The sequence below is a fragment of the Rhizobium croatiense genome, assembly GCF_019793465.1.
Classification (GTDB): Bacteria; Pseudomonadota; Alphaproteobacteria; order Rhizobiales; family Rhizobiaceae; genus Rhizobium; species Rhizobium croatiense.
Genome location: NZ_JAILYJ010000004.1, coordinates 223,775 through 281,445 on the forward strand (window position 1 = coordinate 223,775; position 57,671 = coordinate 281,445).

The following is a 57,671-nucleotide window of genomic DNA, read 5'->3' on the forward strand; positions in this document are numbered from 1 at the left end:
CGATTTGGCGCTGTTGCGGTTTTCGATCGCCGCTGAAAGCTGGCCCTGGTAGTTCGGCTTGCGATCGACGAGCTTCAGCTCGCCGTCAAGATCGATGCTGATCGGATGCTTATCAGGGGAAAGCTTCGTGCGCATGCGCAGCACGCCCTTCTCGTCCGGCTGGCTGCTCGAGAGCGAGAAATTCCCATGTTCGCCGTCGAGCGCCGCATCGCCCTCGATGCGCCAGGGACCGGCCAGCGACTTGGCCGACATCTCCGCATTCAGGCCGGTGATGCGGCGGCCCCGGCCCGACTGGTCGTCGATGAATTCGACTTCTCCGCCGCTAACATGCACATTTTCGAGGACGACCGTTTTCGCCGGTATTTCGGCGCGGCTGCCGCGCATCCAGTCGAGGGTACCGTCTTTGAGCAATCTGAGGCGCACCTTCGGATTGACGACGCGCATGTCGAAAATCAGCGCCTCGCCCGACAGGAAAGGCGCAAGCTCCGCATCCATGGAAAACTGTTCGACCTTGACGATCGGCGTGCCGTCGGCTTCCTGGCCGACACGCACGTCATGCAGCGTGACCGACGGAAACGGCAACAGGCGGGCATCGACCGTGCCGTGGACGGTGACTTTCTTGCCGATGATGCGGCTTGCCTGATCCTCGAAGTTCTTGCGGAAATCCGTCCAGTCGATGAACAGCGGCGCAAGCAGCGCCACAAACAGCGCTACGACGATCACTCCCCCCAGAAAGACGAGGAACCGGCCTACCAATGCAAGGATTCTCCATTCGGGATTCTATTGCCGACACTAGCGCTATTCATGCCGGGGGCAAGGCCCAAGTTCATGAGAATATTCCGTTTTCAGCCGTGATGGAAAATCTTGCCGGGATTGAAGATGCCGTCTGGATCGAGCGCCTGCTTCACCTGTCGCATCAGATCCACCGTGCCTCCCAGCTCCTGCTCCAGGAAGGCCATCTTTCCCTGCCCGATTCCATGTTCGCCGGTGCATGTCCCGTCCATGTCGAGCGCCCGCCGGTTGAGCCGCTGCACGAAGCTCTCGGCCATGGCAATGTCGTCGGCGCGTTTATCATCGAACAGCAGCAGCACGTGGAAGTTCCCGTCGCCGGCATGACCGACGATTGGGCCGAGCAGCCCGTGTTCCTCGATATCCGCCTGGGTTTGCGAAACGCAATCGGCAAGCCGCGATATCGGAACACAAACATCGGTCGAAAGTGCGGCAAGCCCTGGCGCCAGCGCCCTGGCCGACCAATAGGCATCGTGGCGCGCCTTCCAGAGTTTGGTCCGCTCCTCGGCATTGGCGGTCCAGAGGAATTCGCTCCCACCGCATTCAGCGGCAATCTCGGCAAAGGCTGCCGATTGCAGCGGCACGGTTTCGTCGGTGCCGTGGAATTCGAGAAACAGTGTCGGGCTTTCGGCATAGGAAAGCCCGGAATAGGCATTGCACGCCCGCATCTGCACCGCATCGAGCAACTCGATGCGCGCCACCGGAATGCCCATCTGGATCGTCATGATGACGGCATCGCAGGCCGCCTTGATGCTCGGAAAGGCGCAGACGCCACCGGCGATTTTCTGCGGGATCGCCTGCAGGCGCAGCGTCACCGAGGTCAATATTCCGAGTGTGCCTTCGGCGCCGACAAAGAGCCGCGTCAGGTCGTAGCCGGCCGAGGACTTGCGGGCACGCCGGGCGGTACGGATTTCCTCGCCATTGGCGGTGACCGCCGTGACGGCGAGCACATTGTCCTTCATCGTCCCGTAGCGTACGGCATTGGTGCCCGAGGCCCGCGTCGACGCCATGCCGCCGATCGACGCATTGGCACCGGGATCGATCGGGAAGAACAGGCCGGTATCGCGCAGGTGGATATTCAAGGCCTCGCGAGTGATACCGGGCTCGACCGTGCAGTCGAGATCCTCGGGATTGACCTCGAGCACGCGGTTCATGCGGCTGAAATCGATCGAAATACCGCCATTGGCGGCATTGACCTGTCCCTCCAGCGAGGAGCCGGTGCCGAAGCCGATCACCGGCACCTTGTGGGTCGCGCAGACCCTGACCGCCATCTTCACATCCTCGGCACTCTCGGCAAAGAGCACACCGTCTGGCAGCTGCGACGGAATATAGGTGGTCGTATGGGCATGCTGTTCGCGGAAGGATTGGCCGGTCTGGAAGCGCTCTCCGAAGCTCTGCTTGAGAATGCCGAGCACAGCGGCAATGCCCGCCTCGTTGCGTGTGCCGGCCTTTGCGTCCTTCAGCGCCATCTCTTTGATCTCCCTGCCATTCCAAGGAACCACGTCGTGTTTCGTGGGACCAGGGAGGGTATGCGGCAAGTCAAAGCGGCTGTCCAGTTAAGAATGGGAGAAGATTTCATTCCCCTTTTGTCATAGGACGGTCCGCTTTGTCCGACACCTCAGACGATCGGCGGATTGAGCCGGGCGAAGCCCTCCTGCCGTCGATATGGGAAATAGGGATAGGGCGCCGTCGCGGCGCTGACTGCGTCGAACCTTTCGATCTGCTCCTTCGACAGGCTCCAGCCGACGGCACCGAGGTTCTGCCTGAGTTGCTCTTCGTTGCGGGCGCCGATGATGACGCTCGACACCGTCGGCCGGCCGAGCAGCCAGTTGATGGCGATCTGCGGCACCGTCTTGCCCGTCTCCGTTGCGACGGCGTCCAGCACCTCGACGATGTCGTAGAGCTTCTCGTCGTCGACAGGCGGGCCGTATTGCGCCGTCTCGTGCAGGCGGCTTGCCGCGGGCAGCGGCTCACCGCGGCGGATCTTGCCGGTCAGCCGCCCCCAGGCGAGCGGGCTCCAGACGAGAGCGCCCACGCCCTGGTCGGCGCCGAGCGGCATCAGTTCCCATTCGTAATCCCGCCCCGCCAGAGAATAGTAGACCTGGTGGGCGACATAACGCGGATGGCCGTGGCGCTCGGCGGTCGCCAGCGACTTCATCAGTTCCCAGCCGGCAAAATTGGAAACGCCGATATAGCGGATCTTGCCGGAGGCGATGAGCCCGTCAAGCGTCGACAGCACCTCCTCGACCGGCGTCGAGGCGTCGAAAGCGTGAAGCTGCAGAAGGTCGATATAGTCGGTCCCAAGCCGCCGCAGCGCCTCCTCGGTCGCGCGGATCAGCCGCGCCCGCGACGTTCCCCAGTCCTGCGGTCCCTCACCCGTCGGCAACGCCGTCTTCGTCGAGATCAGCACGGCATCGCGCCGGCCGCGGATCGCCTGGCCGAGCACTTCCTCGGAAGCGCCGGCCGAATAGACATCCGCCGTATCGAAAAGATTGACGCCGGCTTCGAGACAGATGTCGACGAGCCGTCGCGCCTCCTCGGCATCGGTATTGCCCCATGCGCCAAACAGCGGCCCGCTGCCGCCGAAGGTGCCGGCGCCGAAGCTCAAGACTGGCACCCTCAGGCCGGATGCGCCGAGATTTCTATATTCCATGGCTCTGTCTCCTGTGTTTCTCCTGAGATAGACCCGGCCCCCGTGGTGATATAGATTGCCTTTCAGCAAAGCATTTGTGATTTGAATTCATCATGGGCCGCCAGGACATCAACCGCTCCGGCGAGATGGAAATCTTCGTCAGCGTCGTCGAGCGCGGCGGCTTTTCCGCGGCCGCCACGGTGCGGCGCATGACGCCGTCCGCCGTCAGCAAGCTCGTCGCCCGGTTGGAGGCTCGCCTCGGCGTTCGCCTCGTCAACCGCTCCACCCGCAAACTGCAGCTGACACCGGAGGGATGCGCCTTCTATGAGCGCAGCATCGCCATCCTTGCCGATATCGCCGAGGCCGAACGCCAGGCCTCATCCGGCGAGGAAGCGGCAGGCCGCATCCGCATCAACACCAGCGGCTCCTTCGGCAATCATGTGCTGGCGCCGCTCGTGCCCGCCTTCATGGCGCTTCATCCCGCTGTGACGCTGGATATTGCCCATACCGACAGCATCGTCGACCTGATGGCGGAGCGCGCCGACGTCGCGATCCGCGCCGGGCCGTTGAAGAGTTCCAGCCTGATCGCCCGCAAGCTCGGCGCCACCGGCAAGATTATCGTTGCCTCGCCTGATTACCTCAGGCGTCACGGCGAACCGCGCACGGTCGCCGATCTTCGTCGCCATTGCCGTATCGGCTTTTCCTATGCCCGCGCCATCGAGGGCTGGCCGATGCGGGAGGACGGCGAGACGGTGACGATCCCCATCACGCCCGGCATTCAAGTCGCAGACGGCGAAGCGATGCGGCATCTCGCTCTGTCCGGCGCCGGCCTTGCCCGACTGGCCGCCTTCACTGTACGCGCCGATATCGAGGCAGGTCGGCTGGTGCCGGTGCTCGAAGGGGCAAACCCCGGCGATCTCGAGGAGTTCTACGTCCTTTATATCGGCCAGGGCGGCCCACTGCCGGCGCGGGTACGCGCCTTGCTCGATTTTCTCGCCGGCCATGTGCGGCTCTGATGCATCGAACAAGATGGCACACACGAAAACAATGACTTGGACCTGTCACTTGAATCAACCTCACACCCGGGATAGCCGACCAGCCAGATTTCGCAATTGACCGCGCTCACGGTCCCCGCCTATACCGGGGCCGCGCCGACCGGCCTTGCAGCCGGCCTCTCTTCGTCGAGCCGGAGCTTCCTTCCATCTTCAGCCTCCGGGCTTGACACCGGCCAGGAAAGACATGGGGAAACATGCCGATCAGCCACGCACGCCGCCTGCTGCGCGATGCCGGCCTGCCGAAATGGGCGCTGTTGCTGGCGCTCTCGACCGCCTTCACCGTCTTCCTCGAACTCTTTGCGCTGCCCGCCTCGTTGCTGATCGGACCGATGGTCGCGGCCATCGTGCTGGCGCTGACCGTCGGCAAGGGAAAGCTTCGCGTCCCGCTCTGGCCGCTGCAACTCGGCCAGGTGCTCGTCGGCCTGATGATGGCGCGCACCATCACCCCTGATATTCTCGGCACCATGGCGAAGGATGCGCCGCTCTTCCTGCTGTTCATCTTCTCCGTCATTGCTATTGCCACTGGTCTCGGCTGGCTCCTGACGCGGTGGCAGGTGCTGCCCGGAACGACCGCCGTCTGGGGCTCCTCGCCGGGCGGCGCCTCGGCGATGGTCATCATGTCGGAAGCCTATGGCGCCGATGCCCGGCTCGTCGCCTTCATGCAGTATCTGCGTGTCGTCTTCGTCGCCGTCGGCGCCTCGGTGATTTCACGCCTGTGGGTGGCCGCCGACGGCGCCGAGCCGCCGCCGCTCATCCTCTTTCCCGAAGTCGACTGGCCTGCCCTTGCAGCGACGATGGCCTTTGCCGTCCTCTGTGCCTATACCGTGCGGCGCCTGCGCATCCAGGGCGGGATGATCATCGTGCCGCTCTTTCTCGGCGCCTTCCTGCAAGGCATCGGCCTGATGAAGATCGAGCTGCCAATGTGGCTGCTCGCCATCGCCTATGCGCTCGTCGGCTGGAGCATCGGCCTGCGCTTCACCCGGTCGATCCTTGAGCACGTGGCGCGCGCCCTGCCGCGAGTGTCGGCCTGCATCGTGCTGCTGATGGCGCTTTGCGGCTGCATGGCGGCCGCCCTTCACGTCTTCGCCGGCATCGATCCGCTGACGGCCTATCTCGCCACCAGCCCCGGCGGCGCCGATTCCGTCGCCATCATCGCCGCCTCTAGCAATGTCGACGTGCCCTTCGTGATGGCGATGCAAACCGGCCGTTTCCTCGTCATCCTGCTGATCGGCCCGACGCTTGCCCGCTTCATCGCCCGCCGCTCCGGTCTTGCGGAAAATCCCGTTTGAAGCGCCCTCAACGTGTGCCTAGCTGCCCGGATTGCGCGCCAGCGCCGCCCACTGCCCGGGCGTCATGCCGTAGGCCTTCTTGAAGTGGCGGTTGAGATGGCTCTGGTCGGCAAAGCCGGTCGCCGCTGCCGTGTCCGAAATGCCCTCACCCGCGCCGATCATGGCGCGGGCCCGCTGCAGCCGCCGCATTAGGAGGTAGCGATGCGGGCTCGTGGCGAAGGCCGCCCGGAAGTGCCGCGATAGCGCAAAACGATCGAGCCCGGTGACCGCTTCCAGTTCGCCGGAATGAACCGGCCGTGTGGCATGCGCTTCAAGATAATCGCGCGCCGCCCGTGTCTGCCGCCAGGCGACCGCTCCGAGCGGCCGGCGCGGCAAGCGCGCGTGCCGCGACAAACCGCCCGTCACCCGCGACACGAAATCATCGACGAAGAGCTCGTCCAGTTCGCGGTCGAGTTCGCCGAGAGCGGCAAGCAGCACGCCTGCCAGCGCCGGATCGCCGATGACCGGTTCATCGACGAACGGCAGCCCAAGGCCTTCCGCCTCCAGGCATTCGAGCAGCAGCGCCGGCTCCAGATAAAGCATGCGGTATTGCAGCCCGTCCTCCGTTCCCGCCCCGCCGTCGTGTTCCTCGTCGGGGTGCAGCACGATCACCTGCCCCGGCAGGCTGAAGCGCCGCTCGCCGCGATAGCGAAAGGTCTGCACGCCTTTCACGGTGACGCCGAGTGCATAGGTGTCGTGCCGGTGCGGCTCGAACGCATTGCCGGAGAATTGCGCGCCGATGCGCTCGATGCCGGGAAAGGCCGGCGCCGTCAGAATGCCGTTGCCGGATGGCCCCGTGCACAAACGTTCAAGACCTTCGAAGACCTGCGGATATAAATCCTGGCTCAATGCCCTCGATACTCCTATTCCATGCAGAGGTGAAAGACTGTCCGATGTTTGATACCAAAATCGCCGTTGTTCTGCGAAACAATCTTGCCGCCTGGCAGAAGCTGAACGTCACCGCCTTCCTGATGACCGGCGTCGCCCGCGGGCATCCCGAGATCATCGGCGAGCCCTACCGCGACCGTGCCGGCAACATCTACAACCCCTTGTCGATCCAGCCGATCATCGTGCTTTCCGCCGACGAGGCGACGATGTCGGCAATCCACCGCCGCGCGCTGGAACGGGATGTCACCGCCTCGCTCTTTATCGAGGAGATGTTCGCGACCGGTCACGACGCCGCCAATCGCGCCGTCTTCGCCGAATATGCGCCCGACGATGCCAAGGTCGTGGGCATCGCGCTGCGCGCCGAAAAGAAGATCGTCGACAAGGTCACCAAGGGCGCGACGATGCAGCATTGAACACATGTCTGTGGGCCCGGGACTAGATACGAATGAAGCAACGACGTAAGGCACGTTGACGCTTTAACAGAAAGAGGCCGGGAGCGACCCGGCCTTTCGTATACTCTGTCGAAACAGGCTCAGCCCTGGGTGATCGGCGCGATCTGGATTTCGACGCGGCGGTTCTGGGCGCGGCCCGCCTCGCTTGCATTGGAGGCGACCGGCTGGGAGGGGCCGAAGCCGACGGCGGAGACGCGGCGCTGGTCGATGCCCTGACCGCCGAGATAATCGGCGACCGAAAGCGCACGGCGCTGCGACAGATCCTGATTGTGCTGCAGGCTGCCGGTCGAATCGGTATGGCCGTTGACGTCGATCAGCGTCCGGTTGAACTTGCGCAGCACGATCGCCACCGAATTCAGCGTCGGATAGAAGCCCGGCTTCACCGCATCCTGGTCGACGTCGAAGGTGATATTCGAGGGCATGTTGAGAATGATGTTGTCGCCGTTGCGGGTTACCGAAATGCCGGTGCCTTCGAGCTGGGCGCGAAGTTCGGCTTCCTGCTGGTCCATGTAATTACCGATGGCTCCGCCGGCGAGAGCGCCGATACCGGCGCCGATCAGCGCCGCATTGCGCTTGCCGTGCCCGCCGCCGCCGACGGCGACGCCGACGAGAGCTCCGCCGAGCGCGCCGAGCGCTGCGCCGCCCGCGGTGTTGGAAACCTTCTGTTCACCGGTATAGGGATCGGTCGTCGTGCAGGCGCTGAGATAGCTTGCTGCGACAGCCAGAAGTATGAATTTCTTGATCATGGACAGGACGGTCTCCGTTCAAAGCTGATGCGAGCAAATGGCAAGGATTACGGCAAGAAAATGAAGAGGTTCCCTTGATAGGGGAATTTCAGGCGCGGAAATAGCAGCCATGTTGCTTGAATGCGCGGATATCACCAGTTTTAGCAACTCGATCACGCTGACGGGCAGCAGTCGCGACGATCAGCCCTCATGGTGAGGAGGCCCGCAGGGCCGTCTCGAACCAGAGGCCGGGTGGCTGGGTGATCGCACCTTTAGAAATTCTGGAATAGCTGCCGCACCGTATCGTAGGTCGCGTTGGCGATGTTCAGCGACTGCAAGCCGAGCTGCTGCTGCGTCTGTAATGCCTTGAGCTTGCTGGCCTCCTCCTCCATGTCGGCATCGACCAGCCGGCCGATACCGGCTGTGATGTTGTCGTGCAGTTTGGCGGCGAAATCGTTTTGCAGCTCGATGCGTTTTTCCAGCGCGCCGAAGGCCGAGCCCACCGTCGTCAGCTGCGTCAGCGCCGCATCGACGACACTGATCATCTCGCCGATTTGCCCCTGCGTCGTCGCGGCCGATAGCGAAATGACGACCTGCCCGGTGGTGGTGCCGTTCTTGCTGGTCATCAGCACGTAATTCTGCGAGGTCCCGAGCTCGCTGGCGAAATGGGCCGAGGTCAGTACGCCGTATTCGCCGGAGCCGGTCGCCCGGTCATCGATAAGATAGCGCGCATCCTTGGAGCTCGTGGCGCCAACCGGCGTATTGTCGATATGGTAGCTCAGCATGCCGACTGAAATCGTGCCGTCGGCATTGCGGATAAAGGAGGCCGGAATTTGCCGCGGTTGCGTCGGCGTGGCGTCGTTGTTGAGGACGACCCAGTTGTCGCTGTTGAAGGTCGCCGATTCAGAGACGCTACGCAGTTGCTCCTGCAGTTGCTTGAGCTCTTCGTTGATCTTCGTCTTGTCGACCCCGTCCTCGGTCGCGGCGACCAGCTTCGCCTTAATTTCCGACACGACGTCGACGACGTTCTGGACGCCGGTATAGGCGGTTCCCATCGTCGCCGCCGCCATGCCGAGCGCATCCTGGACCGCCGAAATCGCCTTGTTGTCGGTCCGCGCGGTGGTGGCGATCGACCAGTAAACCGCATTGTCGGCCGCTTTCGCGACACGCATGCCCGTCGTGATGTGGTTCTGCGTGACCGTCATATTGCGGTTGATATCGCGCAGCACATGGAGCGCCGCATCGATGGAGACGCGCTGATAAATACTCACGGGAACTAAACTCCAAAAACACAACAGAACGCAACTGAACCAAGAATGAACCATCCGCGCGGACACTCATGTCCGGGGTCGCTGAATCCAGCGCGTTGCGGCCTTCGAGAAACGGAGAAGACCAGTTGGTTCCTGGTCACGATCATTGCCGCTTATGCTTAACAAACGGCTAATCTTCAGGCGAAATTTATCTTATTTGGCAAGGCTTGATATACCATAAGAAACCCCGCGGAATGGGAATCCGGCGGGGGGATTCAGTCTGATGCAAGCCTCATTCTGCGGCTTGCAGTTGCTCTTCGTCTGGTGCGGCGCGAGGCCGGGTAGCGATCGCCATCTCCTCGTGCAGGCGCGCTTCTTCATGGGCGTGCGGCTTGGCAAAACGAGCGAGCAGCAGATAGGCGACCGGGGTGATGAACAGCGTCACCAAGGTCGCGAAGCCGAGGCCGCCGACGATCACCCAGCCGAGCGCTACGCGCGCTTCCGCACCGGCGCCATGGGCAAAGACCAGCGGCACGCCGCCAAGAATGGTGGCGATCATCGTCATCATGACAGGGCGCAGGCGCAGCGCGCAGGCTTTCTCGATCGACGCGCGCACGTCCTCGCCTCGATCGCGCAACTGATTGGCGAATTCGACGATCAGAATGCCGTTCTTCGCCATGACGCCCACCAGCAGCACCAGGCCGATCTGGCTGTAGATGTTGAGGCTGGAGCCGGTGATAACGAGCGCGAAGACGGCGCAGGCAAGGCCGAGCGGCACCGTCGACATGATGATCAGCGACGACAATACGCTTTCGAACTGCGCCGCCAGCACCAGGAAGATGATGACGATGGCAAAGCCGAAGGTCAGCGCCATGCCGTTCGAGTTCTCTTCCAGCGTCGCGGCTTCGGCAAGCGGCAGCAGGCGCGCACCCGGCGGCAGCAGCGGCTCGGCGAGTTCGGTCACCTGCTTGACGGCATCGCCGAGCGACATGTTGTTCTTGAGCCCGGCGGTGATCGCCACGGAAGCAAGCTGCTGCTCGCGGTTCAGCTGCGGCGCGACCGAGCCCTCCTTCATCGTCGCGATGACCGACATCGGCACGATCTTGCCGTCGCCGGTCTTCAGGAATACGTTTTCGAGGTCGGTCGGATCGTCGATCGGCCGCGTCGTCGAGGTCAGAAGCACAGGATAGGATTCGCCGTCGACGAAAACGTCGACCACCGAGCGTCCTTCGAGCAGCGACTGGATAGCCGTCGAAAGCCCCGTAATGTCGATGCCGAGATCCGAGGCACGCTCGCGGTCGATCGCCACCGACACCTGCGCCTGGCTGGGTTCGTTGGTCAGGCGCGGCGTATCATATTGGCCGGTGGCTTCGAGCGCCTGCACCAGCTTGGCGGCCGCCGCCGTCAGCGCCTGGTGATCATTGCCGACCAGCGCCATCTGCACGCCGCTGCCGGCGCCGCGGATACGCAGGCTGTTGGAGGAGATCGCGTTGCCGCGCAGCGCCGGCACCTTCGCCGCCGCCTGGTTGATGTCGGCGACGATCTCGGCCTGAGTCCGGTGGCGTTCACCCCACGGGGCAAGTGTCAGCACCATGAAACCGCTGTTCAGCGAGCCGCCCTGGCCGGAGATCGAGAAGACGTTGCGGATGTCGCCGCTGTCGACCTGCGGCTGCAGATATTCCTCGACGAGCTGCATCTTGTCGCGGGTATATTCGAGGCTCGATCCCTGCGGCGTCGTCAGCCGCATCATCACCATCGACCGGTTCTCTTCCGGCGTCAGCTCGCTCTTGACCGTGGAAAAGGCGATGACCGCTGTACCGGCAAAGATCACCGAGAACAGGATGACGACCATGGGCGCGTTGAGACAGCCATGCAGCGCCCATTTATAGAGACGGGCGAGCGCGCCTCCGAAACGGCCGAGCGCACCGTGATCCTCGATCATCGGCTTCGTCAGCATGCGTGAAGCCAGCATCGGGCAGAGCGTCAGCGCCACGATCGATGACAGCCCGACCGAGAAGGCGAGCACGAAGCCGAATTCGCGGAACAGGCCGCCGACCTGTCCGGGCAGGAAGGAGAGCGGAATGAACACCGCCGCCAGCGTCGCGGTCGTGGCGACGACGGCGAAGAACACCTCGCGCGTGCCGAGCACCGCTGCCGCCCGCGGCCCCATGCCCTCGGCGCGGCGGCGCACGATGTTTTCGAGCACCACGATCGCGTCGTCGACGACGAGGCCGGTCGCCAGCACGATGGCAAGCAGCGTCAGGATGTTGATCGAGAAGCCGACCATGTAGATCGCCGCCAGCGTCCCGATCAGCGCCACCGGCATGCTGACCGCCGGGATCAGCGTCGCCCGCCAGTCGCGCAGGAAGAGATAGATGACAGCGGTGACGATGACGGCGGCAAGTACCAATGCCAGCACCACCTCATGGATCGCGCCCTGGATGAAGACGGCGTCGTCGCTGGTAATGGCGATCGTCGTTCCCTCAGGCAGCGTATTCGACAATTGCTCGACGGCGGCCTTGATGCCGGTCGAGATGTTCAGCGTGTTCGACTGCGCCTGGCGGATGATGCCGAGGCCGATGCCGGGCTTGCCGTTGGAACGCAGCGCAGTATCCCCGTCGCGGGGCCCAAGCGTCACCGTCGCGACGTCGCCGAGGCGGACACGGTCCTGCAGCATGACGTTGGAAAAATCGGCCGGCGTCTGCAGATTGGCGGTGGCGCGCACGACGATATCCTGCGTCGGGCTCTTCAGCGAGCCGGCCGGCACATCGAGCGCGGCATTGTCGAGCGCCTTCGTCAGGTCGCCGATCGTCAATCCGCGGCTTGCCAGCGCGCCCTGGTCGACATCGACACGGAAAACCTTCTCCTGATCGCCATATTCCTCGACATCGGCCACGCCGTCGACGGAGGCCAGCCGATCGATCACCTCGTTCTCGACGAGCAGCGTAAGGTCGTCCATGTTGAGGTTGGTGGAAGTGACGGCTAGGCGCATGATCGCCGAGGAGTCCGAATCCGCCTTGACGATCTGCGGCGCATCCGCCTCGTCGGGCAGATTCTGGGTGATGCGGCCGATCGCATCGCGCACGTCGTTGGCGGCGACTGCGAGATCGATCGCATCGGAAAATTCGAGCGTCACCCGGCTCTGGCCGAAGGAAGAGGTCGACGAAATCGATTTCAGGCCGCTGACGCGGGCAACCGCCCCCTCGATCACCTTGGTCAATTCCTGGTCGATCGTCTGCGGCGATGCACCGTCGAAAGTGGTGCGCACGGTGACGACGGGACGGTCGACATCCGGCAGCTCGCGCACCTCGACGCCGAAATAGGCGGCAAGGCCGGCGACGACCATCAGCGTGTTGAACACCAGCGCCAGAATCGGCCGGCGAACGAAAAGCGCGGTGAAGCTCTGCTTGCCCGACGATCCGCCCGGATGAATCTCGGTCACGTTCATTGGGTCGCGACCTCCCCGTTCGCGGCGACATCGGCACCGACACGCACCGCCCCGCCCTCACGCACGCGCTGCAGGCCCTGCGTCACGATCTTGTCGCCATCCTTGAGGTCGGCCTTGACGAGAATGAAATCGGGATTGCGCTGCACGATGCTTACCCGCACCTTGTGCGACTTGTCCTCGGTCACCTGCCAGACGAAGGATCCTTGCGAATCCCACTGTACGGACTGCGGATCGACCGCCGGATATTTGTCGCCGGGGAATTTCATGCTGACGCTGAAAGACATGCCGGCGCGCAGCTCGTCCGACGAGTTGTCGATCCGGGCGCGCAGGCGCAGCGTGCGGCTCGCCGCATCGATGCGGTTGTCGACGGCCTCGATCACGCCTGAGAACACCTGCCCCGGCTTTGCCACCGACATCGCCTCGACCGGCTGGCCGACCGCAACCGTATTGGAGAAGCGCTCCGGCACCCAGAAATCGACGAGGATTTCCGAACGGTCGTCGAGGGTGACGATCGGCGTCGTCGTCGTGACGTTGTCTCCGATATTGACCGGCACGATGCCGACGATGCCGTCGATCGGCGCGATGATATTGCGCCGGGCGAGGTTGAGCTCGGCCGCCTGGAGCTGCAGGCGGGCGCCCTGCTCGGCGATCTCGGAATCGAAGACGTCCATGCGCGACACGCTCGACTTGATGTTGTGATAGAGATTGGATTTTTCGACGGCGGCCCTAACCGCCACATCCGCCTGGCCGCGGGCGATCACCTGCTCCTCGCTGTCGAGCTTGGCCAGCACCTGGCCGGCCTTCACCCTGTCGCCCGACTTGATGAGAATCTCGCGAATAGTCCCGGATGCCTGTGGCGTCACGGCGACCGAACGGATCGCGTCACCTGTGCCGATGGCGTTCAGCCGATCGTTGACGACGCCCTGGACGACAGCCTCGGTCGCGACGAGAACCGCGCTGTTGCGCCCGCCGCCATTGCGGCGGTTCTGCCCCTGGCCCTGGCCACGGCGCTGGCTTTGCGCCCCGGCCGGAGCGCCGGCATCGGCCGTCTCTTCAGCCTTCGGCACAATCTTGGAAACGAGGCTCTCTGGAATGCCTGCATCGCGCATCATATCGCCGGCACCCGGCACAAAGAAAACCCATGCGGCAAAGCCGGCAATAATGACGATGAGCGAAAGTATAAACTGCTTCCAAAAGGCCATTCACGTCTCCGGAGGGACTCGAGGTTGAACCAGGGTCGGTCGAAAGAGGCGCTGTGGGATCGACGTCCCTCAGGGATCAAGAACCCCTGTTGATGCGACAATATCGCGCGTTTACAGCTTAACGGCAAGCATAAGCACCCGGCATTACCGATTTGTAATATCTGCAAAGAATGGAAATAACGCGGACGCTCACTTTTGCTTGAACGAAGATCGCAAACGTCTTGACGAAGCCGGTTTCGAGGCAAGATTGCTCGGCAAAACCAGTGACAGTGAATGTCTACCGACGCATTGACCACCGCAGGCCGAGCACTGCCGCCAGTCCCAACACCGGCCACACCGCCCAGAAGCGTCCTTCCCAGGTGAAGAGGTTGATGCCGATAATGCCGAGCGCCACGATCGCCAGCGCCGCGAGCTTACGATCGAAGACGGTCTGGCCACGGTTCCAGGCCAGCGCCGCAACGACGGCGAGCGCAAGGACGGGAAAGCGCGCCCAGAAGACGCCCTGCCACGACAAAAGATTGATACCGATCAGCATGGCGGCGATGACGCCGAGCACGGCAAACAGCCTTCGTCCGCCGGGAGCCGGCCTTGCCTCCTCCGTGACCGCGAGTGCCGGCGATGGCCGGGCAGCGGCAGGTCGCTCGGCAGACGGCGCCTCGTCGCTTCCGTCGCCGATCCTCACCGCATAGCTCGGCACGCCTTCTTCGACATTCTTGACCATCAGCGGCCCGAGAAACTCGAAACCGACCGCCACCTTGTTGCGAACCTGGTCGTAGACCGTACTCGATATGACGATTCCGCCCGGCGCGGCCGAGGCCTGCAACCGCGCGGCGATGTTGACGCCGTCGCCATAGATGTCGTCGCCCTCGACGATCACATCGCCGAGATTGATGCCGATACGGAAAAGCATGCGCCCGTCGTCCGGGCGGCGGGCGTTGAAGCCGGCAAGTTCGTTCTGTATGTCGACGGCTGCACGCACGGCCTCGACCACGCTCGGGAAATCGGCGATCAGCCCATCGCCCCAGGTGTTGACGACACGGCCGCCATGGCTTTCGATCAGCCGCCCCATCGCCTCCCGGCAGCGCTTCAGCGTTGCAAGCGTCCCCTCCTCGTCGGCTCCCATCAGCCGCGTATAGTCCTGCACGTCAGCACAGAAGATCGTCGTCAGCTTGCGCCGCGTTTCACCCATGGCCCTTCGTCTCCGCGCTGTCCGACCCGGAGGGATCGCAGCGACAGCAGATTACGAAGGCTTTGCCTTTGTTGCCACCGGTAATTGCTGATCGATCATCCATCATTCCTGATGTAAGCGGTTCAGCTACTTTCGCCCATCCAGACATCGACCTTTCAGGCCCAGAAATACGAGCAAAAGCCTTGTCACGCGGACGAGGGTCGCCCGCGATTATTGAACGATCTTGCGCGGGCTCGCCGTGTGCTCCCTCGCCACCGTATTGGAACCGTCGATCTCCTGGAGCAAAACATCGTAGCCCCACAGATCGGCGAGATGTTGCAGGACGAGCTTCGTGTCGCTTTCCTGAAGATAGCAACCGTTCATGACGATATGCTGCAGCAACAGCCGGCGGTCGCCGGCGAGGTCGACATCGACGATGTCGATGGCCGGATCGGTCCAGCCGATATCATATTCGCGGGAGAGCTGGCGGCGGATGCGCAAGTACCCGCGCTCATTGTGGATCGCCGAAACCAGCACGCCCTCGGCCTGTTCCGGATCGTCGTAAAGATGGAACAGCCGCAACTGCCGGATGAGGTTCGGGCTCAGGAACTGGCTGATGAAACTCTCGTCGCGGTAATTGGCCCAGACGTCACGCAGGATCGCCATTGCATCGCCGCGGCCGGCGATGTCGGGGAACCATGCGCGATCCTCCTCCGTCGGCTTCGTGACGATCCTCTGGATATCCTGCATCATCGCAAAACCAAGTGCATAGGGATTGAAACCCGAGAACCGCCGGTCGTCGTAGCTTGGCTGGAAGACGACATTGGCGTGGGACTTCAGGAATTCGAGAAAGTTCCCATCGCTGATCTGTCCTCGCTCGTGAAGCCGATTCATGATCTGGTAATGGACGAAGGTGGCAGTTCCCTCATTCATGACCTTGGTCTGCCGCTGCGGATGGAAATATTGCGCGACATGGCGGACGATGCGAAGAATTTCGCGCTGCCACGGCTGCAGCCGCGGCGCGGACTTCTCAAGAAAATACAGGATGTTGTCTTGCGGGAGACCGAGCGCGGCACGGCGCTTTTCCAAGCCGATGTCACCTGCCTTTTTCGCCTTGCCGACGGGAACCGTGCGCCACAGGTCGTTGAACATCTGCTCTTCGTGGGCGCGGCGCTCCTGCTGCCGCTTCTCCTCCTGGCGAAGGTCGGTCGCAGTCTTTCCCGCGTATCGATGCACTCCATGCGACATCAGCGCATGCGCTGAATCGAGCGTCCGTTCAACCGCCGTCTCGCCATACCGTTCTTCGCAGCGCGTGATATAACCCTTTGCGAAATCGAGGTAATCGAGAATTCCCTCCGCATCGGTCCAGAGCTTGAAGAGATAATTGTTCTTAAAGAAGTGATTATGGCCGAAGGCCGCATGGGCGGTGACGAGCGTCTGCATCGTCGCCGTGTTCTCTTCCATCAGATAGGAAATGCAGGGGGAGCTGTTGATGACGATCTCGTAGGCTAGGTCGCGCATCCCGCGGCGGTAGAATGTTTCGTGATGCGCGAAGTGTTTTCCGAAGGACCAATGGCGGTAAAAGAGCGGCATCCCGGTTGAGGAATAAGCATCCAGCATCTGCTCCGAAGTGATGACCTCGATCTGGTTCGGATAGACGTCGAGGCCGAGTTCGCCGAGTGCAATCGCCTCGCAGGCATCGTGAATGCGCTGCAGCGTTGCGAAGTCCCAGTCGGCACCTTCGAACAAAAGCCGGTCTTTCGGCCTCACCGTCATGGTCATGGCGTCACCCTCGACTGTGCGTCACGTTTCTGGAAGAGATCGTGGAAAACGGGGAATATCTCGCCTCGCCGGCAGACCTTGCGCATCGAAAGCGGCAGCGCTTCGGAACGGATACCGTCATAGAGCATCCAGAGCGGTGACCGGGATACGGAAGAATCGCCGCCTTCCTCGCCCACCTCGATATAGGCAAAATACTGGCACAACGGCAAAATCTCGCGCAGCAACTGCCCGGTCAGGTTGCCGTCGGAATGGGCGTTGTCGCCGTCCGAGGCCTGGGCGCCGTAAATGTTCCACTCGGCCGGATCGAAACGCGCCGCGATGATCGCCCGCATCGCCGCAAGGGCGCTGGAAACAAGCGTGCCGCCCGTCGCCGGACCGTAGAAGAAGGTTTCCTCGTCGACCTCTTCGGCCCTGTCGGTATGACGGATGAAGACGATTTCCACTTTCTTGTAGCGTTTCGACAGGAAAAGGTAGAGCAGCAGATAGAACCGCTTCGCAAGGTCCTTCATGTGCTCCGACATGGAGCCGGAGACGTCCATCAGGCAGAACATCACCGCTTTCGCCACAGGCTTCGGCTCGTTTTCGAACCGGCGATACCGAACGTCGAGCGGATCGATATAGGGAATGCGCCGGCTTTTTTCCGTCAGCGATTTGAGCTTTGCCTCAAGCGCCAGGCGGCTCTCGTCGTCTTCGCATTCCTCGATCTGCCGCTGCAGCGCTTCGATCTCTTCGCGGCGTGGGCGTCCCAGGGCGACGCGGCGCATCATCGCAAGTTTCGTCGTGCGGCCGACGGCAATGTTGGACGGCGATCCTGACACGGAATAGCCGGCACGGAAGGGTGTTTCCTCTTCGGTTTCGGCCAGACGCCGCTTGGCGAGATCGGGCAGTTCCAGATCGTCCAGGAACACATCGAGGAATTCCTCGCGCGTCAGCACGAAACGGAAGCCGTCCTCGCCGTCACCTTCGCCCGCGTCCTTGGGTTTTCCGCCCCTGCTCCCCGGCGGGCGCGGAAGAATGTCGCCTTCGACGAAGGCCCTGTTTCCCGGCAGAATATGATCGCGGATGCCGCCATCGCCCCTCCGCAGGTTCGGCTCGGCCATCCCGTCGATCGGCAGGCTGATTTCCCCGCCGTCGAGCACATCGCGAATGTTACGGTTTTGCAGAGAACGTTTCACCGCCTGCTGCACGGCGCCCTTCATGCGTCGAAGGAACCGCTGCCGATTTTCCAGACTTTTACCGCGCGGATTCAGCCGCCGGTCGACAATGTGCATAATGGCTCCGCATTAACTTGCCTGTTTGACGCGCATGTACCATTCCACAAGGCGTCGAACCTGCCTCTCGGTGTAACCCCGCGCGGCCATGCGCGAGACGAATTCGCTGTGCTTCTTTTCGGTTTCCGAATCCTTCTTCGATCCGAAGGAAATGACCGGCAAAAGATCTTCGACCTGCGAGAACATACGTTTCTCGATGACTTCCCGGATCTTCTCGTAGCTCGTCCATGACGGATTTTTTCCGCCGTTGGCTGCCCGCGATCTCAGCGAGAACTTGACGATTTCGTTGCGGAAATCCTTCGGATTGGCAATTCCCGCCGGCTTTTCGATTTTCGTCAGTTCCTGATTGAGGAGCTCGCGGTCGAGAAGCTGGCCGGTATCGGGATCCTTGAAGTCCACATCTTCGATCCAGGCATCGGCATAATCTACGTAGCGGTCGAACAAATTCTGTCCGTAGTCTGCATAGGATTCAAGATAGGCCTTCTGAATCTCATTGCCAATGAACTCTGCGTAGCGTGGCGCAAGATCGGCCTTGATGAATTCCAGATAGCGCTTCTCGACATCGTCGGAAAATTGCTCGCGACGGATCGCCTGTTCCAGCACATACATCAGATGGACGGGGTCGGCGCCGATATCCGTGGTGTCGTGATTGAAGGTCGAGGCGAGCACCTTGAAGGCGAAGCGGGTCGATATCCCGTCCATGCCTTCGTCGATGCCGGCAGCGTCGCGGTATTCCTGAACGCTGCGGGCGCGCGGATCGCTTTCCTTCAGGCTTTCGCCGTCATAAGTGCGCATCTTCGAGAAGAAGGTCGAGTTCTCATGCTTGCGCAGGCGCGAAAGCACGGAAAAACGAGCCAGCATTTCGAGTGTTGCCGGGGCGCATGGCGCATCCGCCAGTTCCGATCCCTCGATCAGCTTTTCGTAGATCTTCTGTTCTTCCGTCACCCGCAGGCAATAGGGCACCTTGATGACACAGATACGGTCGATAAAGGCCTCGTTATTCTTGTTGGCCTTGAAGGTCTGCCACTCCGCCTCGTTCGAATGCGCAAGGACGATGCCGGAGAAGGGTATGGCGCCGATATTCTCGGAGCCGATATAGTTGCCCTCCTGCGTCGCCGTCAGCAGCGGATGCAGCATCTTGATCGGCGCCTTGAACATCTCGACGAATTCGAGAATGCCCTGGTTGGCGCGGTTGAGCCCGCCCGAATAGCTGTAGGCATCGGGATCGTTCTGAGAATAGGTTTCCAGCTTGCGGATATCGACCTTGCCGACCAGCGACGAGATGTCCTGATTGTTCTCGTCGCCAGGCTCGGTCTTGGCAATTGCGATCTGGCGCAACCGCGAAGGTTGTATCCTGACGACGCGGAATTGCGAAATATCGCCGCCGAAGTCGTCGAGCCGCTTCAGGCACCATGGGCTCATTAGACCGTTCAGCCGCCGCAGCGGGATGCCGTACTGCTCCTGGAGGAGCGAGCCCATTGTCTCAGGATCGAAGAGGTTGAGCGGGCTTTCGAACACGGGGCTGATCTCGTCGCCCGCCTTCAGCACGTAGATCGGATGAACCTCCATCAACTGCTTCAGCCGTTCCGCCAGGGACGACTTGCCGCCGCCGACCGGGCCGAGCAGATAGAGAATTTGCTTGCGCTCTTCGAGTCCTTGCGCCGCGTGCCGGAAGAAGGAAACAATGCGTTCGATGGTCTCTTCCATGCCGTGAAAGCCGGTAAAGGCCGGATAGACCCGTATGGTCCGGTTCATGAAGATCCTGCCGAGGCGCGCATCCCTGGCGGTGTCGACCATTTGCGGCTCGCCGATCGCAGCGAGCAGGCGCTCCGTCGCATTGGCATAGGCGATCGGTTCTTTTTTACAGAGGTCGAGATATTCCGAAACCGACATGTCGGCCTCGCGTCGCGCTTCATAACTGCGCGTGAACGCATCGAATACGGATTCACTCAGCATGGGACCTCCATTAAGGTTATGCCGCAGGCTCTAAGCCGTATAACCATCGAGATGGCCACGGCGTTCCTAAGAATCAATAGTTTCGTAGGTATATTCGACGCTCACCGGCTGTTTGTAGCAATGCACAAAAAATTGCATGCACCGGTATTTTTTTACTCTACGGAACTGTTTCATATTGTAGTTGAAAAAAGGCCTATTGCGATATCAGCACATTTAGCGACGTGACATGAATGTCAAAAAGGTGTGCAATGGCGCCCGTGATTCGAGAATGCGAGAAAACAGCGATCGGCAGCCGATAAGGGCAGCCTCGATCGGGCGGACGCCGATGCGCCGCCAGTAAATTCGGTAAATTTCAGGGGAAAAAGGCGCGTGGCGATCGCGCGCCCCGATTCGTAATCGTGCCTCCGCCGGCCTCAGCCGTTGAACGCCCTCTCCAGCGCAGCTAGATCAATCTTGACCATGCCGAGCATCACCTCGGTGACGCGCTTGGCCCGCTCTTGATCGCTGTCGGCGACCATCTCGGAAAGCATCCGCGGCACGATCTGCCAGGAAAGGCCCCAGCGGTCCTTGAGCCAGCCGCAGGCTTCAGGCGTGCCGCCATTGGCGAGAAACGCATCCCATATCCGATCGATCTCGGCCTGGCTGTCGAGCAGAATGGCAATCGAAAAAGAATGGTTGAAGCTGTCGAGCGGGCCGGCCTTCATCGCCAGGAAGGCTTGATCGCCGAGCGTGAATTCGATCAGCTCGACGCTGCCCGGAGGCCCGCTCGGCGTTTCCGCCGGCAATATGGTGGTGCGGCCGATCCTGGAATCCGGAATGACCGATACGTAGAATTCGACGGCTTCGCGCGCTTGCTCCGCGAACCAGAGATTTGAAACGACCTTCGGCATGAACAGCCTCCATTTGGCGAGGGTTGCCGGACTCCTGTCCGATGCCCCGAGGACGTCTCGCCGGCATCGGTTCCGACAGGCTGCGCTCGGATTTTTTTTGCTGGCGGCCGTACGACGATCGCAGTCACACCCAACGGCGGCCCTGCCGCCCGCATCGGTCCGCAATAGCGGTGGTTCAGGAATAAAAGCAGAACATCTTTCTGGTCTTTCCCTCCCGAATCACTACATTACGCGCCATGAGCAATAGTTTCGACGATATTCCCTTCTTCGACGAAGAGCCGGGCGAGATGGCGCGCAAGCCGCAGCCGCCTGCTGCACCCGCCGGAAGGGCGCCCGCTGCCAGCGGCGGGATCGCCGCCCGCGCCATGGCGGCGCGCGACGGCGGCAAGCGACCGGATTACCTCGCAGGCCTCAATCCCGAACAGACGGAAGCCGTGGAAACCTTGGAAGGTCCGGTTCTCGTCCTTGCCGGCGCCGGCACCGGCAAAACGCGGGTACTGACCACGCGCATCGCCCACATCCTCAATACCGGCCGCGCCTTCCCCTCGCAGATTCTCGCCGTCACCTTCACCAACAAGGCCGCCCGCGAGATGAAGGAGCGCATCGCCCTGCTCGTCGGCGGCGCCGTCGAAGGCATGCCCTGGCTCGGCACCTTCCATTCGATCGGCGTCAAGCTTCTGCGCCGCCACGCCGAACTCGTCGGCCTCAGCTCCGATTTCACCATTCTTGACACTGACGACGTCGTCCGTCTGATCAAGCAGCTGATCCAGGCCGAAGGCCTCGACGACAAACGCTGGCCGGCCAAGCAGTTCGCCGGCATGATCGACACCTGGAAGAACAAGGGGCTCGGCCCGGCCGATATCCCCGAGGGCGACGCCCGCGCCTTTGCCAATGGCCGCGGCCGCGATCTCTATTTCGCCTATCAGGCGCGCCTGACGACACTGAACGCCTGCGACTTCGGCGATCTGCTGATGCATCCGATCGCGATCTTCCGCAAGAACCCGGATCTGCTCAAGGAATATCACGGCCGCTTCCGCTATATTCTTGTCGACGAGTACCAAGACACCAATACCGCGCAATATATGTGGCTGAGGCTTCTCGCTCAGCGCGCCAAGGGCGAGCCGCAGAATGTCTGCTGCGTCGGCGACGACGACCAGTCGATCTATGGCTGGCGCGGCGCGGAGGTCGACAATATCCTGCGCTTCGAGAAGGATTTCCCCGGCGCCAAGGTAATCAAGCTCGAACGCAATTACCGTTCGACCGAACATATCCTCGGTGCCGCCGCCCATCTGATCGCCCATAATGAAGGCCGCCTGGGCAAGACGCTGTTCACCGACCGCGCCGATCCCGATGACGTCAAGGTGCAGGTCCACGCCTCCTGGGATTCGGAGGAGGAAGCCCGCGCCATCGGCGAAGAGATCGAGCAGCTCCAGCGGGGCAAGCACCTGCTGAACGACATGGCGATCCTTGTGCGCGCTTCCTTCCAGATGCGCGAGTTCGAAGACCGCTTCGTCACGCTCGGCCTCAACTACCGCGTCATCGGCGGCCCGCGCTTCTATGAACGCCTGGAAATCCGCGACGCCATGGCCTATTTCCGCCTGGTCGCGCAGCCGGCGGACGACCTCGCCTTCGAGCGCATCATCAACACGCCGAAGCGCGGCCTCGGCGACACGACGGTGCGCGCTCTGCACGACTATGCGCGTGCCCGCGACATCCCGATGCTGGCGGCGGCGGCCGACATGATCGAGACCGACGAGTTGAAGCCGAAGGCGCGCAAAGCCCTCTTCGACGTGATTCAATCTTTCCGCCGATGGCAGGAACTGCTTGAAAACACACCGCATACCGAACTTGCCGAGCAGATCCTCGAGGAGTCCGGCTATACCGACATGTGGAAGAACGACAAGAGCGCCGAAGCGCCCGGCCGCCTTGAAAACCTGAAGGAACTGATCCGCTCGATGGAGAGCTTCGAGTCGATGCGCGGTTTCCTCGAGCACGTCTCCCTCGTCATGGATGCAGAAACCAACGAGAACCTCGACGCCGTTTCGATCATGACGTTGCATTCGGCCAAGGGCCTGGAATTCGATACCGTCTTCCTGCCCGGCTGGGAGGAAGGCCTGTTCCCGCACCAGCGCTCGCTGGATGAAAGCGGCCGCGCCGGCCTGGAGGAAGAACGACGGCTGGCTTATGTCGGCATTACCCGCGCCAAGCGCCGCTGCCACATCTGGTTCGTCTCCAACCGCCGCATTCACGGCCTCTGGCAATCGACGCTGCCCTCGCGTTTCCTTGACGAGCTGCCGGAAACCCATGTCGAGGTCGCCGAGATGGAGCAGAGCTACGGCGGTTACGGCCGCGGCGGCTACGGCCAGTCCCGCTTCGACAAATCAGAACCTTTCGCCAACTCCTATTCCACGCCCGGCTGGAAACGCGCCCAGGCCAACAGGACCGACGCCACGCGCGACAACTGGGGCACCCGCTCCGGCCACGCCGTCGAACGCATCGGCTATGGCGAAAGCGGCCCGAAGGGACGCACGATCGACGGCGAGCTGGTCGCCAAGTCGACCTCGCCGGAGCCGTCGCGCTTCACCCTCGGCGATCGCGTATTCCATATGAAGTTCGGCAATGGCAACATCACCGGCATCGAAGGCAACAAGCTGACGATCGAGTTCGACCGTGCGGGGCAGAAGCGGGTGCTGGACGGCTTCGTCGAGCGCGTCTGACCGCGCGACAATTCCGCGGGAACAGTCACCCGAACATCCGCATACTGCTGAGCCCGAGGATATCGTTCAGCAGGGCGATCCCCATTCCGATGGCGACGATCGACAATCCGATCAGGAACAGCCGGCGCGCCCGGTCGTATTTGACGGCGAGCAGCGAGTCTCGCGCCAAAAGATCGGCAAACACCTTCACCTGAATGGCGATGCCGACGGTCAGGAATGCCATCGGCAGCAGATCGACGCGGCTCCAGTCGTTCGGGTTGGAAACCCACAGACCGATGAAGTTGAGCGAGAAACCAAGAATGATTCCGGTTGCCGTTAACGATCCGTTGCGGAAGGTTGCATCGATCTTTTCATCTGTCAGGGGTTCGGACATGGTCTCGGTCTCGGCTTGCTACTGAGGCAAGAAAGGCAGAAATCGGGGCGGCCGGCAAGGCCGGCCTCTTTGCCGGATTAACGGAACGCAACCGCACCTATCGCATTGGTTGCATTAGCAAATTCTTTTCCGCCGACTGCTACCACCAGTGACAGAATTAACACTTGCATGCGGGCTCCCGGGAATTCACTAGTTGATGCATCGGTGCACTTGGCATTTGCATAGCAATAACGCGAAGGGATTGGCCTTGATGAAAGCGCTGCTGCTCGTCGATATCCAGAACGGCTTCTGTCCGGGAGGAAACCTGCCGGTGCCGGACGGCGACAAGGTCGTTCCCGTCGCAAACAGGCTGATCGACAGCGGCAAATACGATCTGATCGTCGCCTCCCAGGACTGGCACCCGCCCGGCCACGGCAGCTTCGCCTCCGCCCATCCGGGTGCCGCCCCCTTCGAGATGGGCGAATTGTCGGGCAAACCGCAGATGATGTGGCCCGACCACTGCATCCAGGGCACGCTCGATGCCGAACTGCATCCGGAGCTCAAATCCGAAGAAATCGACCTGATCCAGCAGAAGGGCGAGGATCCCAGGATCGACAGCTATTCGGCCTTCCGCGACAATGATCGAGACGCTTCGACCGGCCTTTCCGATTTCCTCGAAGATCAGGGGGTGACCGATCTCGACGTCTGCGGTCTGGCGACCGATTACTGCGTCAAATTCTCCGCGCTCGACGCGCTGGAGATGATGCCGGGCGTGCGCGTTCGCTTCATCGAGGACGCAAGCCGCGGCATCACCCCTGAAGGCGTCGCCACTGCCATCGACGAGATGCGGGCGCATGGCATCGCCGTGATCAACAGTGCGGATGCCTTGCGCGAATGAACCGCCGATCTTCTATTTCAACAGATAGGCATCGAATGTCTCATCGCTGCCGGCAACGGGGCCGAAACGCTTGACGAGGGTCGTCTCGCTCCGGAATGCGGAAATCTCCTCCGGCGTCAGAGACAGCAGCCAGCTGTAACTTTCGCGCAATGAGACGGGCGCGGCAATTCGGTCAAGCCGCTGTGAGAGAAGAATGACGATGGGCGCGTGCTCGCTCTGCCGCAGTTGCCGCGCCGTCTGCAGTATATCGGCAAGGCTGAGCGAATGCCGCGCATTGCGGGTATACCGCACGATCGCGCCGAACCGTTGCTCCCGTAGAAGATAGGTGCGATTGGGGATGTAATAGGGCAAGGGCTCCACGAGATAATCGGGATCCGCCATGATGATCGCATCCTTGAGATCCGGGCGCGATTGAATGAACGACCCGAGATCCCGGGCTCGGCTCAGCGGAATGTCGGTGAAGAGGAACTGATGTACCTTTTCGATACCGGAGGCGACCTGCAGCGCCAGCAATATCATGAAGCACAGACGCCCGATCTTGACGACGCCACCGGATGACTCGACACCGGCAATGCCCGCGGCTGCGGGCCGGGAGCGGCGGACCAAGGCAATCATGCCGATGATGAAGACCAGCCATAGGGCCTGATGTCTGTAGCTACCTGGGTAGACAAGTGTAAAAAGCAGCGAAAACCCTAGGAGAACCGATGCGGCCGCGAGCATCGCCGGCCGCCGATTGGCCAGCCCAAGCAGACTGCCATAGATGAGCACCGCCATCAGCGAGGCGAAAACCCGGGCAAGCGATGGATCGGCCACGACCAGCCGAAGGATCCTGTCGGGGTAGAACTCCATGAAATAGGAACTCGCCCCGGCAAAGGCATAAAGGACCAGCGGGGCGAAATTCTTGCCTGCGAGATCGTTCTGCCCGGCATCGTTGAAGGTGGGATAGACTGTCATCACGCACAGAACAACGCCGATCGCGGCAATGACAGCGGCTGTCGCAAAGGCCCGATATGCCGACAGAGAAGGTCTTGGACGCGCCAGGACCAAATCGAAAAACCAATAGGCAAGAAAGCCGCCGACCAGCACGACCGAGTGGACGTTGGTATTTGCCAGCAAGGCAAACAACAGGCCGAGTACCATGCCGTTGCGCATTCCTCTCTCCCAGCTCAGGACGATAAGGAAGACCAAAAGCATGCTGATGCCGTAATTTCGCGACATCGCGGCGTAGTCGAAAACCGAAAAGCTGCTGAACAACGACAGCAGCATGATCGATCGCGGCAGTTCAAGCCTGAAAACAAGAAGGTAGGCCGAGGCGGCCGCGATCGTCAGCGCGACGATTTTCAGGACGACGGGAGAGCCGACGACAAGATGAGCGGCGCGCAACAGGATATACCAGAGTGCCGGATGACCTTCGCCATGCATCTGGCGAAGCATATCGATGAAACTCTCCCCCTGAAGGGCAAGCGACAAGGCGCGAACCTCATCGCGCCACACGGTTTCTGACCAGCAAAGCGCGGATGCCAGCGCAAACCACACCACAAAGATCAACGTCTTGCAGAGCGTTGTTGATCGAGGTTCATCGATTTTAGAGACAATCACAGCCAACGGAAGCAACCCGGTCATCGAAAATGCCGTGACCATAGCGGCGCCCCGATAATTTGACGTTAAGGTGAAATATCCTCGCCGGATTGATGCGTCCCGTGTCGGTTCGGCTTATATCGATCCGTCCTTGCTTCTGAACGAACCAAACATGGGAGTTGAGAGATGAGAAAGCTTGTGACTGCGGCCTTCGTGAGCCTCGACGGCGTTATGCAGGCGCCTGGCGCGCCCGAGGAAGATCCGACCGGGGGCTTCAAACTTGGCGGCTGGACCGTCAATTACTGGGACGAGCCGATGGGGGAGTTCATGGACGGGATCTTTACCGATCCTTTCGCTCTGCTGCTCGGCCGCAAGACCTACGAGATCTTCGCCGCGCACTGGCCCTTTGTCGGGCAAGACGACCCCATCGGAAAGGCCTTCAACGCTGCGACCAAATATGTCGCGACGACATCACAAGAGCCGCTCACCTGGGAAAATTCCGTTCCGCTGCGCGGCGATGCCGTCGCCGAAATCGCCCGGCTGAAGCAGGAGGACGGCCCCGACCTGCTGACGCAGGGCAGCAGCGGACTGCTGCAAACGCTGCTGGCGCACGACCTGATCGACGAACTCCGGCTCCTGACCTTCCCGCTCATCCTCGGTCCCGGTAAGCGCCTGTTCGGCACGGGTGCCACACCGGCAGCGCTGAAGCTCACCGCCAACTCGGTATCGACGACGGGCGTCATCATGAGCGTCTATCAGCGCGCCGGCGAGGTCAAACCCGGCAGCTTCGCGATGCAGGAGCCCTCGCAGGCCGAACTGGCGCGCCGGGAGCGGATGAAGCGCGAGGGGTGAAGCGGGCCGCTCAGGCGCCCCCGGCCTTGTTCTTCTCGTCACGCTCGAGCAGATAGATGTCCTCGGCGAGGTCCTCCATCTTCTTCAAAAGGGCGGCGTGTGCATCGCGAAGACCCTGATTGTAATAGTGAGCGCCAATCTCCTCGGCGAAGAAATCGAGCAGGAACTCGGCCGGCAGCGCACCGATCGGCTGGTCGAGTTCCGTCTCGAAATAGCGGCGGATGCGCGAGACGATCGCCGCTTTCGCTTCCTTGGTAAATTCGATCTTCTTCATGGGCACCTCTCCGCCGGTTGCGATCAGCACGTCGATGCTTCAGCGAAATCGATTGATCAATCAACGAAATTCAATTGCCGTTGCAGATTGCAGACCATAAGGGAAAGCTGAATTTCCAACAGGATCACCCAGATGAATCGCGCCGACTTTGTTGAAGGTTTGCGGGGCGGCTCCGCCGTTGCGCTGGCGTCGGCACCCTTCGGCGCGCTATTCGGAGCGCTCGCGGTCGAAAACGGCATGTCGCTTTCCGAAGCCGCGTTCATGAGCGCCACCGTCTATGCCGGCGCCAGCCAGATGGTCGGCATCGAGCTCTTCGGCCACAATGTCCACGCCTGGCTGATCGTGCTGTCGATCCTCGCCGTCAATTTTCGCCACGTGCTCTATTCGGCGGCCTTGGCGCGCTATATCGGCCATTTCACGCCGGTGCAGAAATTCTTCACCTTCTTCCTGCTCGTCGATCCGCAATTTGCCGAAGCGGTGAAGCGCAGCGAGGCCGGCAAACCGCTGACCTTCGCCTGGTATTTCGGCTTCGGCATCATCATCTACATTCCCTGGGTGCTGATCAGCGTCGCCGGCGGCATGCTCGGCGGCTTCATCGGCGATCCGAAGGCGATCGGCCTCGATATCCTGCTGCCGGCCTATTTCCTCGGCATCGTCCTCGGCTTCCGCAAGCGCGACAATTTCCTGCCCGTCGCAGTCGTCAGCGGAGTGGCTTCGGTGCTCGCCTATCGCTATGTCGGCTCCCCCTGGCATGTGAGCCTCGGTGCAGCCGCCGGCATCGTGCTCGCCGCCCTGCTGCCATTGGCGCCGCAAGAGCCCGATCCTGAAGCGGACGCCCTGCAATCCGAAGTGCACGAGGTCTGAGCCATGGAATTCGATCTTCACATGGCGCTCGTCATCCTCGCTGCCGCTGCCGCCACCTTCGCCACCCGTATCGGCGGCTACATCCTCATTACCCGGATGAAGAGCATTCCGCCGCGCATGGAGGCGGCGCTGAATGCCGTCCCGGCCGCCGTGCTGACGACGCTGGTCGCGCCAGCCTTCTTCATCGGCGGCTGGGAGTCGAAGCTGGCGCTCGCCGTCGCCCTCTTCGTCGGCCTGCGTTTCACCCACACATGGATGCTGGTCGCCGCCTGGATCGTCGTGATGATCTGGCGCCATAGCGCCGGCGTTTGACGCCGGCGTTCAGGCGCCTCCTAATATTCCAGCGGCAGCGTCGCGTTTTCGAGCCACGCCCTGACGTCGTGATCGTGGATCAGCGGTATCAGCGCCTCGCGCGTGCGGCGGTGATAGTCGTTGAACCAGTGCAGCTCGTCGTGAGTCAGCAGCTCGGGGATGACCAGGCTGCGGTCGATCGGGCAGAAGGTCAGCGTCTCGAAGCCGAGCATGGCCATATCGCCGCCCTCGATCTCCTCGGCCCCGCGCACATAGATCAGATTCTCGATGCGGATGCCGAAGCTGCCCGGCCGGTAATAACCCGGCTCGTTCGAAAGGATCATGCCGGGCAGCAGCTCCTGCGTCGAAAGCCTGGAAATGCGCTGCGGCCCCTCATGCACCGAGAGATAGGAGCCGACGCCATGGCCCGTACCATGGGCGAAATCGGCCCCCGCCCGCCACAGCGCGATACGCGCCAGCGGATCGAGGTCGCAGCCGCGCGTACCCTTCGGGAAACGCGCCGTGCTGATCTGGATCATGCCCTTCAGCACCAGCGTGAAGAAGCGGCGATGCTCCTCCGAAACCGCGCCTATGCCGACGGTGCGGGTGATGTCGGTCGTGCCGTTTATATATTGCGCGCCGGAATCGATCAGGAAGAGTTCGCCGGCCTCAATCATTCGGTTGGTCTCGGTCGTCACCCGGTAATGCATGATCGCCGCATGTTCGCCCGCACCCGAAATCGTATCGAAGGATATGTCCTTCAGCGGGTTCTGCATGCTCTGGCCGACGCGGGCGCGCGCCGCTTCGAGGTGCTCTGCCGCTGCGATCTCACTGACCGTGCCGGGATTTTCCTGCGACAGCCAATAAAGGAATTCCACCATCGCCGCGCCGTCCTGCAGATGCGCGGCAGCCGAACCGTTGATTTCGACGTCGTTTTTCACCGCGCGCGGCAGCTTGGCGGGGTCGATACCCTCCACTGCCTCTCCGCCCGCCTTGCGAATAACCTCGGCAAGCGCATAGGAAGCGATATCGGGATCGATCAGCACACGGCCGCCATCCCTGGAAACAGCGGCGAGCCGCTCTTCCAGAGTCGAAGGCGGCAGCTGGGTGCAGATCTGCCCGAGATAGGCCTCCGGTTCGATGCCGGTCTTGCGCTTGTCGAGAAAAAGTTCGGCCCGCCCGTCGGCATGGATGATGGCCCGCGCCAGCGGATGCGGCGTGTGCGGCACGTCGGCGCCGCGGATGTTGAAGATCCAGGCGACCGACGACGGATCGGCGATCAGCACCGCCGCGAGCTCCTTCTTCTTAAGATTGGCGGCGATTGTCGCGATCTTGTCGCTCGCCAGCACGCCGGCCTGGGCGACATTCTGGATGGTCACGGCGCCGAGCGGCTCGGCCGGCCGGTCGTTCCACAGCCTGTCGAGCGGATTGTGCGGCAGGAAGACGAGGCTGCCGCCGATCTCTGAAAGCGCCCTTTCCAGACGGCGCACTTCGGCACCCGCATGCAGCCAGGGATCGATGCCGAGCCGCAGCCCCTTGCCGCCGTTTGCGGCAAGCCAGACATGCGGCGGCTCGTTGACGAGATCGCCGCCCGAAAACACCGAACCGTCGACCTGTTCGGCAAGCTGCGTCACATAGCGCCCGTCGACGAAAACGATCGCCTGCGTGCGCAGGATCAGCGCGACGCCCGCCGAACCGGTGAAGCCGGTCAGCCATGCCAAGCGCTCGGAGCAGGCGGGAACATATTCGCCGTTGAATTCGTCGGCGCGCGGCACGAGGAAGGCGTCGATGCCGAGCGAATCGAAAGTGGCGCGCACCGCCGAAACCCGATCCTTGCCGAAGTGCGGCGTGGAGGTGACCTCGAAAGACTGGAACATGCTGGAAACCCGAATGATTGAAACGAATCCGGTTAATGGGATGCCGGCCATGTTAGCGAAATTTCAATCGATGGGGAGAAAAAGCGTCGAAACGAGTCGAAGTCGCTGCAGGCGCCCAATATTTTGACAGAACTGTGACGGCAAAAGTTAATTTGGCACGCTTTATGCATTGGCCGCATGGCTCCCATGAGCAAAACCCTCTGCCTCCGTATTTCAGAATAGCTATATAGGCGCCATCGAACGGTTCGGACGAACCAGCAAACAAAGGATTTTCTGAAATGACCGCCTCTCTCTCGCGCTTCGCATACAGCAGCCCGGTGCAGGCTGGCGAACGCCAGACCGTGCGTCACGTGATCGGCGCCCGCCGCCCGCAGAGCGAAGACAGCCTCAAGCTGCTCGGCGCCGGCCAGCGCGTCACGCGCCACCAAGGCGCCCCCAGCTACGCGTTCTAAGCCTGCCCGTCCGTCTCCTCCCTCCCGGACCGGCCTATTGGAATGCAGTAGAGCCCGCTCGAGCGCTCCTCCTCCTTCGAGCTCGCGGGCATTGGCCGGATAGACCGGTCCAAGGCGGTGCCACCGGCACCGCCTTTTTTGTTCGGGAAATCAGGAAAGGTGGTCAAGGTCGCGGTTTGCTTCCTCTTCTCCCCAGCGGGGAGAAGGTGGCCCGAAGGATCGGATGAGGGGGGTACACGGCGCACCCTATCTATTGCCCTTCGCTACGCTCAGCGCATTCGCGGCTTTGCCGCCCACCTCCTCATCTGCCCTTCGGGCATCTTCTCCCCGCTGGGGCGAAGAGGGAGCAAGCCGCCCTGTCAGGCCCAAATTTTCCACCTTCGTCACGGTCGATCCAAATGGATCGTCACCCAGCCGTTCCGCCAGATCGTTCTGACGTGCCGGAGCCTCGCACCACTATAGGCGGCGATCACCTTCCACCGCTGCGCGGCGAGAATCCCCGACAAGATCACCGACCCGCCGGGCGCAAGATGGGCAGCGAGCTGCGGCGCCATCCGGATCAGCGGCCGGGCAAGGATGTTGGCGATGATGAGATCGAAGGGACCATGCTCGGAAAAAGCAGTCGAATGAAAGCCTGGTGCGGTTCTGGTCACGATGCCCGAGGCAATGCCGTTACGGCGGACGTTTCCGGCGGCGACCCGTGTGGCGATCGGGTCGATGTCGGTGGCGAGCACCGGTATGTTTTTCAATTTGCGCACGGCGATCGCCAGCACGCCGCTGCCGGTACCGAGGTCGAGCGCGTTGCGGACGCGGCGCGACCGGACTACGCAATCGATCACCTCCAGGCAGCCGGCCGTCGTGCCATGATGGCCGGTGCCGAAAGCCTGGCCGGCATCGATCTCGATGGCGATGTCGCCGGGCCGGACCTTGTCGCGGTCATGCGAGCCGTGCACCAGAAAGCGCCCTGCCCTGACGGGCTTCAGCCCCTCCAGCGACTTCACCACCCAATCGACGTCGGGAATGACCTCCCGCAGCAGCTCAGCATCAGGAAAGGGGCTTTTCAGCGCCGTCTCGACACGGAAGCGCACCTGCGCCTCGTCCTCTGCCATCATGTAGACGGAGGCTTCCCAGATATCCCTCTTCTCATCGACCTCAGTGGTGCCGATGGCAAAATCTTCTTCGCCGAAGACCTCGCTTAGAAGGTCGAGAATCTTTTCGGCCTTGCTCTCGGTCGTCGATACGTAAAGGCGGATTTCACTCACGATAGGCGGTCTTTCCCGTTTCCGTTGCCCGCCACCGGTCGGGCCAGCGCCCTATCACCCCTTGCGGACGAGATTCTCCAGCTTCTTTACCGCCGTGTCCGGATTTTCACCATAGGCGATCGTTCCCGAAAACCGCCCGGCCGAATCGAGCAGGAAAACCGAGGCGGTGTGATCCATCGTATAGTCGCCATTCGGATCCTTTTCGTCGACCGGCACCTTCTTAGCGTAGACGCGGAAACCCTTGATGACCTCGGCGATCTTTTCAGGCGGACCCGAAATGCCAGTGATCCGCTTGGAAACGTTGGAAACATACTCGTTCATGATTTCGGGCGTGTCGCGTTCCGGATCGACGGTGACGAAATAGGCCTGCAGTTTGTCACCCTTGGGATCGACCTTATCCATCCAGCCGTTCAGCTCGAACAGCGTGGTCGGGCAGACTTCGGGGCAATGGGTGAAGCCGAAGAACAGCGCCGTCGGCTTGCCGCGCAACGCCTGCTCGGTGATCGGCTGTCCGCTTTGGGAAACCAATGTGAAAGGCACGCCGAAGGGAGCTTCCGCCACCACATCTTTCGATTTGTCGAGATTGAGCGTGGCCCAGCCGAGAATTCCGGCCAGCATCAGAACGCCGATCCAGATGGCGATGCGGAATGTCTTCATTGGCACGATCCTCGATCCGAGGCGGGTATGTCCGCCTGCCCTTGCCCCGCCTGATATAGTCTCGATCGGACGCGCGCAATTCAACAATATGTTTTCTGACCCGTGATTAATTGTCCCACCCACTGGGGCCTCCGCAACGGGGGATCCACCGATCAGCATCGGAGACGGGGCGAAAAAAATCATTCTTTCCAGTAACTTGCCGGAGCAGCCTACCGGCAAGCTCAAGATAAATATCGTTAGGAAAGACTTAAGCCGCCATATCTATATTTGGTAATGCGTGCGGCGCTCTCTGCCGTTCTGACATGATGTCTGCCGAGCGGCAAAAAACCCCGGACCTCCGCATGAAATGAGGGAAACACGAATCCGAGCGGTTCCGTGAGGGGTATTTCATGACCAATTCAGCAGTGCGCAAGAGCCTGTCGGTCAGCCAGCGGCTTTGGACGCTCGGCGGTGCCGCTTTCATCGGTTTCGGAACGATGCTCGGCGTCGGCTGGTATGAGAACATGCGGGTCGACACGGCCTTGCACCGCGCCACAGAGATCCAGGCAAGCGTCAATCATCTCGCCGACATGCGGCTTGCAAACCTGACAATTGTTTTGGCTGCTATGGACATCATCGTCGACAAGGACAGCAAGGTCGTCGAACCTGCACGCATCAAACTGATCGGCGATTCACTGACCGCTCTGTCCAGCGGCTCGAAGGAAATGCGCCTTCTTGCAGATGAAATGCATGACGACGGCCTGTTGAAGAGCTATGACGCCGATGTCGCCGCAATCGGCAAGGCAATACAGGTCGATCTGATCACGCTGGTTCAACAGGGGGCCTCCGACTCGGAGTTCGACAAGATCGACGATGCAATCGACGGCGCCGGCGAAGAGCTGACCAAGACGCTCGACAAACTCGCCGCGGACGGAACCCTTTTTGCCAAGCAGCATGTCGAGCTCGCCAATGCCGTGTCGCGTGAAGCCCTCATCCTGCAGGTCGGCCTCGGTGTCTTGGCTATCCTCACCATGGGCGTCCTGCAATATGTCCACGGCGGCTCGATCCGCCGCGGCATCGGTGCCGTTCGGGAAAGCATGCAGCGCAACATGAGCGGCGATCTTGCCAGCGAGGTTCCGGAAAAAACCCGCGGCGACGAAATCGGCGAAATGGCTCGCGCCGCTGACGGCTTCCGCCTCGCCGCCATCGCAAAGCGTGACCTTGAAGCCCGGACCCAGACCGACCGGCAGCGCAGCGATGCCGAGCACCGCGCCCGCGAAGCCGCCAAGCTTGCCGACGCAGAGGCCTTGAACGCCGCCGTCGCCGCTCTCGGCGCCGGCCTCACCCGCCTGTCGGGCGGCGACGTGACCGTTACGATCGACCAGCCGTTCCGCGAAGAGCTGGAGCGTCTGCGCCTGGACTTCAACCAGACGACGGCGACCCTGCGCAAGGCGATGGGCGATATTGCCCTCAACAGCAGCTCGATCGAAGCCAACAGCCGCCAGATGCGCGCCGCAGCCGACGATCTCGCCAAGCGCACCGAGCAGCAGGCCGCTTCGCTGGAAGAGACCTCGGCCGCCCTCGACCAGATCACCGCCACTGTCCGCAATGCGACCAACCGCGCCGAGGATGTCGGCCACATGGTTTCGCATACCCGTGAGAATACCGCGAAATCGGACATCGTCGTCGGTGATGCGATGGCCGCGATGGAACGGATAGAAGGAGCCTCCCGCGAAATCGGCAAGATCATCAACGTCATCGACGAAATCGCTTTCCAGACGAACCTGCTGGCGCTCAACGCCGGCGTCGAGGCGGCGCGTGCCGGCGAGGCCGGCAAGGGCTTCGCCGTCGTCGCCCAAGAAGTGCGCGAACTCGCCGGCCGTGCCGCAGGTGCTGCCAAAGATATCAAGGCTTTGATCGGAAAATCCGGCGAGGAAGTGAAGATCGGCGGCGAACTGGTGACGGCCGCCGGTGAAGCGCTTCGCCAGATCGGCGAAGATGTTCCGCGCATCGACGAACACGTTAAATCAATCGTAACCTCTGCGCGCGAACAATCGGTCGGATTGAACGAAATCAATACATCGATCAGTCAGATGGATCAGGTCACGCAGAAGAACGCGGCCATGGTGGAAGAGACGAACGCCGCAAGCCACACGCTCGCCATCGACGCGGAAAACCTGACGCAGCTGATCAAGCAGTTCAAGACCGGCGAGGGCATGACGGCCCGGCAAACGCCGCGAGAGGCAACCGCCGCCTCGCATTCGAGACCTTCTCCCGCGCGCAGCCTGATCGGCAAGGTCGCGGGCGCATTCAACGGCGGTTCTGCCGCCAAAGTCATCGCCTCTCCCGCCGGGGACAACTGGGAAGAATTCTGACCATGAACAACAACGCCATCAAGCAGTCGGGCGCCTATCTCGAAATCGTTTCGTTCCACCTGGGTGATCAGGAATTCTGCATCGACATCATGGCCATCCGCGAAATCCGCGGCTGGGCGCCGGTGACGCCGATGCCGCATACTCCGCCTTACGTGCTGGGCCTCATCAACCTGCGCGGCGCGGTGATCCCGGTCATTGACATGGCCTGCCGCCTCGGCATGAAGATGACCGAGCCTTCCGAGCGCTCGGCGATCATCGTCACCGATATCGCCGGCAAGCTAGTCGGTCTGCTGGTCGAGCAGGTTTCCGACATGATGACCATCAAGAGCGAAGACCTGCAGCCGCCGCCGGAAATCATCCCGGAAGCCCAGCGCGCCTTCTGCCGCGGCATCGTCGCACTCGAGAAGACCATGGTCTGCTTCCTGAACCTCGACACCGTCATCGCCGACGAGCTGAACCAGGCGGCTTGAAATTTTTCTCCACACCAAGATTGGAAGGCCCGGCTCGTCCGGGCTTTTTGTTTGATGCGGTTGGCACGGTCCGATCTACAACCCCTCCCCAACCCCTCCCCACAAGGGGGAGGGACTAACCCGGGTCTCCGCCGCGCTCCTCGCGAAACATCAAAGATCTGGAAAGTCGGTGCGGCAAGTTAAGCCCCTCCCCTTGTGGGGAGGGGTTTGGGGCGGCGTCTTCTCGAACGAGGACCAGATATCCGACGTGCTTAGCCCTACGGCTTCCCGTTCTTCCAGGTCACGTTCTGCCCGTAGAGCGGAATCGTCGAAATCGACATTTTCGCCGAGCCATCCGTCAGCTCCCTGGAATGGGCGAGATAGATCAGCGTGTCGTTCGCCTTGTCATAGATGCGGTTGACGACCAGCGTCTTCCAGATCAGAGACATGCCTTGACGGAACACTTCGCTGCCGTCTTTGGACAGATCGATATTGCCGACCTCGATCGGTCCGGTCTGCCGGCAGGCGATGGAATTGTTGGACGGATCTTCGAACCAGTTGCCTTTCTTGAACCTGTCGATCAGGCTGCGATCGAAATAGGTGACATGGCAGGTGACCCCCTTGACCTCGGGATCGGAGACTGCCTCGACGAAGATGTCGTTGCCGATCCAGTCAACCCCGACCTTGCCGACGACTTCAGCCGGAGCGGCGCCCGCCGAGACTGCGAGGAAAGACAGAGTGGCGAGGAAAAGATTACGCGGCTTGGACATGGCTGCTCCCTGGGAGCGCCGCGCGTCCGACGGACGTGCCAAAAGCGCTCCATCGCTTGATTTGCCGCATTCTAGATAAGTGCGCACCCATGCTTTGCAAGAAAGGCTCAGGCCTTTCGACAGGTGCAGGGGGCATAGCCGCGCGCCGTCAGCCGCCCCGGCGTCATGCCGATCAGGGCCGGGATCGCCTCGACGGCTTTCGCTTTGACCGCCTTCGCCATCTCGATCGCCGCCGCCGCGCAGACCGCAGCATCCTCGGCGGCGTTGTGATGCATGAAGCGCAGGCCGAGATGCTCGGCGATCAGGTTCAGCCGGTGCGAGAGAAAGTGCGGCCAGATCCGCTGCGCCATCTTCAGGCTGCAGAGATAGGTCAATTCGGGATAGGATTGCCGGTAGAGATCAAGGCTTGCCCGCCAGACGCTGAAATCGAAAGCGGCATTATGCGCAATCATCGTCGCGCCCCTGAAATCGTCATGGAACTCGTCCATCACCTCCGGGAACTCCGGCGCATCTTCGACATCTTCCGGCCGGATACCGTGGATCGCGATATTCATCCCGGAAAAGCGCATGTCGCGCGGCCGGATCAGCCGCTCCTCGACGCGTGTCACCCTGCCCTGCTCGATCCAGGCAAGGCCGACGGAACAGGCGCTGCCGCGCTGCTCGTTCGCCGTCTCGAAGTCAATTGCGATCGTCTTCAATGCCGCATCCGAATCGTTTCACCAACCACAGGGGAATAGCGCTCGGCTTGCGGCGGTGCAAATCACCCACGCGCGTCGGTTGACATTTCACGACAGATATCCAAAATTGCTACCCATGATCGGTTCCGTGACCATGGCAGCGCTTATCCATCACACCACGACCCTTGAAGGGTATGCGGGAGCAATGGCGCGTTAACAGCGACCCGTTCATCCCGAAACCCTGCCGAGGCGAGCAGGGTTTTCGGAAACCGGCTCTCCTCCTGAAACCAACGGAGAGCACCCAATGTCCGAAAATGATGAGAATGAGCCCCGCGACCGAGCGCGCCTGCCGGATGGGGTCGTCGTGCGCGCCGTCCGCCTTTCCGACGCGGAAGAAATGACCGATCTCATGAATTTGCCGGGCTACCGGGCCGGCACGCTGAGGCCGCCATACCAAACGATCGAAGAGGTTCGCAAGCGCATGGAAAATCCCTCGCCGGGCGCGCTCAATCTCGTCGTCACCCTGAACGGCAAGATCGTCGGCAATTGCGGCCTCAACCGCCTCGCCGGCCGCCGGCAGCACGTCGCCAGCGTCGGCATGGGCGTGCATGACGATTTCACCGGCCGCGGCTTCGGCCGGATCCTGCTTGGCGCCATGGTCGAGGCCGCCGACGACTGGCTTGACGTCAAGCGGCTGGAACTGACCGTCTATACCGACAACGACGCCGCGATCGGCCTCTATGAGAAATTCGGCTTCGAGCGAGAAGGCCTGCTGAGGGCCTTCGGCTTTCGATCGGGAGAGTATGTCGACGCCTATACCATGGCGCGGTTGAGACCTTGAACGAACGAGGCTGACGGCCCGCCGTCAGCCGCTCACCCGCTGATCAGCGCCAGCCACTCGTCCTCATCCATGGTCTGCACGCCGAGTTCACGCGCCTTGTCGAGCTTGGAGCCGGCGCCGGGACCGGCGACGACGATGTCGGTCTTCTTCGAGACCGATCCCGCCACCTTGGCGCCGAGACTTTCCGCCCTCGCTTTCGCCTCGTCACGCGTGAATTTTTCCAGCGAGCCGGTGAAGACCACGGTCTTGCCGGCGACCGGGCTTCCTGCCGTCACCGGCTGTTCAGCCTCTTGCGGCGTCACTTCGTCGAGCAGGCGGCCGATCACCTCGACATTGCGCGGCTCCTTGTAGAATTCGACCATGGCGCGCGCCACGACCTCGCCGATACCCTCGATGGCGTTGAGATCGTTCCAGGCGTCGCCGGAAAGCGGTGCTGCTTCTTTCATCGCCGTCGCAAAGGCTTCGTAGGAGCCATAGGAGCGCGCCAGCAGCTTCGCCGTGGTCTCGCCGACATGACGGATGCCGAGCGCATAGATGAAGCGGTGAAGCGAAATGCTGCGCCGTTCGTTGATCGCTGCATAGAGCTTGCCGACACTGACTTTGCCGAAGCCGTCGATGTTCTCCAGCTTGGTCAGCGAGTCCTGCTGCCGTTTCTCCAGCGTGAAGATTTCGGGCGCCGTGCGGATCTGCAGCGACGGATCTTCGTTCTCGAAAAAGAAGTCGACCTGCTTCGAGCCGAGCCCCTCGATATCGAAGGCGTTACGCGAGACGAAGTGCTTCAGATGCTCCGTCGCCTGCGCGCGGCAGATGAAGCCGCCGGTGCAGCGGCGCACCGAATCCATCTTGCCGGTCTTCTCGTTGACCTCGCGCACGGCATGCGAGCCGCAGACCGGGCAGGCCTTCGGAAACTCGTATGAGCGGGCGGCGGCGGCGCGTTTTTCCATCACCACGTCGAGAATCTGCGGAATGACGTCGCCGGCGCGCTGGACAATGACCGTATCGCCCTCGCGGATGTCGTGTTCCTCCGGCCGGATGCGCTCGCCGCTATTGCCGATGCCCTTGATGTAATCCTCGTTGTGCAGCGTCGCATTGGTGACGACCACACCGCCGACCGTGATCGGCTTCAGCCGCGCCACCGGTGTCAGCGCGCCGGTGCGGCCGACCTGGATCTCGATCTTCTCGACCTCGGTGAAGGCCTGCTCGGCCGGAAACTTGTGCGCCGTCGCCCAACGCGGGCTGCGCGAGCGGAAGCCGAGGCGCTGCTGCAGTTCGAGGCTGTCGACCTTATAGACGACGCCATCGATGTCGTAATCGAGGTCCGGCCGCTCAAGGCCGATCTCGTCATAATGGGCCAGAATGTCGGCGACCGAATTCAGCCGCTTCATCAGCGGGTTTACGGGAAAGCCCCAGTCCTTGAAGGTCTGCACCATGCCGAACTGGGTGTCGGCGGGCATCTCCGCCATCTCGCCCCAGGCATAGGCAAAAAACTTCAGCTTGCGGCTGGCCGTCACCTTGGCGTCGAGCTGGCGCAGCGATCCGGCGGCGGTATTGCGCGGATTGACGTAGGTCTGCTTACCCTCCGCCTCCATCTGCCGGTTGAGCGCCAGGAAGTCGCTCTTGGCCATATAGACCTCGCCGCGGATTTCCACGACGGCGGGAACGCCCTTCGGCAGCTCGTTGGGGATCTCGGCGATCGTCCGGATATTGGCGGTGACGTTCTCCCCGGTCGTGCCGTCGCCGCGCGTGGCGGCCGTCACCAGCCGGCCGTTCTCGTAACGAATCGACATCGACAGACCATCGATCTTCGGCTCCGCGGTAAAGGCGATCGACTGGTCCGGCAGGCGGCCGAGGAAGCGATAGACGCCGGCGACGAAATCCTGCACGTCCTCCTGCGAAAACGTGTTGTCGAGCGACAGCATCGGCCGCGCATGAATGACCGGCGAGAAGGTGACGGAAGGAGCGGCGCCGACATGCCGCGACGGGCTGTCCTCGCGGATCAGTTCGGGAAACCGCGCCTCCAGCGCATCGTTGCGGCGCTTCAGCGCGTCGTAATCGGCATCCGATATCTCCGGCCGGTCCTTGCCGTGGTAGAGCGCATCGTGATGCGCGATTTCCTTTGCCAGCCGCTCAAGCTCGGCGGCAGCCTCTTCGATCGTCAACGCGTCGACGGCGGAACCTTCGATGGACATGCAACCTCACTCCAGGGAATCTGGCCAGAAAATCTGCATTGTTTTTAGAGCAAAATTTCCGGATGAAAAGAGAGGCCGGATATGCTGCATGCCGGGTCGCCCGCAATCGGACAGGGCCGCCCACCTCTCCGCCCTCATCCCTGTTCTTGTCACAGGGATTCAGCCACGGCGCGTCTGCGCCGTGAATAACTCTCATACAGGCAAGAAGTCTCTCGCGAAGGACTTGGGCGCGCTGGATCCCTGTGACGAGCACAGGGATGAGGAAGATTGGGGTCAGCGTTCGCGCCAAATTCATACCGCTGGGACGCTTGTCATGGGCCTCCGCCCCGGCGGATCTAACCGGCCTATTCCCAGTCTCGCGCATTGCGCAGCCGAATGCCGCAGACATGCAGGCCGGTGTTCCAGAGGTCCTTCAACGGCCGCAGGTTATCGACCACCCGGAGATCCACCTTGCGTGGCGCAAACTCCTGGTCGAGCTGCGACATGGCGGTCCGCTTGACGGGAACGACGCGTCTGCTGGACACCCACATGCCTGCATCCTTAAGCTCTTCGAAGCCGTCCGACGCCATTTCATAGCTGTGGATCGTCTCCGCCACGAGCCTTTCCAGCCAATGACGCTCGACGAAGGCAACGGCGCGCCAATCACCGAGCCAGCGCCGCCGTTCGGCCTCCGGCGTATCGGGCGCCCCCCACAGTAGGATACGCGGACAGTCTCGCGGAAAGAGGTACATAAAGTCATGATCGCCGTCGATCGCCCAGACGAGCGGGCCATTCAGCCATTCCCGGCCAACCGGGCGAACCGAGGGAATGAGAACAGGGCGCGGCTCGAACACCGCGATATCAGGATCATCGCTGAAATGAAAAAGGCGCATGGCAACGGGATCGCGTCGGATCGGGAAGATGCGCATAGCGCGAAGCGCGGTGCTTGTCACGCCACAGCCTTAAATCGGGTTATAGCCGATCAGCCGTTGCCGGCAAGCAGCCGCTTGGCGGCCGCCCTCGCCTCTTCGGTCACCGAAGCGCCGGCCAGCATGCGGGCGATCTCCTCGGTGCGGTCCGTCTGCGCCATCGTCGCCACGCGCGTGGCGATCTTTTCCGAACCGTCGGTCGTCGGCCCCTTGGAGATCAACAGATGCGTTGCCGCCCTTGCCGCGACCTGCGGCGCATGGGTGACCGACAGCACCTGGACACGATCGGAGAGCCGCTTCAGCCGCTGGCCGATCGCATCGGCCACGGCGCCGCCGACACCGGTATCGATTTCGTCGAAGACGAGCGTCGGCGCCGATCCGCGATCGGCGAGCGCCACCTTCAGCGCCAGCAGGAAACGCGACAGTTCGCCGCCGGAAGCGACCTTCATGATCGAGCCCGGCCGCGTGCCCGGATTGGTCTGCACATGGAACTCGACGACGTCGATGCCTTCGGCCAGCGCCTGCTGCGCATCGGTGGTGATCTCGACCATGAAACGGGCGCGCTCAAGCTTCAGTGCCGGCAGCTCGGCCATCACGGCCGCAGCCAGCGCCGCGCCGGCATGATGGCGCTTGTCGGAGAGTGCGCGTGCCGCGGTATCGTAATTCTCCCGCGCCAGGCCGACCTCGGCTTCGAGGCGCGCAAGCTTCTCTTCGCCCGCATCGAGATCGGCAAGATCGGCGATCATGCGGACGGCAAGCGCCGGCAGCTCGGTGACCGGCACGGAATATTTGCGGGAAGCGGCCCGGAGCGCGAAAAGCCGCTCCTCCACCCGCTCCAGTTCGCGCGGATCATATTCGGTCTTGCGTAGCGCCGCCTCGACTTCCATCTGGGCGTTGGAAAGCTGGTCGAGCGCGGCATCGAGCAGCGTCACGGTGTCTTCGAGCAGTCCCGGCGCCTCATGGCTCTTGCGCTCCAGCCGGCGTACCAGCGAGGCGATATGGGGCACCGGCGAGGCATTGCCGTTCAGGAATTCGGAGGCTTCGGCGATGTCGCCGGCGATCCGCTCGGCCTTCATCATCTTCTGCCTGCTTTCGGCGAGTTCGTCCTCCTCACCGTCCTGCGGCGAGAGTTTCTCGAGCTCTTCGACGGAGGAACGCAGATAGTCGGCCTCGCGCGCCGCGCTTTCCACCTTCTCGCGGTGCTTCTTCAGCGTCCGCTCGCTGTCGCGCCACCGATGATATAGCCGGGAGACTTCCGCAACTTCATCGGTCAGTCCGCCGAAGGCATCGAGAAGGGTACGATGGGCGTTGGTATCGACCAGGGCGCGATCGTCGTGCTGGCCATGGATCTCGACCAGCATCTGGCCGGCCTGGCGCATCAGTTGCACGCTGACCGGCTGGTCGTTGACATAGGCCTTGGTGCGCCCGTCCGCCGATTGCTGGCGGCGGAAGATCAGATCGCCCTCGTCGTCGATGCCGTTTTCACGCAGCAGTGCACGGGCGCCATGATCCATGCCGACGTCGAACACGGCCGTCACCTGACCCTTGTCTTCGCCATGGCGCACCAGGCCGCCGTCGCCACGCCCGCCGAGCGCCAGCGAAAGGCTGTCGAGCAGGATGGATTTGCCCGCCCCGGTCTCACCCGTCAGCACGGAAAGGCCGGTCTCGAAGGCAAGATCCAGCCGCTCGATCAGGACGATATCGCGGATCGAAAGCTGGATCAGCATTGGACTTAGGAACCTAGCAGGAGTTTCTTGCCTGCCGCAGCGATCCACGAGCCCTTGTTTTCACGCGGCTCGGCGCCACCGGTCTGCAGCAGCTTGTAGGAATCGGCGTACCACTGGCTGTCGGGGTAGTTGTGACCAAGAACGGCTGCCGCGGTCTGCGCCTCGTCGACGATGCCCATCGCATAATAGGCCTCGACCAGACGGGCGAGCGCCTCTTCGATCTGGTTCGTGTTCGGATATTTCTCGACAACGATGCGGAAGCGCGAGATGGCGGCGAGATACTCCTTCCGCTCCATGTAGTAGCGGCCGATCTGCATTTCCTTGCCGGCCAGCTGGTCGCGCGCATAGCGGATCTTCGCCTGCGCGTCGTCGACATATTCGGAGTTCGGGTAATTGTCGACGACGGCCTGCATCGCCTCGATCGTCTTGGCCGAGGCGCGCTGGTCCTGCGTCACGTCGACGATCTGTTTGGAATAGGTGAGACCGACGAGATACTGTACATAGGCGGCATCCTGGGACTTCGGATATTGCGCCATGTAACGGTTGCCCGAAGCCAGTGCGTCGTCGAGCCGACCCTGGCGGTATTTGACGAAGGTGCTCATCACCAGCGCCTTGCGCGCCCATTCGGAGAACGGATTCTCACGGTCGATGGCGTCGAACTTGCGCGCCGCTTCCGCCATGTTGCCGGCCTTCATGTTGGCAAGGCCCTGGGTGTAGAGCACGTCCGGCGGGTCGGTTTCGAGGCCGAGCTTGGTGATGTCGATATCGGGGTCCGACTGGCAGCCGGATATCGAGGCGCCTGCGCTGAGCACCAGAAGCGATGCGAACAAAGCGCGCGCTGTCTTCATCATACCTTCAGATCCTGCATAAGCCATTCGAAAGAACCCCACTGCCGCCGCTCGCTCCACGGCAGCCACGCCTCGCTGGCGTTTCTAGCCACAAATGTGCATCGAGAGCAACGCAATGATAAGGCATTAACGCATTTTTGTGGCAGCCGCGGCCGGAATGACCGGCTTTTCACCTTCTTTCCGACCTGTTGCAACTAAGCACCTGCCGCAAATGCCAATCGCTGCAGACTCGGGACGACATAAAAAAACCGCCTCCGGGAAAGAGGCGGCCTGGTCTTAAGAATATGCTGGAGGTCATGCCGACCAGGGAGCGAATTCCGAAGCGCTGACGGCGATCATTTCCCGAGCAGCGACGCGCTGACGCGGCGTCGACGTCTCGACCACTTCATAAGCGGAGGGATCGGCGAGCAGCGCCTTCAAAGCATTGGCATTCATCTTGTGGCCGCCACGGTAGGAGCGGTAGCAACCGATGAACTGGACGCCGGCAAGCGACAGGTCGCCGACGGCATCGAGCGTCTTGTGGCGGACGAACTCGTCCTTGGCGTAGCGCAGCCCTTCGACGTTGATGACGGTGTTGTCGTCCGAAATGACGACGGAATTTTCGAGCGACGAGCCGAGCGCATGTCCGGAAGCCCAGAGCCGCTCGACATCGCGCATGAACCCGAAGGTGCGGGCCCGGGAAAGCTCCGTCTTGAAGACCGCGGCGCTCATGTCGCCGGCCCATTTCTGCCGGCCGATCAGCGGGCAGTCGAAATCGATCTCGACCTCGAAGCGCGTGCCGTCATAAGGACGGAATTCGCTCCAGGAACCGCCATGCTCGATTCGCACAGGCTTGGTGATACGGATATAGCGGCGCTTGACGCCGAGCGAGACGAGACCGGCTTGCTCGATCGCCTCGACGAAAGGCAACGAGCTGCCGTCCATGATCGGCATTTCGGCGCCCTGCACTTCGATCAACACATTGTCGAGGCCGAGCGCATAGATGGCGGCCATGACATGTTCGATCGTCGCGACCGAATGAGTCGGTGAAAAGCCGAGCACGGTGCAGAGGTCGGTATTGCCGACCTGCGACGAGACGGCCTTGAGTTCGGTGATGTCGCCATTGTCATGCAGGCGCTGGAAAACGACGCCGGTGTCCGATTCGGCCGGGTTCAGCGTGATCGAGACATTGGCACCTGAATGGACCCCGATGCCCGAGAGCGTCACGGGACGCGATACCGTCGTTTGAAAACCCAGCAAGCCAATTGCCATAAAATCTGCCTTTATTTTTCCGCTCCAGCGATCTGTTCCACGGTGCGGTTTTCATTCGTTCTGCAGAAGGAGCCTCGTTGAGGAGTCTCCTAGGGCAGTTTCCTTGCATCATACTTACGTGCGCCGGCGCTCCAATCCAAATCACTGTTTCTTTCGGTTTGTTACGAAGTCACACGATTGATATCGCTCAGCAATTCCGGGCTGAAAAACGTAAATGCCCGGGACCTTGATCCCGGGCATTTACGGTGTCGAATCGCAGCCTCAGTTCGACTGGCGACGCAGGAATGCCGGGATTTCCAGCTGGTCGTCTTCCTGCATCATGCGCGCCTGCGGAACCGCACGACCCTGATCGTCGAGATTGCCGCGGCGCGGTGCGTAGAGGCTTGCCTCCGGCGACAGCGGACGCCGCTGCTGCGAAGCGGCTGGCGGTGCGGCGGTCATGTCGGCGGCAACCGCGTCATCGTCGCGGCGCCCCAGCGAATTGGTGATTCGCTTGAGCAGGCCCATTGGGCCGCGCTCTTCCTGGCCATGCGCGGAAGCCGCCTGCGTGCGGTGGTCGAGTTCGGCCTGAACGACCGGCGGGAAATCCTCTACCTTCGGCATGCGGACGGGTTCAGCCGACTGACGGATGATCGGCTCCTGCCGGACCGGCTGCGGCTGGATCGGCTGCTGCTGGATGGGCTGGCTCATCACCGGCTGGCTCATCACCGGTGCCGGAGCCTGTTGCTGCACCTGAGGACGCATGGCCGGAGCCTCCGGTGCAGGCGCGAAAATCTTGCTCTGCGGACGGAAGACTTCCTGCTGCGCAGCAGGCTGCTGAAGCGGTGCGGTGGCACGCGGGGCCGGAATCTCAAGCTCGCGTTCCATCTCGGCTTCGCGGATGGTCTGGGCGATCGGATCAATGGCCTTTGGTGCCTGCATCACCGGCGCAGGCTGAACTGCGGCCGCTGCCGGAGCAACAGCCGCGGAGGGACGGATAGCGGGCTTGGCAGCCGGCTGGAAGTTGCGCTCGGCGGCTTCGCTGATCGCCCGGTCGATGCCGGTTGCGACGACCGAGACGCGGATGATGCCTTCGAGCGATTCGTCGAAGGTGGCGCCGAGGATGATGTTGGCGTCCGGATCGACTTCCTCGCGGATACGCGTTGCAGCTTCGTCGACTTCGAAGAGCGTGAGGTCGCGACCGCCGGTGATCGAGATCAGCAGGCCCTGAGCGCCCTTCATCGAGGTTTCGTCGAGCAGCGGGTTGGCGATCGCCGCTTCGGCGGCCTGCAGTGCGCGGCCGGCGCCGGAGGCTTCGCCGGTGCCCATCATCGCGCGGCCCATTTCGCGCATGACCGAGCGGACGTCGGCGAAGTCGAGGTTGATGAGACCTTCCTTCACCATCAGGTCGGTGATGCAGGCAACGCCCGAATAGAGAACCTGGTCGGCCATGGCGAACGCGTCGGCGAAGGTCGTCTTGTCGTTGGCAATGCGGAAGAGGTTCTGGTTCGGAATGACGATCAGCGTGTCGACAGACTTCTGCAGTTCCTGAATGCCCATCTCGGCGAGACGCATGCGGCGGCCGCCTTCGAAATGGAACGGCTTGGTGACGACGCCGACCGTCAGGATGCCCTTGTTGCGGGCGGCCTGCGCGACAACAGGAGCAGCACCGGTACCGGTGCCGCCGCCCATGCCGGCGGTGACGAAGCACATATGCGTGCCGTTCAGGTGATCGACGATCTCGTCGATGCATTCTTCAGCGGCCGCGCGACCGACTTCCGGCTGCGAACCGGCACCGAGGCCCTCGGTGACGTTGACGCCGAGCTGGATGATGCGCTCGGCCTTCGTCATCGTCAGCGCCTGCGCATCCGTGTTGGCAACGACGAAGTCGACGCCCTGGAGGCCGGCGGTGATCATGTTGTTGACGGCGTTGCCGCCACCGCCGCCAACGCCGAACACGGTGATGCGCGGCTTCAGCTCTGTGATGTCAGGCTTTTGCAGCTTGATGGTCATGGTACCTGTTCCTTCTCTCTCTGGCCGCATCGCCACGCCGGCCAATTACTCAATTTCAGAAGCTTTCCTTCAACCACTGGCCCATCCGGGCTATGCGGCTGTTATTTCCCCCAAGCGACATGAGCAGACCGCTCTGTGACGCATGTGTCTCCATGTCCGCGACCTGCGGATAGATCATCAGACCGACGGCCGTCGAAAACGCCGGGCCCTTGGCCGCCGTCGGCAATCCCGACACGCCCATTGGGCGGCCGATGCGGACGTTGCGGGCAAGGATGCGCCGCGCCACTTCGGCAAGGCCGGTCAGCTGGCTCGCGCCGCCCGTCAGCACGACGCGCTTGCCGACGATCGGGCTGAAGCCGGAGCGCTGGATCCGGTCGCGGATCAGTTCCATCGTCTCTTCGATTCTGGCCGAGACGATGCGCGAAACCAGCGCCCGCGGCACCTGCGACGGCTGGTCGCGATCATCCTCGCCGATCGGCGGGATTGAGATCAGCTCGCGCTCGTCGGAGGAATTCGAAAGCGCCGAGGCATGCACGACCTTCAGCCGTTCCGCATCCTCGATGCGGGTGGAAAGACCGCGCGCCAGATCGGTGGTGACATGATGGCCGCCGAGGCCGACGGCGTCGGTGTGAACAAGCTTGCCCTCGGCAAAGACCGAGATTGTCGTCGTGCCGCCACCCATGTCGATCGCCGCGCAGCCGAGCTCGACCTCGTCGTCGACGAGAGCGGCAAGACCCGATGCATAGGGCGTCGCAACGATGCCCTCGACCGAAAGATGCGCCCGGTTGACGCTGAGCTCGAGGTTCTTCAGCGCCGAGCGCTCTGCGGTGACGACATGCATGTCGACGCCGAGCGCATCGCCATACATCGCGAGCGGATCGCGGATGCCGCGCTCGCCGTCAAGCGAGAAGCCGGTCGCCAGCGAATGCAGCACCGAACGGTCCTGGCGCAGCGACTGCTGGCAGGCGGCCGAGAGCACCTTCTTCAGATCGTTGAGCTCGACTTCCTGGCCGCCGAGATCGATGGTCGCCGTGTAAATGTCGCTGCCGAGACGGCCGGCCGTCAGGTTGACGATCAGGCTCTCGACGGTCAGCCCCGCCATGCGCTCGGCCGCATCGACGGCGAGCCGGATGACGCCTTCCAGCGCGTCGAGGTCGGCGATGACGCCGGTCTTGATGCCGCGGGAGCGCTGATGGCCGATGCCGATGATCTCGATATTGTGGGTGCGGCCAGGCAGGATCTGGCTTTCCTCGCGCGGCGTCAGCCGGCCGATCATGCAGACGACCTTGGTCGAGCCGATGTCGAGCACCGAAACGATATGCGACCGCTTCGACGAAAGCGGCTTCAGGCGCGGCAATCCGAAATGGGATGAACCGAACAAGCTCATATATTCTGCCCCGCCTTCTTCAATTCTTTCGTACGCTCCGTTACTGCCGCCTGCCGGCGAACCGCCGCTTCCGGCGTCAGCTGGATCGCGGTTCTGTCCGGCAACCTCAGGTCGACCGCGGCGATGTCGCGCTCCAGCAGCTGATGCTGCTTGTCGAAGGCCGACAGCGTCGCCAGCGCCTGGTCGATGCCGTCCTCCGGCAGCTTGACGACGACGCCATTGTCCATGTGCAGGTCCCAGCGACGGCCGGATATCCAGACAAAGGCCTTCACGCGCGCCTTCACGTCGGGCCACTTCGAGAAGGCCTCGTCGAGCGAAGCCGCTGCCGTTTCGGCATCGCGGCCGACGACGAGCGGCAGCGCCGAGAACTTGTTGTCGCGCAGCGGCGCAATGACGCTGCCGTTCTTTTCGATCAGCGAAAGCTCCTGCCCGTGCTGCCAGATTGCATAGGCCTGGCGCTCCCTGAGCTTCACCTCGATCGTCTTCGGGTAGATCTTGCGGACCTCGACATTCTCGACCCAGGGAAGATGCGCGATCTTCCGGCGAGCGGCATCGACGTCGAGCGCAACCAGCGAGGTCGTGCCGTCGAGGCCGATCAGCTGCAGGATTTCGATTTCGGAGGTTTCGGAATTGCCGGAGACTTTCACATCCTCGATCGCAAAGCCCGCCGCCGTCGTCGTTGCCTGGGCGACAGCTTCGGTGTGACCGCCGAGCGACATGCCGTAAAGCCCCGTCGCGCCTAAGAAAACCAGCGCCGAAACCGTGCCCGTATGGGCCGGGATATAGATGCGGCCGCTGCCGAGACTGATCAGGAAACGAGTGACGCGGCGCAGCGGACGCGGCAGGACGAATCGCTCTTCGGCTTCCACGGTCGGAAGCACGGCATGATGGCTGGGGCGCCCTATCTTCTTGACCGTCAACGCAAACAAGACGCGTCCTCCACCATCCACCGGAGAAACTCACCAAAGGAATAGCCGGCATGGCCGGCCATTTCGGGCACGAGCGAGGTTGGAGTCATCCCAGGCTGGGTATTGACCTCCAGCCAGATGATTTCGCCGTCTTCGGAGAAACGATCGTCGTAACGAAAGTCAGACCGACTGACGCCGCGACAACCGATTGCCTGATGCGCCCTTACGGCCAATGTTTGTATTTTTTGGTAAATATTCGGTGAAATTTTCGCCGGGATGACGTGTTTTGAACCGCCCGCGGCATACTTGGAATCGTAATCATAGAAATTGTGTCCCTGCGGCACCACCTCGGTGACACCAAGCGCCGTCTCGCCCATGACGCCGCAGGTGAGCTCGCGGCCGTAGACGTAGCGCTCAACGAGAACGTCCTCACCATAGCGCCACTCGGTCGAACTGACGACCTGCGGCGGATGCGCCTGATCTTCCGTGACGATGACGACGCCGAAGCTCGAGCCCTCGCGAACCGGCTTCACCACATAGGGAGGCTTCATCGGATGCGTCGAGGGAAAGGCAAAACGGTTGATAACCCGCGATTCGGCAACCGGAATGCCGGCAGCGGCGGCGACAAGCTTCGCCTTGTCCTTGTCCATTGCCAGCGCCGAGGCAAGCACGCCCGAATGCGTATAGGGGATTTCGAGATATTCAAGGATGCCCTGGATGGTGCCATCCTCGCCGAAGGGCCCGTGAAGGGCATTGAAGACGACATCAGGCTTCAGCGCCGCGAGCTTTTCGGAAACGTCGCGCGCGACATCGATGCACGCCACCTGGAAGCCTTCCGCTTCGAGGGCTTCTGCGCAAGCCTTTCCCGAGGAAAGGCTGACAGGCCGTTCCGAGGAAAATCCGCCCATCAGGACAGCAACATGCTTGCGACTCATCAACACCCCCAAAAATAACTTCCATTTTTGAAATCGACGCTTGCGCGAAGCTGTCTGCGCCGTTTCGGGCCTTTGTCCGATCTGCATGCATTAGAGCATCATTATGGTTAATGAAGTGTTTACTTTCGTTAACTCCTGCCCCGGAAATTCGCGATCCTTTACCTTTTGCTCATTTCACCACCATTCCCACGCCTTCCGGGGATGGACTGCAGCAGAGGACAAAAACCCTATCTCTTCAATAAGATATCGTGTCGCGCTGAACCACGATGGACTCAGTCAAAGGAGTGAGATGTCATCCCTCAACGGCGGCCGGTGGCTTGATTGATTAATGCGGAGAGCGGCAACGCCCGCTCCGCCCTGCTTTTTTATTGATGTGGGTCTGACTTCCGGTTAGCGAAGGCGCATGGATGAGCAGGGAGAAGATCATGCGATGCCTCGTCACCGGCGCTGCCGGCTTCGTCGGTAGTCCACTTGTCAAGCGGCTGCACGCAGAGAAGACGTGCGATCTTGTGGCCACCTCCAGATCCGAAAAGTCTGCCTTTCCTGATGATGTCAGGCATTTTCGGATTGACATAACCGACAGGACCGACTGGACGACGGCACTTGCAGGCGTCGACGTCATCATCCACCTTGCCGCCCGCGTTCACATCATGAACGACCGCGCAGCCGATCCGCTGGCGGAATTTCGCCGGACGAACACTGTCGCCACACTCAACCTCGCCGAACAGGCCGCCCGCGCCGGCGTGAAGAGGTTCGTCTTCGTCAGCACCATCAAGGTCAATGGCGAAGAAAACGATCGGCCGTTCCGGCATGACGACACGCCGAAGCCGATCGATCCCTACGGCATTTCGAAACTGGAAAGCGAAATCGGCCTGCGTGAAATCGCCGCCCGCACCGGCATGGAAATCGTCGTCATCCGCCCGCCCCTGGTCTATGGCCCCGGCGCCAGAGGCAACTTCGCTCTTCTTATCGGGCTCGTCCGCAAGCGGATACCGCTCCCTTTCGCTTCGCTGAAGAACCGCCGCACATTGGTGGCGGTGCAAAATCTCGTCGATCTGATCATCACCTGCGCGGCGCATCCCGCCGCCGGCGGTGAGATTTTCCTTGCCGGAGATGGTGAGGACCTGTCGACCCCGGAACTCATCCGGGGAATTGCCGCGGGGCTTGGCGTCACGCCGATGCTGGTCCCCTTCCCGTCTGCATTGCTGCACATGGCGGCGAAGGCTGTCGGGAAGGAAGCCGTCTATCAACGCCTTTGCGGTTCGCTGCAGGTCGACATCTCCCAGGCGCGCAACGTTCTAGGCTGGACGCCGGTCGTCACGCCGCGCCAAGGCCTGAAACTGGCGGTGAAGTAGCCGTTATTCGCTGGTAACACCCTGGAACGGGCGCACTTCGCGGCCGGGCATGAAGACACCGAGGCGCTTGATTTCCCATTCGAGCTTGATGCCCTCTTTCTCGAAGACTTCGCGGCGCACCTGCTCGCCGAGATATTCGAGATCGTAGCCGGTCGCCTGCCCCATATTGATCATGAAGTTGCAGTGAAGCGACGACATCTGGGCGCCGCCGATGACGAGGCCGCGGCAGCCCGCCTCGTCGATCAGCTTCCAGGCAGAATGGCCCGGCGGGTTCTTGAAGGTCGAGCCGCCGGTCTTCTCGCGCACCGGCTGCACCGTCTCTCGGTGATTGCGCACGGCGTCCATCTCGGCGCGGATCTTGGCGCGATCCTCAGGATAGCCCTCGAACAGCACCGAGGTGAAGATCAGGTCGGCGGATGCTGCGGAATGCCGGTAGGAATAGCCCATCTCGGCATTGGAAAGCACATGCTTATTGCCCTTGCGGTCGACCGCGTTGACCTCGATCAGCCGCTCGCGCGTCTCGACGCCGTTGGCGCCGGCATTCATGCGGGCCGCACCGCCGATGGCGCCGGGAATGCCGTAATAGAAATGGAGCCCGCCGATGCCGTTGTCCATCGCCATCGCCGCCACATGTTTGTCCGGGCAGATGGCGCCGGCAAGGATGCGGTTTTCACCGGCCAGCTCGACGAAGCCGAAGCCCTTGGCCGACAGGCGCAGCACGACGCCGGGAATGCCGCCGTCGCGCACCAGGATATTGGAGCCGACGCCGATCACCGTCAGCGGCACTTCTTCCGGCAGGATCTTCAGGAAGGCGATGAGATCGTCGACATCATGCGGCTGGAACATCAGCTCGGCCAGACCGCCGGCCCTAAACCAGGTGACGCGATCCATGGGGGCATCCGGCGTGATACGACCGCGGATATCCTTTACACCGTCTCCGAGAGACGCGAGAAGCTTTTCCCCATTCACCTGTTTCATGCGGACTTTCCCGATAGGCCTTCCAGTTGTCTGGGCAGTGCGGCTGCCCAGGATGTGATGCTCCCAGCCCCCAACAAAACCACGAAATCGCCAGGCTTTGCAACCTCTGCAACCATCTGCGGCAGAAGCTCAGCCGAAGACAGGAAGCGGGCGTCGCGATGGCCGCCGGATTTGATGCGCGAGACGAGCGACGTGGAGTCGGCGCCTTCGATCGCATCCTCGCCTGCCGCATAGACGGGCGCCAGAAAAATGCTGTCGGCATCGTTGAAGCAGGCCGCGAATTCTTCGAACAGGCTTGCGAGACGGCTGTACCGGTGCGGCTGGTGGACGGCGATGATGCGGCCCTTGCAAGCTTCGCGGGCAGCGCGCAGCACCGCCTTGATCTCGACCGGATGGTGGCCGTAATCGTCGAAGATCTGCACCCCGTTCCATTCGCCCGTCAAGGTGAAGCGGCGCTTGACGCCGCCGAAGGAGGCAAGCCCCTTGGCGATATCGGCGCTCGATATGCCGAGCCGGTTGGCGACGGCGATCGCCGCAGTCGCGTTGGAAATATTGTGCCGCCCGGGCATCGGCATGACCAGCCCCTTGAGTTCGGTCACCTGGCCGGTGCGGCGGCGGCGGATCTCGACATCGAAGATCGAGCGCGTGCCGTCGATACGCACATTCTTGAAGCGCACATCGGCCTGCGGGTTCTCGCCATAGGTGATGATCTTGCGGTCCTCGATGCGGCCGACCAGCGACTGCACTTCGGGGTGGTCGAGGCACATGACGCCGAAACCGTAAAACGGCACGTTCTCGACGAACTGCCGGAAGGCGGCGCGCACGGCATCGAAATTGCCGTAATGGTCGAGATGCTCCGGGTCGATATTGGTGATGACGGCGACATCGGCCGGAAGCTTCAGGAAGGTGCCGTCGGATTCGTCGGCCTCGACCACCATCCACTCGCCCTCGCCCATCCGGGCATTGGTGCCGTACGCATTGATGATACCGCCGTTGATGACGGTCGGGTCGAGCCCGCCGGCTTCGAGCAGGGTCGCCACCAGCGAGGTCGTCGTCGTCTTGCCGTGGGTGCCGCCGATGGCAATCGCATTGCGGAAGCGCATCAGTTCGGCAAGCATTTCGGCGCGGCGCACCACCGGCAGCAGCTTTTCACGGGCGGCGATAAGTTCCGGATTGCTCTTCTTGATCGCCGTCGAGACGACGACGACTTCGGCATCGCCCAGATTTTCAGCCCGATGGCCGACGAAGACTTCGATGCCCTTGTCGCGCAGGCGCTGGACATTGGCGCTGTCGGCCTGGTCCGATCCCTGTACCTTATGGCCGAGATTGTGCAGCACCTCGGCGATGCCGCTCATGCCGATGCCGCCAATGCCGATGAAATGGACGAGACCGATCGCCTTCGGCAGTTTCATGCGCGTGTCCTCTTGAATTCTGAGACTGTCTTACCGGCGGCAATAGCCTCAACCATGTCGGCAAGCAAGTTTGCCGCATCCGGTTTCCCGGCAAGCTTCGCCGCCGCCGCCATGTGCGACAGCTTTTCCGGATCGTTCATCACATGGCTCAATATAGAGGCGATACGTTCCGGCGAAAGCTCGGACTGAGCAATCACCTTCGCCCCGCCAGCCGCAGCCAGTGCGGCGGCGTTCGCCGCCTGATCGTGGTCGAGCGCATGCGGATAAGGCACCAGGATGGCCGGGCGTCCGATGACGGAGATTTCCGAAACCGTGGACGCGCCGGAGCGGCAGATCACCAGATGCGCTTTGGCAAGACGCTCGGCCATATCATTGAAAAACGGCGCGATATCGGCACCCATCTGCAGCTGCGCCACGCAGCCGCGCACCATCTCCATGTCCTCCGGGCGAACCTGCTGCGTCACCCTGAGCCGCGCCCGCAGCTCGTCGTCGAGCAGGCTGATTGCCGTCGGCATGGCCTTGGAGAAATACTGCGCGCCCTGGCTGCCGCCGAAGACGACGAGATGGAATGGTTCGCCGGGATGCGAGGGCGTATAAGGCTGTTCGGCCGCGGCAAGGATAGCCGGGCGCACGGGATTGCCGGTCGCAACCGTCTTATCGGAAAAAGCATCGCCGCTTTCCTGCAGAAAGCCGCCGGCAATCGCCTTGACGCGCGGGGCCAACGCCTTGTTGGCGCGCCCCATGACGGCGTTCTGCTCATGCAGCATCGAGGCGACACCGAGCCGCGTGGCGGCCAGCAGCGGCGGTACCGTGGGATAGCCGCCGAAACCGACGACGATGACGGGCTTCAGCCGCTGGATCAGCTTCTTGGCCGCCCGCATGCCGCTCCACAGCGTCCACAGCGAGCGGGCGACGGCAACCGGGTTCTTCGAACCGATCGTTGCCGACGGCACAACGTGAATTTCCTCGGCCGGGAATTTGCCGGCATAGCGCTCGGCCCGGCTGTCGGTGACGAGATGCACCGCGTAGCCACGCTCCTTCAGCTTGAAGGCCAGCGCCTCCGCCGGGAACACGTGGCCGCCGGTCCCCCCGGCGGCAAGCAGCACGATGCCTTTGCTCATTATCTTTTACTCCGCCGGCATGCCGTGCGGGACGCGGAAGAGGCTCCGGTCCTGCGCGCGCTTTTCCGGCCGATGGCGCGTCAGCGCCAGAATGAAGCCGGCAGTGACGCAGATCGCCACCATGGACGAGCCGCCGTAGGAAATCAGCGGCAGCGTCATGCCCTTGGCCGGCAGCAGTTCGAGGTTGACGCCAATGTTGATGATCGACTGGATGCCAAGCTGCAGCACCAGGCCGGCGACAGCAAAGCGATTGAAGTCATTGCGCTCGCGATAGGCATGCGACAGGCCGCGCAGCACCAGCACCGTAAACAACGCGACGAGCGCCATGCAGAAGACGATGCCGAATTCCTCCGCTGCGACCGAAAAGATGAAGTCGGTATGGGCGTCGGGGATGATCCGCTTGACGATGCCCTCGCCCGGTCCCTGGCCGAACCAGCTGCCGCGGATGATCGCCTCGCGCGCCGTATCGATCTGGAACGTGTCACCCTCGCCGGTCATGAACTTGTCTATTCGGCCGGCGACGTGCGGAAAGACGTAATAGGCGCTGAGCAGGCCGCCGGCGCCGCCGATGCCGAGCAGCACGATCCAGATCCAGGGCATGCCGGCCATGAAGAACATCCCGCCCCAGACCGCCGTCGTCAGGATGGTCTGGCCGAGGTCCGGCTGCGCGACGAGCAGGGCCGCGACGATGCCGAACAGAATGATGGCGAAGAGATTGCCGGGAATTTCAGGCTGGCGCGCATGTTCGGCAAAAAGCCACGCGCAGACCACGACGAAGGCAGGCTTCATGAATTCCGACGGCTGGATGGAAAGGCCAGCGATCCAGATCCACCGCCTGCCGCCCTTGACCTCCTGACCGATGAACAGCACCAGCACCATCATCGCCAGCGAGATGATCAATAGCAGGATCGCGGTTCGCCGCACCTGGCGCGGTGTCAGGAAGGACAGCCCGAGCATGACGGCGATCGACGGAATCATGAACGCCGCATGGCGCTTGACGAAGTGGAAGGGTTCGAGCCCGATGCGCTCGGCAACCGCGGGAGAAGCGGCAAAGGATAGCATGAAGCCGATGCCCATCAGGAAGATGAACATTGCCAGGAAGAAACGGTCGATGGTCCAGAACCAATCGGCCAGAGGCCCACGTTCCGCGCGGCTTACCATGTCATTTCTCTCCTGCTTCGGGACCGATCAGCATCGTCATTCCGTCAAGCGCGGCCACGTGGCCGACGAAGGCATCGCCCCTGACTTCGAAGTTCTTATACTGGTCGAAGCTTGCGCAAGCCGGGGATAACATCACGGCCGAAGCAGCCGCCTCGTCGCGATCCGCGTCGGCTGCCGCATGCGCGACTGCGCGCTCCAGCGTGCCCGAAATTTCGTAGGGCACGGCCTCGCCGAGGGTCGCTGCGAATTCCGCCGCCGCCTCGCCGATCAGATAGGCCTTGGCGATGCGCGGAAAATAAGGAGCGAGCGCCGTGATGCCACCGGATTTCGGCAGGCCGCCGGCAATCCAGTAGATGCGGTCGTAGCTCGAAAGGGCGGGTGCTGCCGCATCGGCATTTGTGGCCTTGGAATCGTTGACGAAGACGACACGGCCGCGCCGGCCGACCGGCTGCATGCGATGTTTGAGGCCGGGGAACGAGGCAAGGCCGGCGCGGATGTCGTCGGCGGAAACGCCGACCGCAAGGCAGGCGGCAACGGCGGCGGCGGAGTTTTGCGCATTGTGGCTGCCGCGCAGCGTCTGAATGCCGCCAAGATCGACGAAGGGCAACATGGCGCCGCCGGCGGCCTGAACGAGTTTCGTGCCCTCGGCATAGATGCCCTCGGCCACCACGTTGCGGCGCGAGATGCGGACCACCTTGACGCCTGTCCGCTGGATGCGGTCGGCGATCAGGGCCGAATGGCTGTCGTCGACGCCGACGACCGCGACATCGCTGCCGGCGACCAGTCGTTCCTTGACGTCGGCATAATGCTGCATCGTGCCGTGACGGTCGAGGTGGTCGGGTGTCAGGTTGAGCAGAATGCCGGCCGAGGGGTTCAGCGTCGGCGCCAGATCGATCTGGTAGGACGAGCATTCAACGACGAAATAACGCCCCGCTTTCGGCGGGTCGAGCGTCAGCACCGCCGTGCCGATATTGCCACCGAGCTGCGTGTCGTAGCCTGATGATTTCAGGATGTGGGCAATCAGCGCCGTCGTCGTCGACTTGCCGTTGGTGCCGGTGATGGCGATGAATGGGCAGTCCGGTGCATGGGCGCGGCGCTCGCGCACGAAAAGCTCGACGTCGCCGACGACGTCGACACCGGCCGCGCGCGCAAGATCGACAGTCCAGTGCGGCTTGGGATGGGTGAGCGGCACGCCGGGCGACAGCACGAACAGCGCCTGCTGGCTCCAGTCGATGCTGTGCAAATCCTCTGTCCGGATGCCTTCGGCGGAAGCCTTGGCGACGCTGTCGGGATTGTCGTCCCAGGCGGTGACTTCGGCGCCGCCCGCAATCAGCGCCCGGGCGGTGGCGAAACCGGAGCCGCCGAGCCCGAAGAGCGCAACCTTCTTGTCCTTGAGCGTCGTCACCGGGATCATCGCCGCCTCACCTAAGCTTCAGCGTCGAGAGGCCGAGCATGGCAAGGCCGACCGCGATGATCCAGAAGCGGATCACCACCTGGC

49 protein-coding genes (2 of these 49 running past the window's edge) are annotated in these 57,671 nt (G+C 62.2%); 13 read left to right on the top strand and 36 right to left on the bottom strand.

What is annotated here, in order from left to right; genetic code table 11:
* The 3 genes from K6M89_RS09055 to K6M89_RS09065 all read right to left on the bottom strand — a co-directional run.
* Positions 1–756, bottom strand: partial view of an AsmA family protein gene (locus K6M89_RS09055; RefSeq protein ID WP_222139189.1) — the beginning only. It extends 2,949 nt beyond the left edge of the window; only the first 756 of its 3,705 coding nucleotides appear in the window; its start codon is at positions 754–756; its stop codon lies off the left edge, out of view.
* Positions 757–845: 89 nt separating this feature from the next.
* A complete protein-coding gene (locus K6M89_RS09060) occupies positions 846–2,258 on the bottom strand; it encodes an FAD-binding oxidoreductase (RefSeq protein WP_222139190.1) in 1,413 nt (470 codons plus the stop codon).
* 149 nt (positions 2,259–2,407) lie between these two features.
* Positions 2,408–3,442 carry an aldo/keto reductase gene (locus K6M89_RS09065; protein WP_222139191.1) on the bottom strand — a complete coding sequence of 345 codons (1,035 nt, stop codon included), beginning with the start codon at positions 3,440–3,442 and terminating at the stop codon, positions 2,408–2,410.
* A gap of 92 nt (positions 3,443–3,534) precedes the next feature.
* On the opposite strand from K6M89_RS09065, the gene K6M89_RS09070 reads away from it, so the two are divergent.
* Positions 3,535–4,437, top strand: a complete 903-nt coding sequence (locus K6M89_RS09070; RefSeq protein ID WP_222139192.1) for a LysR family transcriptional regulator — start codon at positions 3,535–3,537, stop codon at positions 4,435–4,437.
* Between the two features lie 233 nt (positions 4,438–4,670).
* Positions 4,671–5,765, top strand: a complete 1,095-nt coding sequence (locus tag K6M89_RS09075) for an AbrB family protein (RefSeq protein WP_222139193.1) — start codon at positions 4,671–4,673, stop codon at positions 5,763–5,765.
* A gap of 18 nt (positions 5,766–5,783) precedes the next feature.
* Here K6M89_RS09075 and K6M89_RS09080 read toward each other — a convergent pair whose 3' ends face one another.
* Entirely contained in the window at positions 5,784–6,653 is an 870-nt protein-coding gene (locus K6M89_RS09080) for an AraC family transcriptional regulator (RefSeq protein WP_222139194.1), read from the bottom strand.
* A gap of 44 nt (positions 6,654–6,697) precedes the next feature.
* On the opposite strand from K6M89_RS09080, the gene K6M89_RS09085 reads away from it, so the two are divergent.
* Positions 6,698–7,105, top strand: coding sequence for a PTH2-like family protein (locus K6M89_RS09085; RefSeq protein ID WP_222139195.1), 408 nt, complete (start codon positions 6,698–6,700; stop codon positions 7,103–7,105).
* Positions 7,106–7,224: 119 nt separating this feature from the next.
* Here the strand turns inward: K6M89_RS09085 and K6M89_RS09090 are convergent, their stop codons facing one another.
* The 9 genes from K6M89_RS09090 to K6M89_RS09130 all read right to left on the bottom strand — a co-directional run bounded on the left by K6M89_RS09090 (position 7,225) and on the right by K6M89_RS09130 (position 20,836).
* Positions 7,225–7,890, bottom strand: a complete 666-nt coding sequence (locus tag K6M89_RS09090; protein ID WP_004673336.1) for a YiaD family glycine zipper/OmpA-like lipoprotein — start codon at positions 7,888–7,890, stop codon at positions 7,225–7,227.
* A 251-nt stretch (positions 7,891–8,141) separates the two neighbouring features.
* Positions 8,142–9,140 (bottom strand): flagellin N-terminal helical domain-containing protein, encoded by a 999-nt coding sequence (locus tag K6M89_RS09095; RefSeq protein ID WP_097578827.1) that lies wholly within the window; start codon positions 9,138–9,140, stop codon positions 8,142–8,144.
* Between the two features lie 271 nt (positions 9,141–9,411).
* A complete protein-coding gene (locus tag K6M89_RS09100; protein ID WP_222139196.1) occupies positions 9,412–12,567 on the bottom strand; it encodes an efflux RND transporter permease subunit in 3,156 nt (1,051 codons plus the stop codon).
* Positions 12,564–13,769 (bottom strand): efflux RND transporter periplasmic adaptor subunit, encoded by a 1,206-nt coding sequence (locus K6M89_RS09105; protein WP_222139197.1) that lies wholly within the window; start codon positions 13,767–13,769, stop codon positions 12,564–12,566. The genes K6M89_RS09100 and K6M89_RS09105 overlap by 4 nt, the downstream gene beginning before the upstream one ends.
* 277 nt (positions 13,770–14,046) lie before the next feature.
* A complete protein-coding gene (locus tag K6M89_RS09110) occupies positions 14,047–14,958 on the bottom strand; it encodes an adenylate/guanylate cyclase domain-containing protein (RefSeq protein ID WP_222139198.1) in 912 nt (303 codons plus the stop codon).
* Positions 14,959–15,168: 210 nt separating this feature from the next.
* On the bottom strand, positions 15,169–16,719 hold the full coding sequence (locus K6M89_RS09115) for a SpoVR family protein (RefSeq protein WP_222139199.1): 1,551 nt from the start codon (positions 16,717–16,719) through the stop codon (positions 15,169–15,171).
* Positions 16,716–17,990, bottom strand: coding sequence for a YeaH/YhbH family protein (locus tag K6M89_RS09120; RefSeq protein WP_097578822.1), 1,275 nt, complete (start codon positions 17,988–17,990; stop codon positions 16,716–16,718). The genes K6M89_RS09115 and K6M89_RS09120 overlap by 4 nt, the downstream gene beginning before the upstream one ends.
* Positions 17,991–18,002: 12 nt before the next feature.
* Positions 18,003–19,946: a PrkA family serine protein kinase gene (locus tag K6M89_RS09125; protein ID WP_222139200.1), complete on the bottom strand. Its 1,944-nt coding sequence runs from the start codon at positions 19,944–19,946 to the stop codon at positions 18,003–18,005.
* A 413-nt stretch (positions 19,947–20,359) separates the two neighbouring features.
* A complete protein-coding gene (locus K6M89_RS09130; RefSeq protein WP_222139201.1) occupies positions 20,360–20,836 on the bottom strand; it encodes a VOC family protein in 477 nt (158 codons plus the stop codon).
* Between the two features lie 236 nt (positions 20,837–21,072).
* Here K6M89_RS09130 and K6M89_RS09135 point away from each other — a divergent pair, with 236 nt between their 5' ends.
* A complete protein-coding gene (locus K6M89_RS09135; protein ID WP_222139202.1) occupies positions 21,073–23,553 on the top strand; it encodes an ATP-dependent helicase in 2,481 nt (826 codons plus the stop codon).
* 25 nt (positions 23,554–23,578) lie between these two features.
* Here the strand turns inward: K6M89_RS09135 and K6M89_RS09140 are convergent, their stop codons facing one another.
* Positions 23,579–23,926, bottom strand: a complete 348-nt coding sequence (locus K6M89_RS09140; RefSeq protein ID WP_222139203.1) for a hypothetical protein — start codon at positions 23,924–23,926, stop codon at positions 23,579–23,581.
* Between the two features lie 250 nt (positions 23,927–24,176).
* Between K6M89_RS09140 and pncA the strand changes: the two genes are divergently transcribed.
* Positions 24,177–24,803, top strand: a complete 627-nt coding sequence (pncA, locus tag K6M89_RS09145; RefSeq protein ID WP_222139204.1) for a bifunctional nicotinamidase/pyrazinamidase — start codon at positions 24,177–24,179, stop codon at positions 24,801–24,803.
* A 12-nt stretch (positions 24,804–24,815) separates the two neighbouring features.
* Here pncA and K6M89_RS09150 read toward each other — a convergent pair whose 3' ends face one another.
* Positions 24,816–26,408 carry a hypothetical protein gene (locus K6M89_RS09150; RefSeq protein WP_222139285.1) on the bottom strand — a complete coding sequence of 531 codons (1,593 nt, stop codon included), beginning with the start codon at positions 26,406–26,408 and terminating at the stop codon, positions 24,816–24,818.
* 159 nt (positions 26,409–26,567) lie between these two features.
* Between K6M89_RS09150 and K6M89_RS09155 the strand changes: the two genes are divergently transcribed.
* The gene (locus K6M89_RS09155; protein ID WP_222139205.1) at positions 26,568–27,233 is read left to right on the top strand and encodes a dihydrofolate reductase family protein; all 666 of its coding nucleotides are present in this window, start codon (positions 26,568–26,570) and stop codon (positions 27,231–27,233) included.
* A gap of 10 nt (positions 27,234–27,243) precedes the next feature.
* Here K6M89_RS09155 and K6M89_RS09160 read toward each other — a convergent pair whose 3' ends face one another.
* Positions 27,244–27,507 carry a DUF2164 domain-containing protein gene (locus tag K6M89_RS09160; RefSeq protein WP_222139206.1) on the bottom strand — a complete coding sequence of 88 codons (264 nt, stop codon included), beginning with the start codon at positions 27,505–27,507 and terminating at the stop codon, positions 27,244–27,246.
* A 132-nt stretch (positions 27,508–27,639) separates the two neighbouring features.
* On the opposite strand from K6M89_RS09160, the gene K6M89_RS09165 reads away from it, so the two are divergent.
* The gene (locus K6M89_RS09165) at positions 27,640–28,371 is read left to right on the top strand and encodes an AzlC family ABC transporter permease (RefSeq protein ID WP_222139207.1); all 732 of its coding nucleotides are present in this window, start codon (positions 27,640–27,642) and stop codon (positions 28,369–28,371) included.
* A 3-nt stretch (positions 28,372–28,374) separates the two neighbouring features.
* Complete coding sequence (locus K6M89_RS09170; protein ID WP_097578816.1) at positions 28,375–28,683, top strand: branched-chain amino acid transport AzlD family protein; 309 nt, start codon at positions 28,375–28,377, stop codon at positions 28,681–28,683.
* Positions 28,684–28,703: 20 nt separating this feature from the next.
* Here the strand turns inward: K6M89_RS09170 and K6M89_RS09175 are convergent, their stop codons facing one another.
* The gene (locus tag K6M89_RS09175; protein ID WP_222139208.1) at positions 28,704–30,539 is read right to left on the bottom strand and encodes an aminopeptidase P family protein; all 1,836 of its coding nucleotides are present in this window, start codon (positions 30,537–30,539) and stop codon (positions 28,704–28,706) included.
* Positions 30,540–30,817: 278 nt separating this feature from the next.
* Between K6M89_RS09175 and K6M89_RS09180 the strand changes: the two genes are divergently transcribed.
* Positions 30,818–30,991, top strand: a complete 174-nt coding sequence (locus tag K6M89_RS09180) for a hypothetical protein (RefSeq protein WP_010031974.1) — start codon at positions 30,818–30,820, stop codon at positions 30,989–30,991.
* A 383-nt stretch (positions 30,992–31,374) separates the two neighbouring features.
* On the opposite strand, the gene K6M89_RS09185 is transcribed toward K6M89_RS09180, so the two are convergent.
* Both K6M89_RS09185 and K6M89_RS09190 read right to left on the bottom strand, forming a co-directional pair.
* The gene (locus K6M89_RS09185; RefSeq protein ID WP_097578815.1) at positions 31,375–32,253 is read right to left on the bottom strand and encodes a 50S ribosomal protein L11 methyltransferase; all 879 of its coding nucleotides are present in this window, start codon (positions 32,251–32,253) and stop codon (positions 31,375–31,377) included.
* Between the two features lie 54 nt (positions 32,254–32,307).
* On the bottom strand, positions 32,308–32,910 hold the full coding sequence (locus tag K6M89_RS09190; RefSeq protein ID WP_097578814.1) for an SCO family protein: 603 nt from the start codon (positions 32,908–32,910) through the stop codon (positions 32,308–32,310).
* Between the two features lie 389 nt (positions 32,911–33,299).
* Between K6M89_RS09190 and K6M89_RS09195 the strand changes: the two genes are divergently transcribed.
* Complete coding sequence (locus K6M89_RS09195) at positions 33,300–35,264, top strand: methyl-accepting chemotaxis protein (protein ID WP_222139209.1); 1,965 nt, start codon at positions 33,300–33,302, stop codon at positions 35,262–35,264.
* Between the two features lie 2 nt (positions 35,265–35,266).
* Entirely contained in the window at positions 35,267–35,734 is a 468-nt protein-coding gene (locus K6M89_RS09200) for a chemotaxis protein CheW (protein WP_004668786.1), read from the top strand.
* A gap of 257 nt (positions 35,735–35,991) precedes the next feature.
* Here the strand turns inward: K6M89_RS09200 and K6M89_RS09205 are convergent, their stop codons facing one another.
* Both K6M89_RS09205 and K6M89_RS09210 read right to left on the bottom strand, forming a co-directional pair.
* Positions 35,992–36,483, bottom strand: coding sequence for a CreA family protein (locus tag K6M89_RS09205; protein WP_222139210.1), 492 nt, complete (start codon positions 36,481–36,483; stop codon positions 35,992–35,994).
* Between the two features lie 107 nt (positions 36,484–36,590).
* On the bottom strand, positions 36,591–37,181 hold the full coding sequence (locus tag K6M89_RS09210) for a 3'-5' exonuclease (RefSeq protein ID WP_097578811.1): 591 nt from the start codon (positions 37,179–37,181) through the stop codon (positions 36,591–36,593).
* A gap of 283 nt (positions 37,182–37,464) precedes the next feature.
* On the opposite strand from K6M89_RS09210, the gene K6M89_RS09215 reads away from it, so the two are divergent.
* On the top strand, positions 37,465–38,001 hold the full coding sequence (locus tag K6M89_RS09215) for a GNAT family N-acetyltransferase (protein WP_097578810.1): 537 nt from the start codon (positions 37,465–37,467) through the stop codon (positions 37,999–38,001).
* 32 nt (positions 38,002–38,033) lie between these two features.
* On the opposite strand, the gene ligA is transcribed toward K6M89_RS09215, so the two are convergent.
* The 9 genes from ligA to K6M89_RS09260 all read right to left on the bottom strand — a co-directional run bounded on the left by ligA (position 38,034) and on the right by K6M89_RS09260 (position 50,146).
* Positions 38,034–40,190, bottom strand: coding sequence for an NAD-dependent DNA ligase LigA (gene ligA, locus K6M89_RS09220; protein WP_222139211.1), 2,157 nt, complete (start codon positions 40,188–40,190; stop codon positions 38,034–38,036).
* A gap of 344 nt (positions 40,191–40,534) precedes the next feature.
* Complete coding sequence (locus tag K6M89_RS09225) at positions 40,535–41,062, bottom strand: DUF6886 family protein (protein WP_222139286.1); 528 nt, start codon at positions 41,060–41,062, stop codon at positions 40,535–40,537.
* Between the two features lie 89 nt (positions 41,063–41,151).
* The gene (recN, locus tag K6M89_RS09230; protein WP_222139212.1) at positions 41,152–42,825 is read right to left on the bottom strand and encodes a DNA repair protein RecN; all 1,674 of its coding nucleotides are present in this window, start codon (positions 42,823–42,825) and stop codon (positions 41,152–41,154) included.
* A 5-nt stretch (positions 42,826–42,830) separates the two neighbouring features.
* Entirely contained in the window at positions 42,831–43,700 is an 870-nt protein-coding gene (locus K6M89_RS09235; RefSeq protein WP_170964711.1) for an outer membrane protein assembly factor BamD, read from the bottom strand.
* A gap of 267 nt (positions 43,701–43,967) precedes the next feature.
* Positions 43,968–44,924: a UDP-3-O-acyl-N-acetylglucosamine deacetylase gene (gene lpxC / locus K6M89_RS09240; RefSeq protein ID WP_222139213.1), complete on the bottom strand. Its 957-nt coding sequence runs from the start codon at positions 44,922–44,924 to the stop codon at positions 43,968–43,970.
* 261 nt (positions 44,925–45,185) lie between these two features.
* Entirely contained in the window at positions 45,186–46,916 is a 1,731-nt protein-coding gene (ftsZ, locus tag K6M89_RS09245) for a cell division protein FtsZ (RefSeq protein ID WP_222139214.1), read from the bottom strand.
* Between the two features lie 55 nt (positions 46,917–46,971).
* Positions 46,972–48,303 (bottom strand): cell division protein FtsA, encoded by a 1,332-nt coding sequence (ftsA, locus tag K6M89_RS09250; RefSeq protein ID WP_004668807.1) that lies wholly within the window; start codon positions 48,301–48,303, stop codon positions 46,972–46,974.
* On the bottom strand, positions 48,300–49,232 hold the full coding sequence (locus K6M89_RS09255; protein ID WP_281428472.1) for a cell division protein FtsQ/DivIB: 933 nt from the start codon (positions 49,230–49,232) through the stop codon (positions 48,300–48,302). Before K6M89_RS09255 ends, ftsA begins: the two co-directional genes overlap by 4 nt.
* Positions 49,220–50,146 carry a D-alanine--D-alanine ligase gene (locus tag K6M89_RS09260; RefSeq protein WP_222139215.1) on the bottom strand — a complete coding sequence of 309 codons (927 nt, stop codon included), beginning with the start codon at positions 50,144–50,146 and terminating at the stop codon, positions 49,220–49,222. Before K6M89_RS09260 ends, K6M89_RS09255 begins: the two co-directional genes overlap by 13 nt.
* 425 nt (positions 50,147–50,571) lie before the next feature.
* On the opposite strand from K6M89_RS09260, the gene K6M89_RS09265 reads away from it, so the two are divergent.
* Positions 50,572–51,501 (top strand): UDP-glucose 4-epimerase family protein, encoded by a 930-nt coding sequence (locus tag K6M89_RS09265; protein ID WP_222139288.1) that lies wholly within the window; start codon positions 50,572–50,574, stop codon positions 51,499–51,501.
* A gap of 3 nt (positions 51,502–51,504) precedes the next feature.
* Here K6M89_RS09265 and murB read toward each other — a convergent pair whose 3' ends face one another.
* The 6 genes in view from murB to mraY are tightly spaced (at most 7 nt apart) and all read right to left on the bottom strand, a layout consistent with a single transcriptional unit that may run on beyond the window.
* Complete coding sequence (gene murB / locus K6M89_RS09270; RefSeq protein ID WP_222139216.1) at positions 51,505–52,479, bottom strand: UDP-N-acetylmuramate dehydrogenase; 975 nt, start codon at positions 52,477–52,479, stop codon at positions 51,505–51,507.
* Positions 52,476–53,891: a UDP-N-acetylmuramate--L-alanine ligase gene (murC, locus tag K6M89_RS09275; RefSeq protein ID WP_222139217.1), complete on the bottom strand. Its 1,416-nt coding sequence runs from the start codon at positions 53,889–53,891 to the stop codon at positions 52,476–52,478. The genes murB and murC overlap by 4 nt, the downstream gene beginning before the upstream one ends.
* The gene (gene murG, locus K6M89_RS09280) at positions 53,888–55,012 is read right to left on the bottom strand and encodes an undecaprenyldiphospho-muramoylpentapeptide beta-N-acetylglucosaminyltransferase (RefSeq protein ID WP_222139218.1); all 1,125 of its coding nucleotides are present in this window, start codon (positions 55,010–55,012) and stop codon (positions 53,888–53,890) included. The genes murC and murG overlap by 4 nt, the downstream gene beginning before the upstream one ends.
* Positions 55,013–55,018: 6 nt before the next feature.
* Positions 55,019–56,173, bottom strand: a complete 1,155-nt coding sequence (gene ftsW / locus K6M89_RS09285) for a putative lipid II flippase FtsW (protein ID WP_064682720.1) — start codon at positions 56,171–56,173, stop codon at positions 55,019–55,021.
* A 1-nt stretch (position 56,174) separates the two neighbouring features.
* Positions 56,175–57,587: a UDP-N-acetylmuramoyl-L-alanine--D-glutamate ligase gene (gene murD, locus K6M89_RS09290; RefSeq protein WP_222139219.1), complete on the bottom strand. Its 1,413-nt coding sequence runs from the start codon at positions 57,585–57,587 to the stop codon at positions 56,175–56,177.
* A 7-nt stretch (positions 57,588–57,594) separates the two neighbouring features.
* A protein-coding gene (gene mraY, locus K6M89_RS09295) for a phospho-N-acetylmuramoyl-pentapeptide-transferase (RefSeq protein WP_085737793.1) crosses the window boundary here: on the bottom strand, positions 57,595–57,671 show its 3' portion. 1,024 nt of this gene lie beyond the right edge of the window; only the last 77 of its 1,101 coding nucleotides appear in the window; the start codon falls outside the window, past its right edge; its stop codon occupies positions 57,595–57,597.

Coding starts and splice junctions, on each gene's coding strand:
- K6M89_RS09060 (WP_222139190.1), bottom strand. CDS start 2,258: ATGGCGCTGAAGGACGCAAAGGCCGGCACACGCAACGAGGCGGGCATT.
- K6M89_RS09065 (WP_222139191.1), bottom strand. CDS start 3,442: ATGGAATATAGAAATCTCGGCGCATCCGGCCTGAGGGTGCCAGTCTTG.
- K6M89_RS09070 (WP_222139192.1), top strand. CDS start 3,535: ATGGGCCGCCAGGACATCAACCGCTCCGGCGAGATGGAAATCTTCGTC.
- K6M89_RS09075 (WP_222139193.1), top strand. CDS start 4,671: ATGCCGATCAGCCACGCACGCCGCCTGCTGCGCGATGCCGGCCTGCCG.
- K6M89_RS09085 (WP_222139195.1), top strand. CDS start 6,698: ATGTTTGATACCAAAATCGCCGTTGTTCTGCGAAACAATCTTGCCGCC.
- K6M89_RS09090 (WP_004673336.1), bottom strand. CDS start 7,890: ATGATCAAGAAATTCATACTTCTGGCTGTCGCAGCAAGCTATCTCAGC.
- K6M89_RS09100 (WP_222139196.1), bottom strand. CDS start 12,567: ATGAACGTGACCGAGATTCATCCGGGCGGATCGTCGGGCAAGCAGAGC.
- K6M89_RS09105 (WP_222139197.1), bottom strand. CDS start 13,769: ATGGCCTTTTGGAAGCAGTTTATACTTTCGCTCATCGTCATTATTGCC.
- K6M89_RS09110 (WP_222139198.1), bottom strand. CDS start 14,958: ATGGGTGAAACGCGGCGCAAGCTGACGACGATCTTCTGTGCTGACGTG.
- K6M89_RS09115 (WP_222139199.1), bottom strand. CDS start 16,719: ATGACCATGACGGTGAGGCCGAAAGACCGGCTTTTGTTCGAAGGTGCC.
- K6M89_RS09120 (WP_097578822.1), bottom strand. CDS start 17,990: ATGCACATTGTCGACCGGCGGCTGAATCCGCGCGGTAAAAGTCTGGAA.
- K6M89_RS09125 (WP_222139200.1), bottom strand. CDS start 19,946: ATGCTGAGTGAATCCGTATTCGATGCGTTCACGCGCAGTTATGAAGCG.
- K6M89_RS09130 (WP_222139201.1), bottom strand. CDS start 20,836: ATGCCGAAGGTCGTTTCAAATCTCTGGTTCGCGGAGCAAGCGCGCGAA.
- K6M89_RS09135 (WP_222139202.1), top strand. CDS start 21,073: ATGAGCAATAGTTTCGACGATATTCCCTTCTTCGACGAAGAGCCGGGC.
- K6M89_RS09140 (WP_222139203.1), bottom strand. CDS start 23,926: ATGTCCGAACCCCTGACAGATGAAAAGATCGATGCAACCTTCCGCAAC.
- pncA (WP_222139204.1), top strand. CDS start 24,177: ATGAAAGCGCTGCTGCTCGTCGATATCCAGAACGGCTTCTGTCCGGGA.
- K6M89_RS09155 (WP_222139205.1), top strand. CDS start 26,568: ATGAGAAAGCTTGTGACTGCGGCCTTCGTGAGCCTCGACGGCGTTATG.
- K6M89_RS09160 (WP_222139206.1), bottom strand. CDS start 27,507: ATGAAGAAGATCGAATTTACCAAGGAAGCGAAAGCGGCGATCGTCTCG.
- K6M89_RS09165 (WP_222139207.1), top strand. CDS start 27,640: ATGAATCGCGCCGACTTTGTTGAAGGTTTGCGGGGCGGCTCCGCCGTT.
- K6M89_RS09170 (WP_097578816.1), top strand. CDS start 28,375: ATGGAATTCGATCTTCACATGGCGCTCGTCATCCTCGCTGCCGCTGCC.
- K6M89_RS09175 (WP_222139208.1), bottom strand. CDS start 30,539: ATGTTCCAGTCTTTCGAGGTCACCTCCACGCCGCACTTCGGCAAGGAT.
- K6M89_RS09180 (WP_010031974.1), top strand. CDS start 30,818: ATGACCGCCTCTCTCTCGCGCTTCGCATACAGCAGCCCGGTGCAGGCT.
- K6M89_RS09190 (WP_097578814.1), bottom strand. CDS start 32,910: ATGAAGACATTCCGCATCGCCATCTGGATCGGCGTTCTGATGCTGGCC.
- K6M89_RS09195 (WP_222139209.1), top strand. CDS start 33,300: ATGACCAATTCAGCAGTGCGCAAGAGCCTGTCGGTCAGCCAGCGGCTT.
- K6M89_RS09200 (WP_004668786.1), top strand. CDS start 35,267: ATGAACAACAACGCCATCAAGCAGTCGGGCGCCTATCTCGAAATCGTT.
- K6M89_RS09205 (WP_222139210.1), bottom strand. CDS start 36,483: ATGTCCAAGCCGCGTAATCTTTTCCTCGCCACTCTGTCTTTCCTCGCA.
- K6M89_RS09215 (WP_097578810.1), top strand. CDS start 37,465: ATGTCCGAAAATGATGAGAATGAGCCCCGCGACCGAGCGCGCCTGCCG.
- ligA (WP_222139211.1), bottom strand. CDS start 40,190: ATGTCCATCGAAGGTTCCGCCGTCGACGCGTTGACGATCGAAGAGGCT.
- K6M89_RS09225 (WP_222139286.1), bottom strand. CDS start 41,062: ATGCGCCTTTTTCATTTCAGCGATGATCCTGATATCGCGGTGTTCGAG.
- recN (WP_222139212.1), bottom strand. CDS start 42,825: ATGCTGATCCAGCTTTCGATCCGCGATATCGTCCTGATCGAGCGGCTG.
- K6M89_RS09235 (WP_170964711.1), bottom strand. CDS start 43,700: ATGGCTTATGCAGGATCTGAAGGTATGATGAAGACAGCGCGCGCTTTG.
- lpxC (WP_222139213.1), bottom strand. CDS start 44,924: ATGGCAATTGGCTTGCTGGGTTTTCAAACGACGGTATCGCGTCCCGTG.
- ftsZ (WP_222139214.1), bottom strand. CDS start 46,916: ATGACCATCAAGCTGCAAAAGCCTGACATCACAGAGCTGAAGCCGCGC.
- ftsA (WP_004668807.1), bottom strand. CDS start 48,303: ATGAGCTTGTTCGGTTCATCCCATTTCGGATTGCCGCGCCTGAAGCCG.
- K6M89_RS09260 (WP_222139215.1), bottom strand. CDS start 50,146: ATGAGTCGCAAGCATGTTGCTGTCCTGATGGGCGGATTTTCCTCGGAA.
- K6M89_RS09265 (WP_222139288.1), top strand. CDS start 50,572: ATGCGATGCCTCGTCACCGGCGCTGCCGGCTTCGTCGGTAGTCCACTT.
- murB (WP_222139216.1), bottom strand. CDS start 52,479: ATGAAACAGGTGAATGGGGAAAAGCTTCTCGCGTCTCTCGGAGACGGT.
- murC (WP_222139217.1), bottom strand. CDS start 53,891: ATGAAACTGCCGAAGGCGATCGGTCTCGTCCATTTCATCGGCATTGGC.
- murG (WP_222139218.1), bottom strand. CDS start 55,012: ATGAGCAAAGGCATCGTGCTGCTTGCCGCCGGGGGGACCGGCGGCCAC.
- ftsW (WP_064682720.1), bottom strand. CDS start 56,173: ATGGTAAGCCGCGCGGAACGTGGGCCTCTGGCCGATTGGTTCTGGACC.
- murD (WP_222139219.1), bottom strand. CDS start 57,587: ATGATCCCGGTGACGACGCTCAAGGACAAGAAGGTTGCGCTCTTCGGG.